The organism is Acidobacteriota bacterium, from assembly GCA_009861545.1.
Classification (GTDB): Bacteria; Acidobacteriota; Vicinamibacteria; order Vicinamibacterales; family UBA8438; genus WTFV01.
Genome location: VXME01000154.1, coordinates 1 through 43738, shown reverse-complemented (window position 1 = coordinate 43738; position 43738 = coordinate 1). Strand labels below are relative to the sequence as shown.

The window sequence follows — 43738 nt, the reverse complement described above, 5'->3', positions numbered from 1 at the left end:
GAAATCAGCGTTCACGTTCGCCGAGATCGGTGTTCAACTTCAGCGAAATACCCAGAACGCGGGCAAGACAGCCGTGAGCGGGTTGCAGCGCCGAATCTGCGCCCGGCAGTCCCACCTCTCGGGGTCGCCGCGGAGTGCAGTGACGTGCGTGCGATCCGTCATCGATCACGTCGTGCCACCAGCCCGAGGTCGCCGGCGCCAATGTTCCAATGTAGACCACGCGGAGCGGGCTTCTGGGCTTGCCCTGGGCCGGCTGGATGGCGTCGTGCATCAACTCCCGCCGACGACCTCCCAACTGCCGGGCTCGTCGGCCACCAAGAGCGGGCAGCCGACGATCCCATCGTGGTCTTCCCGTTCGAGCTGAGCACCCGCAGCCCCGTGTTGTTCTGCCGGTGCGTGATGCCGATGCGGGGCGCTGAGTCGAGGAAGCGCTACTCCCCGGTTGGCTCCAGCCACGCCCGGACGAACCGGAAGCAGAGCCGCGCCTGCTCGATGCTGCCGGCGCAGAGCAGGTACTCCGCGCCGTCTTCGTGTAGCTCGTCGCCCGGGGTGAGCGCCCGCGTCAACAGATGTGCCGCGAGCCAGCTCTTCCCGTTCCCGCGAGGAATCGAGCACGCGGCAGTGTCGACGTGCGGCGCGAGTGCCGGCTTGACGAAACGCCGCTGAAACGGTCGCAGACCTACATCCATAGCGTCAGAACATGCAATCCGACGCCCATCGCGATCAGGAAGAGCCCCACAGCTACGCCCCACCGTGCGATGCCCTCCCTGCGCTCCCTGTCGCGGAGGATCTCGTCAGCCTCTTCCTCGCTGGCGGTGTACACCATCAGCGGGGTTTCCGTGGGTCCAAAGAGTGCCTTGGCCATGACGGGCCCGAACTTCAGCAGAAGCAGGCCACCGGCGCCGTCTAAAAGCAGCGCGATGATCGTGGTCACCGTTCTGTGGTCCATGGCTCAATGCTTACGCGGAAGGGGCCACACCTCGCTCCGCGCCTCCCGTCAGCTCGCCGCGTCAGGTTCCGCCCGGCGCCGCGTCGTCGGCGCGTTCGATCAGCTCGTCGTGCACGCCGTCGGCGAGGCGGCGCGTGAAGTTGGCGGACGCGGGGTCGAAGCGCTGCACCTGCGGCGCTCGGGCGAAAGCCCGCAGCAGGGTTGACGAGCACTTACCTCAGCGACTGCTGGCATGCCGACAGGCCCCAAGGCTGCACGGGCGCGATCGCGGGCGTCGTAGGTCATGCGTGTTCTCGCAGCCGCTGGAGGATGTCGTCGACACGGCCGATCACGTCGAGCGTCGCACCACCGTCGAGATACAGGCCCTGGCGCAACAGGTGGGCATCCGTCGAGCGATCGTACGCACGCAGCCATCTGTTGATGGAGAGGTGGGCGGGACCCGCGGCGCGAAGGTGCTGCGCCTGCCCGCGGGGTCAGCAAGGTGACGCGATGTCGGCAGGGGCGAAGAAAATGGGCTCTGCGTCCTTGCGGCTGCAGAGCCCTTCAGTGTCCCCCGGCGGCTCGTGATCGCCCGCCGGGGACTGCTACCCACGTGTGGGTAGTCTTGCAAGCCCGATTTATCGGGAACGCTGTACATCATTGGCTATAGACATCGTCGGCGTCAAGCCCCAAGAGGTCCCTGATTCTGTCGTAGAGGCCCAAGGCGATCAACACTCCATCGTGGATCGCCTCGAGATCTGCCTCGAGCACCTGTGGAGGCGGGGTGACGTACCCGCCCCGGCGCCTCACTTGGCTCAGCCGCGCCAAGGAGACCGTGTAGAGCATGTCGCACTTCGCAATGGACAACTTCGAGCCAAGCTCGACAGGCACCGAGCGAGGGTCCATCAGGTGATGGAAGCGTTCCATCGGATCTGGAATCTGGGTGCTCAAGGGCACAACGGTGTAGAGTCCGGAACCCCTCCGACGTCTCGGAGAAACGACCACTACCGGTCGCTTCTTGATCATCTCTGGGGCCTTGAACCCGCGAAAATCGCACATCAACAGAGTGCCTGGACCGGGGTGGAAGTTCAGCGGCATCGGGCGATGCTATCCGACTGTCTCTCGGCACATCCGTTACCTTCAGATCCGTGAACGGCCGGCGGGAGATGGCTCGTCGCCGCTGGGTTGGCTCCGGCGCCGAATCCTCGAGCGCGATGATTGCGCTATCGCTGCCTCAAGCGCCTGAGGTACGCGAGGCATCACCTTCTGCAATCCTCGAGCGATGCAGGTGCGGTCGCCGATGAGGATCGGTTCCGAAAGGGCGGAAAACAGCTGGTTGTAGGCCGACCCCTACCCGGGCGGCCAGGTCATGTCGCGGCCGGCGAGCAGGTGCAGGTGGATGTGGAACACCGTCTGGCCCGCCGCGGCGTTGCAGTTGAAGACCGTGCGGTAGCCGGCCGTCGCGTGCCCGCGGTCGGCCGCGATCCGGCTCGCCAGGTGCACCATCTCCCCGACCAGCTCCGCGTCGTCGGCGGTCAGGTCGTTGAGGGTGGAGATGTGGCGGCGCGGGATGATGAGGACATGGATGGGCGCCTGCGGGTTGATGTCCTTGAAGGCGACGAGGCGTTCGTCTTCGTGGACGACGTCGGCCGGGATCTCGCGGGCGGCGATCTTGCAGAACAGGCAGTCGGCCATGGGTCGTTCTCGGTATCAGGCGATGGCAGCGTCCACGGATCGGTCGGCGGCGATCACGGCGGTTCGCGGAATGCCCTGCAGGTCGGGTCGGATGTCGAGCAGTTCGACGCCGCTCGCCGCGGCCACGAGCTCGCGAAGCGCATCGGCCTGACCCGTTCCCATCTCCACGAGGAGCCGGGCGTCGGGGTCGAGCCCGGCCGGCGCCGCACGCAACAGGCCACGCAGCGGATCGAGGCCGTCGGGGCCTCCGTCCAGCGCGATCCGGGGCTCGTGGAGGCGGACCTCGGGCGGAAGCGAGCCCAGGTCGCGGGTCGGAACGTAGGGCAGGTTCGCAACCAGCAGATCGATCCCGTCGCCATCTTCGGTGAAGGATCCGGCCAGCCAGTCGCCGAGCGTGCCCTCGATCCAGGCGATGCGGCCGGCGACGCCGTGCGCTGCCGCGTTCCGACGGGCCACGGCCAGCGCGGCCGGCGAGATGTCGATCCCGGTCACCGAGGCCCGTGGGAACTCGCGGGCGAGGGTCACCGCGAGACAGCCGGACCCGGTCCCGACGTCGGCGATCCGGAGCGGCGCCCCCCGGCGATCGCCGAGCAGCTCGACCGCGGCCTCGACGATCAGCTCGGTCTCCGGGCGCGGCGTCAGCACCGCGGGGCCGACCGCGAAGGCGAGCCCCCAGAACTCGCGGCGCCGGGTGATGCACGAGACCGGCTCGCGCTGCCGCCGGCGCGCGACCAGCGGCGCGTACCGCGTCTCGAAGCTCGGGGGCGCGGGGTCGCGGCGGCGGGCGAGCCAAGCCGCGCGATCCCACCCGAGTGCGTGACGGGCCAGGACCTCCGCGTCGATCTGCGCCTCGTCTGCGGCGATTCCCGCGCGCGCGAGGCAGTTCCGCGCCCGCGCCACCCGGTCGACCAGGGACGTCGCCCCGTCGCCCGCGCGCGGCTCCGTCACGCCGGCGCCGCCTCTTTCTCCGACTTCAGCTTCTCGGACTGGTAGTGGGTGACGACGGTCTCGACGAGCTCCCCCAGATCGCCGGCCAGCACCTCGGGCAGCCGGTGGGTCGTGAAGCCGATGCGGTGATCGGTGATGCGGTTCTGGGGGAAGTTGTAGGTGCGGATCTTCTCCGAACGTTCGCCGGTGCCGACCTGCCCGCGCCGGTCGCTGGCGATCTCGGACTGTTGCCGCTGCAGCTCGATTTCGTAGAGGCGCGACCGCAGCACCTTCATGGCCTTGGCCTTGTTCTTGATTTGGGACTTCTCGTCCTGCTGCGAGACGACGAGTCCGGTCGGCAGGTGGGTGATGCGGACCGCCGAGTACGTCGTGTTGACGCTCTGGCCGCCCGGACCGCTGGAACAGAACGTGTCGATGCGCAGGTCCTTGGGATCGATCCGGATGTCGACCTCCTCGGCTTCCGGCAGCACCGCCACGGTGGCGGTGGAAGTGTGGATACGCCCGCTCGCCTCGGTGCTCGGGACCCGCTGCACGCGATGCACGCCGCTCTCGTACTTGAGGCGGCTGTAGACGCGCTTGCCCTCGATCAGCGCCACGACCTCCTTGATCGCGCCGACGCCGGTCTCGTTGGACGAGAGCACCTCGACGCGCCAGCCCTGCTCCTCGGCGAAGCGCTGGTACATGCGGAAGAGGTCCGAGGCGAACAGGCCCGCCTCGTCGCCGCCGGTGCCGGCCCGGATCTCCAGCACGACGTTCTTCTCGTCGTTCGGATCCTTGGGCAGCAGCAGCACCTTGATTGCGCCCAGGAGCGTGTCCCGGCGCTCTTCCAGGATGCTCAACTCCTGCTCGGCCAGCTCGCGCAGGTCGTCGTCGTCGCCGGCGGCGAGCTCCCGCGTTTCAGCCAGTTCCTCCACCACCGCCTTGTACTCGCGGAACTGCTCGACGAGCGGCTGTATCTCGGAGAGCGCGCGGGTATGGCGGCGATACTCCTGCTGGTCGGCCTGCACCGCCGGATTGGCGATGAGCGCCATCAGCTTGTCGTACCGCTCCTCGATTGCCTGCAGCTTGTCGAACATGACCGATCAGCCTCCCGAAACGGGCGGCAGAAACGCGATTTCGTCGCCGTCGGCGATGCGGGCGTCCATCCGTGCGTACTCGGCGTTGACGGCGACGGACACCGCGCCGCGGTAGGCGGCGAGCTCGGGGTGCTCGTCCGCCAGCAGTCTCCAGACCGTGTCCGCCGTGGCGTCCCCGGGCAGTTCGCGCGCCAGGTCGGAGGCGCCGGCGATGTCGCGCAGCCGGGCGAAGAGTCGGACCGTTACGCGCATGCCGCCTGCAGGGCCCGCCCGCGGGCCTCCTCGTCGTCGGGATCCGCGGTGGCGCCCTCGATCCAGACGTCCCCGCCCTCGAAGAACTCGTGCTTCCAGATCGGCGTGATCTGCTTGATGCGCTCGATGGCGTAACGGCACGCTGCGAACGCGTCCGCCCGATGCGGCGACGCGGCGGCGATGGCGACGCTCGCCTCGCCGACGGCCAGCCGCCCAACGCGATGGTGCACGGCGACGTGGGTGTCCGGCCAGCGTTCGTACGCCTCGGCCGCGATGCGTTCGAAGGACTTCACCGCCAGCGGCTCGTACGCCTCGTACTCCAGCCGGTCGACGCGCCGGCCTCGATTCTCGTTGCGCACCGTGCCCAGGAACGAGGTGACGGCGCCGGCGCTCGCCGCCGCGTCCGCCAGGCGACGCGCGACGAGGTCGATGATCGGTTGCAGTTCCAGCGGCTCGGTGGTGACCACGAAGGCCGGCGCCCCCATGTCCCGGCAGTATAGCAGTCGCGCGCCGAGTGATCAGTCCGCGCGCCGGCTCGGCCCGCCGGCACGCGCCGCGACCGGTGGTCCGTGACCGAGAACGCGGCCGCCGCGGCCGAAGCGATGAGCCTGCCGAATCGCCGCGGCGACGTAGCGCTGCGCGCCTTCCGCGGCCGCGGGCAGCGCCAGCCCCGCGGCAAGACCGGCGGTCAGGGCGGCGCTGAAGGTGCAGCCCGTGCCGTGGGTGCGGCTGCCGGCGGGGCCGCCGACGCGCCCCGTCGCGATCTCGACGGCGCCCGTACCGTCGTCGAGGATGTCGACGACAGTGTCCGTCCCGTCCAGGTGTCCGCCGGTGACGATGACGGCCGCCGCGCCGAGATCCCGGATGCGCCGCGCTGCCTCCCGCGCTCCCGCGAGCGAAGTGACCTTCGCGCCGCTGAGCCGCTCCGCCTCCATCCGGTTCGGCGTCACGACCGCGGCCAGCGGCAGGAGCCTGGCTTTCAGCAGGTGGAAGCCGCTCTCGTCGAGCAGCGGATTGCCGCTCGTCGACACAAGAACCGGGTCGACGACCGGCGGGATGGCCAGCGCCGCGAGCTGCTCGCAAACGACGGCGACGATGGAACCGTTCGCAAGCATCCCGGTCTTGGCCGCCGCGACGGGGAAGTCGGCGGCGACGGCCGCGATCTGCGCCGCGACGACATCCGGAGGAAGCGGGTGCGTACGCGGGATCGCGTGCGGGTTCTGTGCGGTGACGGCGGTGACCGCGCTCAGTCCATGGACGCCGTGCGCGGCGAAGGTCAGCAGGTCGCGCTGCACGCCGGCGCCGCCTCCCGAGTCGCTCCCTGCGATGGTCAGAGCGGCGTGCATCGCGGGCGGCGGGGCGTCTATCCGGCCGGCGGTCCCGCGTCGTTGCGAACGAAGACGAGCAGGTACTGGTAGCGGAATTCGTCCTCGCGGGCCAGGAGTCGGAAACCGGCGGCCTGGGCGTCGCGGATGACCGTTTCGGGCTCGACCCGCTCGTCGAGCGGGGGGCCGGGGCCGCCGCCGTCGAGCCGGTACTCGACGATGCCGACCCTGCCGCCCGGCTTCAGCCGGGGCATGACGTTGCGCAGCAGGGTTACCGGATCCTCGATCTGGCTGTACACCTCGACCATCAGCAGCGCGTCGATGGGACCCGGCAGCATCGGGTTGCTGGGGGTGCCGATGATTGCCTGCACGTTGGTGAGTCCGGCCCGCCTGACCCGGCGGTTGATGGACTCGATCATCTGGGGCTGGATGTCCTCGGCGTAGACGAGGCCGTTGGGGCCGACGCGCTGCGCCAGGCGCACGGTGAACCAGCCGCCGCCCGCCCCGACGTCCGCCACCACCGCGCCGTCGAAGATGCCGAGGGCGTCCATGATGAGCTCCGGTTCCTGCCAGGCGTCCCGGTCCGGTCCCTCGAGCACGCCGAGATCTTCAGGCGGAAAGAGGCGGCCGTGGGCGGGGCGTACCTGTGCCTGGGCGGCTGCGAGGCCCAGGAAGAGCAGGGCCGGGCACAGCCAGACCGCCAGCCGGGCGCCAATCCGTGGTGCCGTGCGCATTCCCCCTATCCTAGAAGTCTGCGCCGCCGGACGCAACGAAGTGAGTTCTACACCGCAGACTGGCGGGATTCTTCCGGGCACGGTGCATCCGGCTCGGCGACCGGCCGCATCGAGGGACGCGCGTATCCGCGTCCGGCTGCGAGCACGTCGAGGTCGCTGGTCTCCAGGTCGAGCACCGGCAGAATCGCGAACGGCGTCGCCGCGGGCAGCTCGATCTGCTTCAGGTAGCCACCGCACGCCCGGCAGAACTCGATGCGCCTTCCGGACTGCGCTTCGCCGGCCGCCGCGGTGAGGAACGCGGTCCCCGATTCGGCGCAGTAGACGCACGCGTCGGCTCGAGGACTCCAGTCGGCCCCGCAGAACGAGCACCGCGCGTAGCGCGCTCCAAGCCGCACCTCCGCGAGGGCCGGCCAGGAGCCGCAGGCGGGACACTCGCCGCGGGACCACGCGCGCAGGGCGCTCCGCACCTCCGGCGGGGCGGACGAAACGGACACCAGCGCGGCGTGCTGGAGCCTGTGGGCCACCGGTCCCACGGCAAGCTCGGCGACCAGCCAGACCAGGTCCGGGGCGACGCCGACGTGGTTCGCCCGCTGGCGGATCGCTTCCTGCCGGCGGGCGAGGGAGGCGCGCAGCAGGGACCCCGGCTCGATCTCGCCCGTCTCGATGACCGCGCGCCCGCGCCGCGCCGGGTCGCCGGCGCCGCCGGCGATGAAGTCGTCGCAGAACCCCAGGAGGAACGGCAGCAGCCTGTCGACGTCGATGTCGACCGCCAGATCGAGCACCGGGGCTCGTTGCCGTCCGAGGCGTTCGAGCAGGTCGGCGGGCGCCGCACTCGTCTCCCCGGTGATGCGGGGGACCTCGGCCATCAACTCCACGCTGCGCGTCACGAGCACCCGCTGCATGTCGACGGCGGCGCCCAGGTCCGGCCGCGCGTCCGTCAGCCGCAGCCAGCGCCGCTCCGCGTCGTCGAGGGGATCGTCGTGCGCCATGCGCCGCCAGTATCGCACGGCCCCGGCAGGCGTGTTCACGCGAGAGTAGGCGCGCTATACTGTGGTACGCACTTGGGGAGATGATTGAAGTGGCTGAAACGACTACGCTTGTGAGCGGGCCGGTGGCCGTGACCGACGCGGCGGCAGGCAAGATTCAGGCGCTGCTGGCCGAGGAGCAGAAGAACGACGCCGGCTTGCGCGTGTTCGTTCAGGGTGGCGGCTGCTCCGGGTTCCAGTACGGGTTGATGATCGAGGAAGGCTCGGGGGACGCCGAAGCGGACAGGATCTTCGAATCGAACGGCGTCAAGCTGTTCGTCGATCCCATCAGCGTGCGCTACCTCGCGGGAGCCGAAGTCGATTTCGTCGACAATCTCATGGGCGGCGGTTTCACGATCCGCAATCCGAACGCGAAGTCGACCTGCGGATGCGGGCAGTCGTTCGGAACATGACCGTAACCGGTTTCGACGAGTTCGCAGCTTCGTCGCGGCGCCGGCCCCGGCCGGCCGATGCGTGAGATGGATCCGCAGTCCGAGTACGTCGAGCGCCATCGCCCTCCCGGCGGCCGGCGGTCCGGCAAACGCGATCTGATCGTCAACATCTTCCTGCAGCAGGACGGGCACCTGAGTGCCGACGATCTCGTGGACGTGGTGCGCCGCGACGGCAGGAAGATCAGTCGCGCAACGGTCTACCGCACGTTGCAGTGGATGGTCGAGGCGGGCATCGCACGCAAGGTCGACTTCGGCGAGGGCCGGTTCCGGTTCGAGCATTCCTACCGCCATCCCCGCCATTTTCACCTCATCTGCAAGAGCTGCAACGAGTCGTCCGAGTTCCTGTCGTCGGACATCGAGGGGCTGATCGAGGAGATCTCGGCGGCGCGGGGCTTCGAGTCGCGCAAGAGCGTGGTGCAGATCTACGGCACCTGCGAAGCGTGCCGGACCGGCCGCCGGCCAACCGCGGACAAGGTGACGACGGAACTGCTCTTCGCCCGCGACGCGTTGCGCATCGCCATCGCGACCGAACGCAGCGGCCTCGAGTTCTACCGGCGCGCCGCCCGGCTGACCCGGGATACGCGCGGGCGCCAGGTGTTCAAGAAGCTGGCCGAAGAAGAGAAGGAGCACCTCGCCACACTGGAGGCGCGCTACGCGGAGCTGGTGCAGCAGGATCCGCGACTCGAATCGCACCCGACGTTTCTCTTCTTCAAGGGGGCGGCGAACGGGCTGTTCGCCGCGGGGGCCGAGGAGCTGTCACGCGGCGTCGACGACAGGGCGGCTCTCAAGATCGGCATTCGTTGCGAGCGCGGTTCGCATCGTTTCTTCAAGCGCTACGGCGAGCGCTTCGAGGATTCGGAGGGCAAGCGGATCTTCCTGGAGTTCGCCGAGGAGGAACGCGAGCACTTGGAGTTGCTCACGAGCGAGTACCGCGCGCTCCGCGCCCGGCAATCCAAGACGGCGGCGGCGACTCCCGCCAAGCGGCCGCGGCGCGCGAGTGCGTAACGGACGGCACGCGGATTCTTCGCTCTCTCCGTAGGTCCTGCGCGGTCGAGTCCATGATCGATCTCCATACCCATACGACGGCGTCGGACGGTGCGTTGGCCCCGCCCGAGCTGGTCGAACGCGCCCATCGCCTCGGGATTCGGACGCTCAGCGTCACGGATCACGATACCGTGGCGGGGATCCCGGCGGCGGTGGCGGCGGCCGCGGCGCGCGGCATGGAGTTCCTCCCCGGTATCGAGATCACCGCCGTGCACGAGCGGCGCGACGTGCACATGCTCGGCTACTTCCTCGATCCTGCGCCGGTGGGACTGGCGGCGTTTCTCGATCGCCAACGGCTGGACCGCTCGCGGCGTGCTCGAGAGATGGCCGCGCGTCTGGCGGCGCTGGGGGCGCCGATCGACCTGGAGGACCTCATCGCCGGCGCCGAGGCGGGGGGCAAGACGGTCGCCAGGCCGAGCATCGCCCGCGCGCTGCTCGATGCCGGCCATGTAACGAGCCTGCAGCAGGCCTTCGACCGCTGGCTGGCCGAGGGCAGGCCCGCCTACGTGCCGCGCACCGGGTCGTCACCGGTCGACGTCGTCCGCCTCGTGAAACGGTCCGGCGGCGTCGCGGGGCTGGCGCATCCGGGGTTGCTCCGCAGGGACGACCTGATCCCCGAGCTGGTGGAGGCAGGCCTCGGCGCCATCGAGGTCTACCACAGCGATCACGACGCGGCGGCGCAGTCGCATTATCTGCGTCTGGCCGGCCAGCATGGTCTTGCCGTGTCGGGCGGTTCGGATTTCCACGGCGACGACCATCCGCGGGCTGGCTGTTTCGGACGCGTGGGCCTTCCGCGCGAGCGTTTCCCGCCGTTGTTCCGGCGGGTTCGGGAGGCGCACGCCGCGGTCCGAGAACAGTCGATGCAGTCCGAGGTGCTGCAATGACGGCGGCCCTCGTCACCGCGACCGTGCTCGGGATCGGGGGCCTCTGGTACGTCACGGTCCTCGGCTTTCTGGCGTCCGCCCCCGAGCAGATTTCGCGCCACGTGACCTTCGCGATCTTCTTCACGTTCATCACGTTGCTGGCGCACTCGATGACGATGTTCTATCTGATCGGCAAGGGGAAGGCCATTCGCGAGGCCGTGACCGACGGAGGGCTGTCCGACGAGTTGCATCTGGCGGTGGCCCGGGCGCGCCGTCCCGTCTTCTCGACCGGGACGCTGGCCATGGCCCTGACGATGCTCGCGGCGATTCTGGGGGGCGGCGTCGACACGGATGTGTTGCCGGCCGTCGTGCACTCGTTGCCGGCCGTCCTGGCGTGCGTCACCAACCTCCTGGCGTTTCGCGCCGAGCTCGTCGCACTCGCCACGGCGGCGGATTCGGTGGCCGAAGTCAACCGGTTGCTCGAGTGACGCGGCTTCTGCTGTTCGACATCGACGGGACTTTGCTGCTGTCCGGCGGAGCCGGCACGCGCGCCCTGAACCGCACGTTCGAAGAGCTCTTCGGCGTCGCCGGCGCGTTCTCCGGCATCGCGGTGGCGGGGCGTACCGACCCGCTCATTCTGGGCGACGCGCTCCACCGCGCCGGGGTCGCGGCGGACGCGGCAGAGCGCCGGCGATTCCTGACGCGATACTGCGAGCACTTCGAGCGGGAGATCCTGCTGCCGGGGCCCAGGAAGGGTCTGATGCCGGGGGTGCGCCGCCTGCTCGAGCGGCTGCGGGAACGGCCGGACACGGCCTGTGGGCTGCTGACCGGCAACATCGCCGTGGCGGCACGCATCAAGCTGGAGCATTTCGCCCTGCAGCGCTACTTCACGTGCGGGGCCTACGGCGACGATGCGCCGCGGCGTGACGATCTCGTGCCGGTGGCCGTCGGCCGAGCGAGGCGCGCCGGCATCGATGTGGCCTCGGCGAACCAGGCGGTAGTCATCGGCGACACTCCGTTGGACGTGCAGTGCGCCGCCGCGGCGGGCGCCCGCTCAGTGGGTGTCGCGACGGGTCCGTTCACCGAAGAGGAGCTATGGCGCGCGGGAGCTGACGCGGTTCTCCCGGATCTGACGGATCCGAGCCGCTTTCTGCTTGCCGCGGGCTGAATCCGCGAGGCCTTCGCCGACCGAAGCGGCAAGGGTTGGCGGAAGCGCCTGGGAGTCGAACCCAGCCCCCCCGCGCGAGCGGGGAGCGACCGATTTTGAAGACCGGGAGGGCCACCGGGCCCCGTTCGCTTCCCCGCGGTAGATTGTCTGTCGGATTCGTGCTGGCTGGCGCAGAACCGCACGCATGCATCAAGAGCACGCGCAATTCACTGGCGCGTGCGCTAAAGCGAAGCAAACGTGGCGGCCTGCCTGGGACGCGATCTGAGGACGACGGACCTCGGCCGGCCGACGACAGGAGCCGCCGGCTAGCCTTCGAGCAGACGAACTTCTCCGGCGCGCGGTCCCTTCTCCGACTGCTCGGGAGTGAACTCGACACGCTGGCCCTCACGAAGGAGCTCGAACACGGCGCTGCGCACCGCACTGCGGTGGAAGAAGTGCTCGATGCCGCCCTCGTCGCGGATGAACCCGAAACCCTTGTCGATCAACAGACGTGCAATAGTGCCGCTCGGCATGCCGTTCCTCCGCGGGAGCGCGCCTCCAACCCAACCGGCGGACACCACGCTCCCTTGAGCCGCCTGCATCCCCGCCGCCACTTCCCCGACCCCCGGGAATTTCCCTACGGCTTCCACGCGGATGCGTAACCGGAAGCAGGCAGTCTAGTAACGTCGCTGTGAGAAGTCAACCACGTTTTGGATTCACCCGGAGCACGGGCGCGTTGCGCGCCTATCCCGGTTCGTCGCCTGCCGCGCCGGACGGCCGCTGCTTCGGTTTCTTGGGCGGCGGGTACGTCGTCCAGAAGTTGCGCCCGCACGCCGCGCACTGCCAGAACTGCTGGGGCGGCCACGGCTGACCGGGCGCCGGATCCCGGAGCTCCATGTCTTGCCCGCACTGCTGGCAGCGAATCCGAATGTCCACGTTGCCGTTGCTCATGTGGCAGATTCTAGGAGCCTGCGCCGCGGAACGCAACGCGCGTCGGTCGGGCTACGATCGAGGCGTGACCGTGCCGGGCCTGATCCTCACCGGCGGCCGGTCGTCGCGCATGGGACAGCCCAAGGCGCTCCTTCCGGTCGACGATCGGGATTCGTTCGTCAGCCGTCTGGTGCGCACCCTGCGCGAGGCCGGCGTGGACGACCTCGTGGTCGTGGCCGCCGGCGACGGGCCGGTCGACGCCATCCGTCGGGCGCTGGCGGCCACCCCGCCGGAGCCGCGGATCATCCTCAATCCGGATCCCTCGCGGGGTCAGCTCTCGTCGCTGCTGACCGGCCTCGAGGCGCTCGACCGCCCCGGCCTGGATGCGGTTCTCGTCACCCTGGTCGACATTCCCCTGGTGGGCGTCTCCACCGTTCGCGCCCTGCTGGAGGCGTATGCGCGTACGCGCGCGCCGATCGTGCGTCCAATCCGGCGGCGCGATTCCGCGCACGGGCACCCGGTCGTGTTCGACCGGTCGGTCTTCGAAGCGCTGCGTGACGCCGACCCGCAAGCGGGAGCGAAGCCGGTGGTGCGCGCGTTGGAAGCGGCGATCGAGAACGTGCCGGTCGACGACAGCGGCGCCTTCGTCGACATCGATACGCCCGAGGCGTACCGCCGGGTGTTCGGCCGACCGGCGCCGGCGAGCCTTGCGCCACGTTGATCGGAGGGACGCGGTTCCCTAAAATGAAAGTCGGGCGGCCAACCGCCCGGTGTGGGCCAGTGGCGCAGTTGGGAGCGCGCGTGAATGGCATTCACGAGGTCACGGGTTCGACCCCCGTCTGGTCCACCATCCTCCCCGCCCGGCTTCCGCGACGTCAATACATCGTGAACATGCGCTGAATCTCGGCGCCGTCGCGCGTTCTGGTCAGGGCCAGCATCAGCAGGACCCGCGCCTTGACCGCCGAGAGGCTCTCGCCGGAAACCCGGCGCCCCGCGCCGCGCGAGTCCGCCGTTCCGGCCGGCGGCGCGATCTGCCGGAGACGAGCCGGCACCCGGCCGCCTCCGGTTCTCGTGGTCAAGACCACCACGATGCCGTCGGCGATGACTTCGTCGATTGCGGCGGCCTGGTCCGGCGTCGTCGAACCCGCGCCGGCCGCGGCGACCACCACGCCATCGGCGCCGAGGTCGCGGGCCGCCCGGACGAGGTCGCCCGATGCGCCGACGTAGCTCGTCAGGAGGACTACGCGGGGCAGTCTGTCGAGCCTGGCGACGTCGAACTCGGTCCGGCGGGTGTGCCGGCGGGTCGGACGCCGGTAGTACTCGATACGATCCGCGTCGACGACGCCGAGCACGCCGCGGCGCCCGGAGTCGAAGCTGTCCAGCCGTTGTGCATGCGCCTTCCTTACGTCGCGCGCCGCGTGGATCTCCCCGTTCACGACCACGACCACGCCGCGGTTGCGCGAGGCCCGCGCCGCGGCGACCCGGACGGCGTCGAGCAGGTTCGCCGCGCCGTCGTAGCCGGGAGCGTTCGGTGGGCGCATCGCACCGACCACGACGATCGGCCGGTCGGTCCTGACCGTCAGGTGGAGGAAGTAGGCGGTCTCTTCGAGCGTGTCGGTCCCGCTCGTCAGGACGACGCCGTCCAGGTCGCCCCGCGCGGAGAAGAGACGGTTGAGCCGCCGGGCCAGCGCGAGCCAGTGCTCGACCGTGAGCGAGCTGCTCGGCAGGTTCGCGAACTGCTCGGTCTCGACCTCCGCGTAGCGCCCCGCCGCGGGAATCAGATCGGTCAGCTCTCGAGCCGTCAGCCGGCCGTCGGGATGGTTGGCGATCGTGCCGCCGGTGGCCAAGACGCGAACGGTGGCGCGGGGGCGGAACTGCGCGGATTCGACCGCGGCCGGCGCGGCCGCCAGCCAGACACCGGTCGCCACCGGCAGCCAACGTCGAAGACGCATCGCGGTGCGGGCCAACCCACGGCTACTATAGCGAATCCGCCTCGATGCCATGGGCATGCGAGAGCCACGTGACGAGTGCTTCGAGCGCGGCACGGGGCGTCGCGCCGTAGAAGGGCATCAGGGCGGTCGGAACCCCGGCGGAGCGAACCAGACAGGCCCGCCAGCGGTTTCCCACGACGGGTCTGACCTCGATGGCATAGGGCTGGCCCCCGATGGTCTGCTCGAAGCGTTGAACGGTAGGGGGCATGGGTAAGGGTGGCGGCGCCGGACGCGAGTCCCGAAATTCTAACGAGCCGCCGGGTTCAATCAAGCGAAAGCCGACACGAATGCCGCGTCCACAGGTCGAGGGGCGTATGCACCACAAGGGAAACCGGCTCGAAAAAAACTGTCGCGGCCAGGAATCCACAGGTGGGACACAGATTGTCCACAGTGTTTGAGCAGCCGGCATTCGGGACCGCACGTAGGCGGAGATCCCGCGGTGCGCGCGCGGGGGTCGGTCGGTTCGGCTCTGCGGGGAGCGCGCCTTGATCACGCCGCGGGAGACGCACCTGTTGCGGGCGCCGACGCTGCGCGCGTTCCAGCACGCAATCGTGGATGCGGTGACCGGCTGCATCGAGGCGTCGCGGCCGGCAGCGGTGCTGACACCTACCCGAGCGGCGGCGGGTCAGTTGCAGCGCACGCTGGCCGCGGCGAGCGTGGAGCACCGTCGGGTGGCCCTGGTCACCCGGAGCGAGTGGTACGAGTGGCTGCGCGGGCGGCACGGGTCCTGTCCGCCGTTGCTCACCCCGGTTCAACGACAGGTTGTCGGCGCCGCCGCGGCCGCCGAAGCACGGGCCGCCGGCTGCATTCCTCCGTTCCGCCTGCGGCCCGGCATCGTCGCGGCGCTGCTGGCCTTCTACGATCAGCTCCGGCGCCGGCGCCGCTCGGTCGACGCGTTCGAGCGTCTCCTGCTCGACGAGCTAGAGCCGAGCGCGGACCTCGATCGCGGAGCCCGGCGCCTCCTGCTCCAGACCCGTTTCCTGGTGGCGGCGTTCCGAGCCTACGACCGCAGGATCGATACGCGCCGCCTTGTCGACGAGCATCGCCTGCGCGAGCGGCTGCTCGCCGCGGAGCCGCTCCGGAAGGTGTCGGAGATCGTCGTGACGGTACCGGACCAGGTGGCGGACGCGGCGGGTCTGTACCCGGCGGACTTCGATCTGCTGGCGCGTCTCCCGAGGCTGGAGCGGGTCACCGTCATCGCGACCGATGGGGTGCTCGACAGCGGTTTTCGGGAGCGGCTCGACGATTTGCTGCCCGGCCTCGCGGAGACGCGCGTCCGAACCGACGGCGGCCGCCCGCCCGCCGTCGTCGTTCCCGATTCGTCGGCGGATCGGCCGTACTTCGTATGGCGAGACCGCGAAGAGGAGCTGCGCGGAATTGCACGCCGGGTGCGCCGGGGCGTTACGGCCGACGGGCGTGCGCCAGCGGCCGCCGCGGTCGTGGTGCAGCGCCCCCTGCCCTATCTGTATCTGGCGCCTTCGGCCTTCGATGCGGCCGCGCTGCCGGTGACTCCGGGCGATGCGCTTCCGCTCGCCGTCGAGCCCTACGCCGCGGCAGTCGACCTGGTCCTCGCGTGCGCGGCGAGCGGATTCGGTCGCGGGCCGACGATGGAGTTGCTGCGGTCGCCGCACTTTCGTTTCGAAACGGACGGGCCGCCGCCTGCCGCCGGGGCCGTTCGCGCGCTCGACCGTGCGCTGGCGGAAATGCGCTTCAGCGGCGGGTTGGACCTGCTCTCCGGGTCCGCCGCGGACTGGGCCGCGGAGACGGAAACCCGCCGCGCGGCGGCCGGCGCCCTGCGCTGTGTGCTCGCGCTGGCTGGCGAGCTGCGTCCGCTCCGGGAGCCGCGGCCGCTGGCCGCCCAACTCGAGACGCTCCGCTCGTTCCTGCAGCGCCATGCGGCTCCCCTCGACACCGGCGAGCCGGGCGGCCGGGCCGGGGAGGGGCGAGCGCTCGTCTGGCAGGGCCTCGAGGCGCTCGAGGCGGCGAACCGTTCGCTCGACGACGCCGGACGCGAGGTCGACGTCGTCGAGGTCACGTCGGTCGTGCGGCGCTGGATCGAGAGCCGGACCCGTCCCGCGGGCGCGCCGGTCGAAGGTGTCCACCTCATCGACGTCCAGGCGGCCGTGTACGGGCGGTTCGACGACGTGTTCGTCGCCGGCCTCGTCGAGACCGAATGGCCCGGACGCACGACCCGCAACGTCTTCTATCCGGCCGGTCTGCTGGCGGGGCTCGGATGGCCGCGCGAACGCGATCGCCTGCGAGCCTCCCGCGCCGCGTTTCGCGACTTGCTCGGACTGGCGGACAAACGCGTCTGGCTGTCGACATTCGTGCTGGAGGACGACGCGGTCGTCGCGGCTTCGCCGCTGCTCGAGGACCTCGACGGCTTCGTTGCCGAGCGGGTGCCGGCGCCGGACCACGATCCGGCCGGGGCGCCCGGCGACCGGCTCGGGCCGCCGGGGGATGCGGGCATCGGCCGGCGCTGGCGGGCCCTGCGCGTCGGGCGGACGAACGGGTCGCGCGCCGGTGGTGCGCGGGCGTCCGGCCGCGCCGGGCGTCAACCGGCGCGTGCGTACACCGTGAGCGCGCTGGAGCGGTACGCCGGTTGCCCGTTCCAGTACTTCGCGTCTCACGCGCTCGGCCTCGAGGTGGAGCGCGCGTCCGAGCAGACGATGACCCCGGAACAGCGGGGCCTGTTTCTGCATCGTGTCTTCGAGTCGTTTTTCCGCGACTGGCAGAGGGCCGGTCGCGGCGCGGTGACGCTGGCCACTCTCGACGCCGCACTGGAACGCTTCGAGACAGCGGCGGAGGACGCCCTCGGCGCGCTGCCGCCGATCGACCGGGCCGTGGCTCGCGGCTGGCTGCTGGGCTCGGCCGCGTCCCCCGGGCTGGCCGAGCGGGTGTTCGTCGCCGAGATCGAACGCCAGACCGGGGTCGTCGAGCGGCTGCTCGAATACCGCATCGACGGGCGCTTCGAGCTCGGAAGCCCGCCGGCCCGCCGGACGGTGGCGATTCGCGGCGTCGTCGACCGCATCGATCTGCATGCGGACCGGACGCTGCGGGTCATCGACTACAAGGCCAGCCGGCCCCCGGATCCCTCGCGCGCGCTGCAGCTCCCGGTCTATGCGCGCTGCGCCGAGCGGCAGTTGCGCGCCGAGCGCGGCGAGCACTTTCGTGTCACCGAGGCGCTGTACGTCGCCTTCGGCGATCCCCGGCTGCAGGTGTCGGTGCCCGGGGGAGACGTCGCCGCGGCGATTGCCGAGGGCGAGGCACGAGTCGTGGCGCTGGTGGAGGCCATAGAGGCGGGCGAATACCCGCCCCGGCCGGTGGATCGGCTGCGGTGCATGACCTGTTCGTTTCCCACCGTCTGCCGCAAGGAAAATGTCGAGGACGCGTGACCGCCGGTCGGCCGCCGCACCGCCGGATCAGGCGGCCCGTCTGGCCGCGGTGGATCCGCGCCGCAACGTCGTGCTCGAAGCCTCGGCCGGCACCGGCAAGACCTCGGTGCTCGTTACCCGCTATCTGAACCTGTTGCGCGCCGGCATCGATCCCCTGCACGTGCTCGCGATCACCTTCACGCGGCAGGCCGCGGCCGAGATGCGCGAGCGGATCGTGGAGGAGTTGAAGCAGGACGCCGCGCGTTCGCGCGCCGGGGAGGCGCGCTGGCGCGAGCTGCGCGAGCGGCTCGGGGAGATCACGATCAGCACCATCGACGCCTTCTGCCTGTCGCTGCTGCGAGAGTTCCCGCTCGAGGCCGATCTCGACCCGGACTTCGCGGTAGCGGACGAGATGGAGATTCCCCACATCGTCCGGCAGGCGGTCGAGCGGACGCTGGTGACCGGCAGCGCCGCCGCGCATGACGATCCCGACGTCGCCATGCTGCTCGCGCAGCTCGGGCCATGGCGCGTGCGCCGAGCCGTGACCCACCTGCTGCAGCGGCGCACCGCGGTATCGGCGGCCTTGAGGCGGGTCCTGCGGGGCGTGCCGCGGGACTCGACGGCGGCCGGCGCCTGCCGCGCCGCGGCGGCGAGCCTTGCGGATCGGATGGGCGGGATGCGCACCAGCTTGCGGCGCGTGCTGGATGACGGACCGTCCGAGAGCGGATCGTTCGCGGTGGTGGCCCGCGACCTGGCCGACCTCGGCCGGCTCGCGGAGCGGGAGCCGGCGCGCATCCGGGCGGCGCTGGATCGGCTGCGGGCGTACTTCCTGACGCGCTCGGGCGCACCGCGCAAGCGGTTCACCGATCCCCGCTTGCCGGGCGGCACGCCGCGCGGCCGCCGTTTCCGCGCGGCCGCGGCGACGCTGGCGCCGGTCGTGCACGACGTGCTGACCCGCTTCGATCGCGACGTGAACCTGGCGCTTGCGCGCGGCGTGCAGCGCCTCTTCCGCATCGGCGTGGCCGAGTACCGCCGCGAGCTGGAGGCACGCGCGCTGCTCGACTTCTCCGACGTTCTCGAGCGTGCGGTCGACCTGTTGCGGAAGATGGACGAGTTCGCGCGTTCCCGCTATCGGCTCGAGTCGCGCTATCACCATGTGCTCGTCGACGAGTTCCAGGACACGAGCCGCGTCCAGTGGGAGCTGGTCTCGCTGCTGGTGCAGTCCTGGGGCGAGGGCAGCGGACTGGTGGACGACGCGCCCCTGCCGCCCAGCGTGTTCGTGGTCGGGGACCGCAAGCAGTCGATCTACCGTTTCCGGGACGCCGACGTTTCCGTGCTGGAGGACGCGGGAGTCGCGGTCGCGGCGTTGCGGCCGGACGGGCCGGAGGGCCGGGTGCGCCAATGGATCTCGCACAGCTTTCGGGCCGTGCCGGACCTGCTCGCCTTCGTCAACGACCTCTTCACGGCGATCGAGAAGGCGCCGGCCCGGCGCGACGCCTTCCGGTTCGACGAGCACGATCGCTTTCCGTTGGCCGGGCCGCCGGACGCGGCGGGAGGCCGCGACCCGGCGCTCGGGCTCGCGGTGGGCGAGAGCGTCGAACGGTGTGCGGAGCTGGCGGCCGGCGAGATCGCGCGCCTGCTCCGGGACGGACAGGTCCGCGACCGCCGCACGGGTCTGCGCCGCCGGGCCGAACCGGGCGACGTCGCGGTCCTCTTCCGTTCGCGGCAGAGTCATGGCGAGTTCGAGCGGGCCCTCCACGGACGCGGGATCCAGACCTGCGTGTACAAGGGTCTCGGTTTCTTCGACGCCGAGGAGATAAAGGACCTGCGGGCACTGCTCCGGTACCTGGCGAACCCGTGGTCGGAGCTGCGGGCGGCGGCGCTGCTGCGCTCGCGGATCGTGGGCATCTCGGACCGGGCCCTCGCGCGCCTCGCCGGGGGGCTGTCCGACGCGCTGCTGGCTCTCGATGTCCCGCAGGCGATGGCGGATCTGCACGGTGACGATGCGGAGCTGCTGGCCCTGGCGCGCGATACCGTTCCGCGATGGGCAGCACTGGTCGACCGGGTGGCGCCGTCCGAGCTGCTCGACCTGGCGCTGGTCGAGTCGGCCTACGACGCGGAGCTCGGCGCCGGCCACGCCGTGCAGGCGCGCGAGAACGTCAAGAAGTTCCGCGGGCTGGTCAGGCGCGTGCAGAACCGGGGCTACGCCACCATGGCTCGTGTCGCCGAGCATCTCGATCAACTGCCGGGCGATGTGTCGAACGCGGTGGTCGATGCGTTCGATGCGGTCAACCTGATGACGGTGCACGCCGCCAAGGGGCTGGAGTTCCCGGTGGTGCTGCTGGTCGATCTCGGACGCGGCGCGGGCGCCGCAACGCCTCCGGTCCGGGTGACGGACCGGGGCGACACGGAGGCGTCCGTGTCCGTCTGGCCGTTTCGGACCGAGGCGGACGAGGACCAGCGCCTGGCCGAGCGGGAGGAGAGCAAGCGCCTGCTGTACGTGGGCGCCACGCGCGCCCGGGACCGTCTCTATTTCTCCGCTGTCGCCACCGGCGGCCGCGTCGAGCCCAACCGCGGCAGCCTGGGAGAGGTACTGCCCGCCACCTTCATCGCCGCCATGGAGCGGGCTGTGGCCGGAGCGCAACCCGAGATCGACTGGACGGGAAAGACCGGGCGAAGCCACCGGCTCGCGGTCGTAGGCCCGGAACAGCCGCGGGACCGCGCGTCCGCCGGCGACCGGAGCGCCGCGTCGTGACCGATCGCGCCGGCCGTGGTGCAACGGCGCGCGACGCCGCCGGGACGGTCCGGACGGGTTCAGGACAGCAGCAGCCGCGGGTCCGCGGTGAAGCGCTCGATCCACTGCTGCGCGTTCGCCTCGGCTTCCTGCTGCGTCTGTCCCGGAAGGATGACCGCGCCGGCCGGCCTGGACTCGCCCGGCGCGACGGCCCAGGCCACCCAGTGGCCCGCGCGCGGTTCGCTGTGGATCGTGTAGTCGCTCATGGGCTGGTGTGCTCCCGCGGCAGATCGTAACACCACTTCCCGCCTTGACAACGCTCGGAAGCGACTCCTATCGTACGGTGCGTGTCCGTCGAACCGACCCCGGGACCTCTCCGTGACGCCGGCGGCGCCGGGGTTCGTCGAGCGTACTGGGCCCTGGCCCGCCGCCTGCACGACGAGCTGTCGACGCACATCCCCGATGCGCCGGCGCGGATGATCGAAGGTCCGCCCGTGTCACGCGTCGGCAACCCCGGGTCGAGCGGCGACGGGTCGTCCCGCCGGCGACCCCGGAGCGGTCGCTCGACGTCCGTGCTCGCCGACGAGGTCGCCATCGATTTTCCGTCGATGGCCCCGATCGTGGCGCGCATGCGGGCCGCCTTCTTCGCCGAGGCCGGCGAACGGGCCGTGGCGACCCGGCGCGCCGAGGTGGAATTGACGGCGCAGCAGGCCGACCGGGGCGTGCGCGTGCCTCTCGATCTCACCTTCCCGCATACCTGCCCGGCCTGCGGCGGACGCGGCGAGTCGTGGACCGATCGGTGCGGCCTGTGCGACGGCAGCGGCGCCGGATTCCTGTCCCATCGGCTGCATTTCCGTGTGCCGCCCGGCGTGCGGCACGGCACCCGCCTGCGATTCTCGGTCACGCCACCGCACGCTTTCGAGACCCACATCGAGGTCCGCATCGCGGTGCAGTGACCGTCCGCGCCGGCGCCGGTCCGGTTGTCTGGCGGAGGCCGAGCCATTAAGCTTGCAGGTTATGTCTGCCGTTTCGGAAGCTGCCGTTCTGGATGCCCTCAAGGCCGTCGTCGACCCCGACCTGGGCCGGGACATCGTCAGTCTCGGGTTCGTCAAGAACCTGACCATCGACGGAACCCGGGTCGCGTTCGCGATCGAGCTCACCACGCCCGCCTGCCCGGTCAAGGACCAGATGCAGGAGCAGGCGCGGGCGGCGGTGTCCGCGCTCGGCGTGGACGCCGTCGACATCGAGATGACCGCGAGCGTCCGGTCGGCCCTGCCGGATGCCCAGCAGGCCCCGATTCCAGGCATCCGGAACATCATCGCCGTCGGCGCGGGGAAGGGGGGCGTCGGCAAGACGACCGTCTCGGTGAACCTCGCGGTGGCGCTCGCCCGCTACGGGGGGCGCGTGGGGATCATCGACGGGGACGTCTACGGCCCGAACGTCCCCATCATGCTCGGCATCGACACGCGACTCGAGTCGGACGGCCGCAAGATCGTGCCGGCGGAGAAGCACGGGATCCGGGTCGTGTCGATGGGCTTCCTCACCGACGCGGCGGCGCCCATCATCTGGCGCGGCCCGATGCTGCACGGCGTCGTCCGGCAGTTCTTTCAGGACGTCAAGTGGGACGAGCTCGACTATCTCGTCGTCGACATGCCCCCGGGCACGGGCGACGTCGCCCTCAGCCTCAGCCAGACGGTACCGGTCACCGGCGCCGTGGTGGTGACGACGCCGCAGGCCGTCTCGCTGTCCGACAGCCGGCGCGCGGTCGGCATGTACCGGAAGCTCAACGTCCCGACGCTCGGGATCGTCGAGAACATGAGCTACTACGCCTGCGCCGCTTGCGGGCAGGAGAGCGACCTGTTCGGGCGTGGCGGCGGCGAGCGCGTCGCCGAGGAGCTCGGCGTGCCCTTCCTCGGCCAGATTCCGCTCTATGCGCCGATCCGCGTCGGCGGCGACACCGGGGCGCCAATCGTGACCGCCGAGCCCGAGTCCCCGGCGGGCCAGGCGTTCCTGCGCATCGCCGAGCGCGCCGCCGCGCAGATCTCGATCCAGAGCTTCCAGCCCCCGCAGCCGGCCGTGCCGCCGGCCATGGCCGCGGGACCGAGTCCGGTACGGGGCTGATCCGCGCCGCCGGTCGTCAGCGGCGGGGTTGCTGCGCCTCTCCGGTCATCGGAACGAAGCGGACCGGGAGCACGGCCTCCGTCGTCGAGCCGCCCGCCGTCCTCGTCACGATCAGGATCTCCTGGGTGAAGCGGCCGACCGGAATGACCAGCCTTGCACCGACCGCGAGCTGCTCGACCAGCGCCGGCGGGACGTGGTCGGGGGCGGCGGCGACGACGATGGCGTCGAAGGGCGCCTCTTCCGGCCACCCGCGGTAGCCGTCGCCGGTCCGCACTTCCACGTTGTCGTAGCCGAGGTCCGCCAGCAACCGCCGCGACCGGTCGGCGAGCTCCGGGACGATCTCGATCGAGTAGACCCGGCTCACGATCTCCGCCAGCACGGCGGCCTGATAGCCGGAGCCGGTGCCGATGTCGAGCACCTTCGCGTCGGGCGCCAGCGCGGCCGCCTCGGTCATGTAGGCGACGACGTAGGGTTGCGAGATCGTTTGGTCGTAGCCGATCGGCAGCGGCGTGTCGTCGTAGGCGCGCGGCGCGAGGGCCTCCGGGACGAAGCGGTGCCGCGGAACCGCAGCCAGCGCATCGAGCACGGCGGGCGCGGAGATTCCGCGTGCCTGAATCTGCCTTTCCACCATCTGCTGCCGCTCCCCGGACCGCCCGTCTTGACGCGAGGACCGTTCTTCGGCCACGCTGGCGGACTCGACCGGCCCGAGTGCGCACCCGAGCACCGCACCGGCGCAGGCGAGCAGGACCCGCCATCCACCGAGACGATGTTCTGGCTGTTGATCGCCGCCGGCTTCGGTCTGCTGTCGCTCGCCCACGTCGCACCCTTTCCGTTTCTGCTCGACGCCGTCGCCCCGGCCCCCGCCATCTGGAGCATACCGGACACAGACGGGCCGCCGGTCGTCTACCTGACCTTCGACGACGGGCCGAATCCAACCGCGACGCCGCGGCTGCTCGACGTGCTCGCCGCGCAGGGAGCGCACGCCACCTTCTTCCTGATCGACAGGCATCTCACCGAGCGCACGGCGCCGATCGTCCGGCGCATGTTCGAGGAAGGGCATGCCGTCGCCCTCCATACGCATACGCGCCACTGGATGGTGCTGCCGCCCGACGAGGTGGCGCGCCGTCTGCACGCGGCGGCGGCGCGGATCGAGCGCCTGGCCGGCAGCGCGCCGTGCCGCGCCTTCCGCCCCCACGCGGGGTTCCGGAGCGGGCGGATGTACGAGGGGCTGGCCCAGGCCGGCTACTCGCTCGTCGGGTGGGGCTGGAGCCTGTGGGACTTCAACTGGTACCGCCGGCCCGATCCGAGCGGCCTCGCGGACCGGCTCGCCGCCCGCATCTCGGGCGGCGACATCGTCGTCATGCACGACGGTCACCATGAGAATCCCGAGGCCGACCGGCAGTACGCCGTCGACGCGACGGCGCTGCTGATACCGAAGCTGCGCGCCCGCGGGTTCGTGTTCGGGACCATCTGCTAGCGAACCCGGCCGGGGTCGAGCCAGGCGTCGAGCCGCCGCGTCTGCGCGGCCGACGGCGACTCCACCGGCCGCAGCCGCCAGCCCGCCGGCGGGGATTCGCCGAAGCGGGCGTCGAGGCGCGTGAGGCGCTCCCGCCGGGCGACCAGGACGGTGACCGCGTCTCCCGCCCGATAGAGGCCGAGGCGCTGTCTCCACGCCTCCGGTCCGACCCGGTAGTCGCCGATCGCGAGGATCTCGTCGCCGACGTTGAATCCCGCCTCGTAACCCGGTGTGCCGCGGCGCACGCCGGCGACGAGCAGTCGCCCGCGGTCGGCGCGCGTGTCCAGGCCCAGCCAGGCCGGCGCCGGCGCATCCCCGCCTTCGCGCGTGTCGGGAGCGAACTCGAGGCCGTACCAGGCGAGGGCCGGCTCGTAGTCGAGCTCGTCCGTCGAGCGGACCGCCCGGTCGAACCAGTGGCCCAGATCGACGCCGGCAACCTCGGACGCCACCGCCTCGAACTCGCCGGGCCGGAACCCGTGCTCGTCCGAGTAGAGGCCGTAGGCGGCCTTCAGCACGTCGTCCAGATTCCGGCGGCCGCCGGTCGCCTCCCGCACCCGGGCGTCGAGCAGGAAGCCGATGACGGCCCCCTTCGTGTAGTAGCTGATCGTGGTGTTCGGACTGTTCTCGTCGGGCCGGTAGTACTTGATCCAGGCGTCGTACGAGGCATCGGCGACCGGCTGCACCAGCCGGCCGGGCGTCGTCTGCAGCGCTTCGATCAGCGCCGACAGCGCTTCGAGGAACTCCTCACGGGTAGATATTCCCGCCCGGTGGACGGCGAGCGGGCCGTAGTACGAGGTCAGTCCCTCCACCATCCAGAGGGCGGGAGTGAACGCTTCGCGCTCGTAGTCGAAGGGGCCGAGGGCGGCCGGCCGCAGTTGCTTGACGTTCCAGGCGTGGAACAACTCGTGGCTGGCCGTTCCCAGCCAGCGCAGGTACCGGCGGCGGTCGCGGGTGGTCCAGCGGCTGGTCATCAGCAGGGTCGAGTCCTTGTGCTCGAGCCCGCCGCCCGCCTCGACCAGCATGTTCAGGAAGAGGTACCGCTGGTAGGGGAAGAAGCCCCAGGTGCGGTGCTGCTCGTGCACGATGCGTTCGATGTCGGCGGCCGCGGTCGGACCGTCCCAGACGCCGCCCTCGCCGATGTTGACCAGGGCATGGGGCGTGCCGTCCACGGTGAAGGAGTAGGTGGTCGGGTTGCCGGCGAGGATCGGCGCATCGACCAACGTGTCGAAGTCCGCTGCCCGATAGCTGTGCGGTCGGCCGCCCGGCGCCGGCGGCAGCGCCGTCACGCTCTCGCTCCACTCCGGCGGCAGCTCGATGCGGACATCGTGAGGTCGCGGCGCGGTCGCGACGGGAGTCAGGAACGTCGGGGCGCCGTTGAGCATCGCGAAGTCCGCCTCGATCCAGTTCGTGCGGACGCTCATCTCGCGGCAGTAGACGCGGTAGCTCACCGTGACCCGGTCCGCGCCGCCCGTCTCGATGCGCCAGCGGTTCTTGCTCGACTTGGCGACCGCGAGAGGCTCTCCGGCCGGCGTGGCGGCCCGCACCGCCTCGACGTGCCGGGCGTACTCGCGGATCAGATAGGAGCCGGGCGTCCAGGTCGCCATCATCAGCTCGACGGCCTCGAGTCCGTCGGCCGGCACCTCCGCTTCGATCTCCGCGTAGTGGGTGGCCGGCGCCGGGAAGCGGACGGTGTACGAGACGGGCTCGAGCATCTGGGCGGACAGGCTGCTCCGCCCGGCAGAGAGCAGTACGGCGATCAGGATCACGTACGCGAACAACCGTTGGCGGGAGCCTGCTCCTGGCATCCGGTTCTCCTTTCGAGCATTCACTCTACCACCGACGACCGGCTCACCGGTCCGGAACCGGCACCTGATCGGCGGCGCCGGTTTCCGCGCCGGGAGCCTCACGCCGCCGCGGACGCGGCGAGGTCCCGCGCCGCGACGGCGGCGCCGAGCAGGGCCGGATTCGCGACCCGGATGACGTGTACGGGCAGGGACTGCATCAGTCCCCGCATGGGCCCCTTGTCCCGGAACGCGTTCAGGAACTCCGGAGACGCAAGCGCGGGCAGGATGTGGGGGGCGATACCGCCGCCGATGTAGACGCCGGCCGTGGCCAGGGCGCGCAGGCCGAGATTGCCGGCCTCGGCGCCGAGCGCGCCGGTGAACAGGTCGAGGGCGTCCACGCAGCGCGGGCAGCGGCGTTCGAGTGCGGCCGCGGTGACCCGCCGCGGAAGGTCTCCGGCGGCCGTATCGCCGCCGGCGGCCGGGCAGGGATCGCCGCCGTGCAGCCAGGCATGGATGTGGGTGAGGCCCGGACCGGACAGCACGTGCTCCCAGGAGACGCGGCCGAAGCGCGTGGTCAACGCGCGCAGCAGGTCGATCTCCACCGGGGTGCGGGCGGCGAAGTCCGCGTGGCCCGGCTCGGCGGCCACGGGCACGAGGCGCCCGTCCACGCGGTGCAGCAGCGTCTCGCCGAGGCCCGTGCCGGGCGCGATGAGCGCCGCGTTGCCGTCCGCCGCCGGCTGCCCTGGCTGCAGCGTCGTCACCTCGTCGTCCGCCAGCACGGACACGACGTGGCCCATCGCTTCGAGGTCGTTCAGAAGGCGCACCGCGGGGATCGCGAAGCGCTCGACGATGGCCGCCGCTTCGACGCGCCACGGCACGTTGGTGAGATCCGATACGCCGTCGCGCACGGGGCCGGCCACCCCGAGGACGGCGGCGTCGACGGTCGCGCCCGCGGCCCGGCGCTCGAGGAACGCGGCCAGGAGAGACTCCAGGCTGTCGTGGTCGAGGGTCGCGACGCGTTCCACGGCAATCGCGTCCGGCCGGCGTTCGCCCCTGGCGTACAGGCCGCACACCGTCTTGGTTCCACCGACGTCGGCTGCGAGCAGCGTTCCCATGCGTTCATCGCCGGGGCCGGGTACAGCTTGACATTATGATGGAACCGCTCGATCGCCATGACGCACGCTCCCTCGGACGCCCGGTCCCCGGCCGGCGGGCCCTTCGCCGGCCATGTCGTGGTGTTCAGCGGACGGCTCGCTTCCGTCGGCCGGCGGGAAGCGACCCGCGTCGTCGAGCGGCTCGGCGGCCGGACCGCGCCGGAGGTCACCGCGCGCACCACGATGCTCGTCGTCGCGGCGGAGGCGGGAGCAGGCAAGAGCGGCAAGCTGCGCCGGGCCGAGGAGATCAACGCCCGGACGCCGGGGCAGGTGGATGTCGTGGACGAGCGGGAGTTCTACCGTCTCGGCGGCCTGCAGTCGGACGAAACGCTGCGCCAGCTCTATCACGGACTGCGCCAGATGCGCGAGCGCTACCCCGACGTCCGGGAGGTTCGCCTGCGCCACCTGGAGAAATGGGGCCTGGTTCGGCCGGTTGTGCGCACCAGGGCCGATACCTACTACGGCTTCCACGACGTCGGGGTAGTCAAGGGGATCCAGGAGGAGATCGCCCGCGGCGGATCGTTTCGCGGCGCGGTGCGCATGCTGTTGGCCGAGCGCGAGGGGCAGTTGGCGCTCGACTTCCGCGAGCTGCACGGCGAGGCGCAGCCGGCCAAGGTAGTGGCGCTGCCGCGGCCGGATGGTGGTGCGGACGGCGCGGGGGACGGGTCGCCGGACGTCGCGAAGCGGGCGGCCCTCGCCGCGCAGTTCTTCCGCGAGGGATCCGATCTCGACGAACGGCCGGGCGAGGGGCAGGAGCGGGCGCGGATGGCGTACCGCAAGGCGCTGCTGCTCGATCCCGCGCTGGTGCCGGCGCTCGTCAACCTCGCCAACATTCACTACGCGCGAGACAATCTGGTCGAGGCGCAGGCGCTGTACGAGCGCGCGCTCGCCCTGGACGGCGACTGCTTCGAGGCGGCGTTCAACCTCGGGAACATCCACCACGACCTCGGACGCTACGGCGACGCGGTGGCCTGCTACCACGACGCCCTGCGGGTGCATGGCGGGTACGCCGACGCGCATTTCTACCTGGCCGTCACGCTGGAGAAAATGGGTCGCTCGGCGGCAGCCAAACCGCATTGGCGCACCTACCGCGCGCTGGCCCCCGACGGGGAATGGAGCGATCTCGCGCGCGAGTTCAGCGAGTAGCGCAGACCCCTAGTAATCGAAGTCGTCCAGGTCCGCTTCGTCGCGCTTCCGGGTCTTGCGCCGCGCCTTGTAGAAGGTGCACTCCGGGCACCAGGCGCGCGGGTTGAAGCCGTTCCGGCCGGCGTACGGCAGGACCTCGCCGTGCTTGCAGAACTCCGTTCCGCCGTCCACCTCGTCGTGCCAGCGGCAGGCCCGGAACCGCTGGATCGCGGGATCGTCCGATGCGGGCGCCGGTGCCCCGGCCGCGGACGGATCCGGCCCTGAATCGTCGAACATCGCCTGGTTCTTCAGTCCATCAGCGCCGCCCGGGAAGCCGGGCTCAGCGCGCGCGGAACGTGATGATCCCGCGGGCCGGGTCGTACGGGGAGACGCCGACGGTGACCCGGTCGCCGGGGACGACCTTGATGCGGAACCGGCGCATCCGGCCGCTCAACTGGGCCAGCACCTCGTGGCCGGAATCGCACTGCACGCGGTAGAGACCGCCGCTGTGCACTGCGACGATCGTGCCCTGTACGTCGATGAGGTCGTCTTTCGCCACGTTGGTTCCTGGAGCGGGGAAGATTATATAGGAGTGGCCGGCCCCGTCCGCGGGCCGCGCGGTCACAGCGCCCTGACGGCATCCTCGATCCGCTGCGCGATCGCCGCGAAGTCGTCGCCTTCCGCGCGGATGGGATCGCCGAACGCGACCCGCACCCGGCCTGGCCTGGCCCAGCGCGCGCCCATGGGCAGAACGCGATCGACCCCGTCGATGCGCACCGGCACCACCGGCGCCCGCATCCGCGAGGCGAGCATGCCGACCCCCGGCTGGAATCTGTCGATCCGGCCCGTTTCCCGGCGCCGCCCCTCGGGGAATATCAGGACCGACGATCCTTGTCCGAGCAGGCTGCCGAGATGTCGCATCGCCTCGCGCGCGCCCGCCTCGCGCTGCGGGAGAGGAGCCACGTTGAAGCACAGCACGCCGAGATAGTACGCGAGGCTGGTGGCGATTCGTTGCGGCCGCGTGTGGTTCTCCGGGTGGAAGTGCGCGGAGAACCACTCGCGGGCCGCGACGGTGGCGACCCGGCGGCGGCGCGCCGGCGGCAGCGCGGCCAGAATCACGGGGCCGTCCATCACGCTCTGGTGATTGGCGGCGTACAGCACCGGATCGTGCGCGTGGGCGAGCCGGTCGAGGCCCTCGACCCGGATCCAGGCGAAGACCCGGGTGAGGGGCAGCAGGAACGCTGCCTGGGCGAGCCGGCGGATGCCGCGCGACGCCGCATGCTGGCTCCACGTGGGAAACGCCAGCGGCGTCTCGAAACCCGCGTCCGGTGACGATGCTCGCGCTGCGATCGTGGTCGCCCGTCCCAACGGTTCGCCCGCCAGCAACTCGCGCAGGTCGTCCACGTCGGCGAGCTGCGCCAGGTCTTCTTCGTCGATCGTGCAGTCGAATGCGCGCTCGAGGGCCAGGGCCAGCTCGATGCGCTCCAGCGATCCGAGCCCCAGCTCCTCGAAGGTGGTGGCGCCGGTGATCCGCCGTCCGTGTGCGAAGCGGGCCACCACGTCCTCGACGGAGTCGGCCGTGGCCGCACCCCCCGCTTCGGCCGCCGGCCGCGCGTCGCCGTCCACCCAGCGCTTCAGCTCCCGGCGCTTCAGCTTCTGCGTGCCTTCGGTTCTGGGCAGCGCAGGACCGGGCCAGACCGAGAACGCGCGGATCCGCTGATGGTCCTCCAACCTGCCGTTGGCCTCCCGGACGGCCGCATCCGGGTCGGCGTCCGGATGGAGCAGCAACACGGCGTGCACGTGTTCGCGCCCGGCCGACCCGCCGCCGACCACCGCGGCGTCCCGCACGCCGACGCTGCCGCGCACGGCCCGCTCCACGTCTTCCGGAAACACGTTCAGGCCGTCCGGCGTGACGATCATCTCCTTCTTGCGCCCCTGGACGGTCAGCCGGCCGTCGGCATCGAGGGCGCCGACGTCGCCGGTATGGAACCAGCCGTCCCGGAAAGCGGCGGCGGTGGCCTCCGGCGCGTCGTAGTAGCCGCCGGTCACGTTGTCGCCGCGGACGAGGATCTCTCCGTCGTCGGCGATCCGAACCTCGATGCCGGCAATCGGTCGGCCGACGGATCCGCGCCGGGTCCGGAACGGATGGTTCAGGGTGACGATGGGTGCCGTCTCGGTCAGGCCGTAGCCCTGGATGACCAGGAACCCCAGCCTTGACCAGAACGCCTCCACCTCCGGATCGAGGGGCGCCGCACCGACGATGAACGACCAGAACTTGTAGCCGAACAGACGGTGGATCCGGCGGTACCGCCACCAGCGCCGTGCGACGTGCTCGGGCCGCTCGAGCGGGGCGGCGACTTCCGGCGCGAGGTGCACGACATGGTCGCGCAGCACCTCCAGGATCTTCGGGACGCAGACGAGCACGGACACGCGGCGGCTCCGGATCTGGCGAACGACGTCCGCCGGGTTGTGGCCGCGCATGAAGATGGTGACTCCTTCCAGCATCGGCGGGATGAAGGTCGCCATGGCCTGGCCGAACATGTGGCTCAGGGGCAGCAGATTCAGGAAGCGGAGCGGAAAGAAAGGGCGCCCGTACCGGACGTACTTCCGGATCTCGCGCTCGACCGGCACGATGTTGGCCAGCACGTTCGCGTGCGTGATCCGGACTCCCTTGGGATCGGCCGTGGCCCCCGACGTGAAGATGATCTCGGCGAGGTCTTCGCGGCTCGGTCCGCCCGCGGCGTCGTCCCCATCCGCGGCGTCATCGAAGAGCGCGGGCGCAGGCTCGGGCGCCGGCGGATCGTACGCGGCGCCGCCGCCGAGCAGCTCGTCGAGCGCCCAGGTCTCGACGCCGGGGAGCGGCGGGGGCCGGAGACCCTCGCCCGCCACGACGAGTCGGGCCGCGACGATCCGCACCACGCGCCCGACCAGATCGGGCGACGCGCGCAGGTCGATCGGCACGGCCACCGTCCGGGCGGCCAGGCAGCCCCAGAAGGCGACGATCCACTCGGCGCGGTTCTCGCCCCACAGCACCACCCGGTCGCCCGGCGCCAGACCGTGCTGGCGGAGCGAGGCTGCGAAACGCCGGGCGGCGCGGCCGATCTCGGCATAGGACCAGGTGTAGGTGCGATAGCCGCCGTCGTAGACGAGAAACGGCCGGTCGGACCGGATGCGATCGTTGAAGAAATCGAGTAACGTCTCCCGGTGCATGTGGAGATTATGGTCGTCAGCGGAAGGAGGCGCCGGCGTTGATGGTCATCTGGGTCATGCGCGGCGAGCCGGGGGCCTCGTTGGTCGGCGGCAGGGGGCTGATGGCGTAGAAGCGCAGGTCAATGCTGAAGGCGACGCGGTCGTTGAGGAACCAGCGGACTCCGCCGCCGTAGTTGAGCGCGTTGGAGGACCGCTGAGCCGGTTCCTCGGCGTCGAGGGGAAAGAGCGAGAGGCGCGACGTTCCGAGCCCGCCGCTCAGGTAGCTCCAGCCGTTGCGGCTGCCGAAGTTGAACGAGAGCTGGGACGACAGCGCGGAGAAGCGCTTGCGGAGCGTCGGGCCGTCGGGATCGACCGAGAACTCGCCGGGCCGCTGCTCGGCGCTGGACCGGTGAAGGCTCGCGCCCAGGCCGAAGGTGATTCCGCGCAGTCGGAACACGTACACGTGTCCGCCGACGTCGTAGCCGAGCCCGCGGCCGGGCGTGTCGAGTGGGGGCAGGTCGCGAGCCGTGGCGAGCTCCACGTTGCGGGGGAACGGAATGAAGGTGCCGCGCACGTCGAACACGTAGCCGCCGACCGGTTCCTCCGGCGGTTGTGCGCGGGCCGGGACGGAGGTCGCGGGCAGCGATGAGAGCACGCACAGCAGAAGCAGCCAACCTGTCGCGAGAGGTGAGGACGGCCGAATCACGCGGCTCAGTATACGGCTCAATCCACGGAGCCGCGGGCCTGTGAGCGCCCTGGTGGAATCCGCGGCGATCGAGGCGGCCGCCGGTCGCATCCGGGGCGTGGTGCGCCGTACGCCGCTCGTCGACGTAGCGGACATCGCCGGGCGCCCGCTCCGGCTCAAGTGCGAGAACCTGCAGGTGGCCGGAGCGTTCAAGATCCGCGGCGCCTGCAACCTCGTCTCGCAGATCGCGTCCGGTTCGGACGTGCGCGGCGTCATCACCTACTCGTCGGGCAACCACGCGCAGGCGGTGGCGTGCGCGGCCCGCGGGCTCGGGCTGCCGGCGGTGGTCGTGATGCCGGAGACGGCGCCGGCGGTCAAGGTCGAGGGGACGCGGTCGTACGGGGCGGAGGTGTTCTTCGAGGGCACCACCTCGGTGCAGCGGCGCCGCCGGGCCGAGGCGCTGGCCGCCGAGCGCGGCCTGACCATGGTGCCGCCGTTCGACCATCACGAGATCATCGCCGGGCAGGGCACGGTCGGCCTCGAGATAGTGGCCGACGTGCCGCAGGTCGACACCGTGTACGCGCCCATCGGCGGCGGCGGTCTCATCGCCGGGGTGGCGGCGGCCGTCAAGCGGGCACGGCCCGCGGCGCGGATCATCGGCGTGGAGCCGGTGGGCGCGGCGGCCATGGCCCGCTCGGTCGAGGCGGGGGCGCCGGTGACGCTGGACAGCGTCGCGAGCGTTGCAGACGGCCTCCTGCCGGTGCGGCCGGGAGATCTGACCTTCGCCCACGTCGCGGCGTTCGTGGACGATATCGTGACCGTGGAGGACGACGCCATCGTGAGCGCGGTGCGCTGGCTTGCGACGCGGGCGAAGCTCGTCGTCGAGCCGAGCGGCGCCGCCAGCGTCGCCGCGGTGCTCTTCTCCGGACGCCGGGACGTCCGCACGGACGGCGTTACGGTCGCGGTGCTCAGCGGCGGCAACATCGGCCCGGTGAAGCTCGCGGCGCTGCTGCAGGAGGGGGAGCGGACGGCGTAGCGCCGCGACCGTCCCGGTCGTGGCGCTACCGCGACGGTCGCGTGGGGAGTCTCGCCGGCGCGAAGCGCCTGCCACGCGTCAGAACCGCACTCGCACGCCGCCGAAAGCGCTCCGCGGCACGCCGGGCCCGATGAACCGCGGGACGCTCGCGTTCGGGACCTCGCGCAGGAAGACCTCCAACTCGGCCAGCACGCCGCTGGTCGCGTACCGGGCGTCGAGCAGGTTCTCCACCCGGGCGAACAGCTCGACGCCGTTGTCGAAGCGGTAGGCCGAGCGCAGGTTGACGACTCCGTAGCCCTCCAGCGGGACCTGGTCGTTGCCTTCGTCGCCGAGGAAGAACCGGCTGGACGAGACGACCGCCTCCAGCGCCAGGTCCCAGGCGTCGGTCAGGTCCTGCCGCACGCCCAGCTTGAGGCTGTGCCGCGGGATGCCCGGCAGCCGGTCGCCCGGCGCGACCGCCACCCCTTCGTCCGTGGCCGCGTCGTTCACCTCCTCGTCGCTCGGCAGCATGAGCGACGACTCGAACGTTGCGTCGACGAGGCCGTAGCTGAGGTACCAGCCGGTGCGCGCGAAACCACCGCTGAGCTCGACATCGAGCCCGGAGCGCGCGGTGGCGCCCGCGTTCTGGAAGTACCCCGTGCCGATCAGCTCGGGCGAGGCGATGAAGAGGATGTCGTCGTCGATCCGGGTGCGATAGGCCGCCACCGACCATTCGCCCCGCCCGGCAGCGGCCCGCCAGCGGCCCCGGACCCCCATGTCGAACGAACGCGCGACCGCCTGCTCCAGCGGCGGATCGGCGACGAACGCGTTGGGCACCCGGCACGGCTCGGCCGGGTCGGCGCAGCTCAGCTCGGCCGCGGTCGGGGCGCGGTTCGACTCGGAGTAGCGCGCGAAGAACGACGTGTTCTCGTCCGCCTGGAAGACGGCGCCCACGGCGGGGTTGAAGCGCCCGAAGGTGTGGCTGCCGTTGAGCGACGTGCCCAGCAGGTCGACGATGTCGATGCCCGCGCGGTTGTAGCGCCCGGAGACGGTGACGTGGAACTGCTCGGACAGCGACAGGGTGTCGCTGATGTACAGCCCGAACGCGGTGTTCGCCGTCTCCAGCCTGGTGTTGAACAGGTCGTCGCCGCCGAGGCCGTACAGGCTCGTCAGCAGGCCCGACCCCAGGACACCCCGGTCCGCGGTCAGCGAGCCCGGCTCGCTGCTCGACTCGAAGGCGACGTCGGCGAGATCGGCCGAGACGCCCACGACGAACACGTTCTCGCGCGAGCCGGCGCCGGTCGTCGCGGTCGCCTGCACCGTCGCGCCGTAGCCCTGCGCCAAGGTCGTCGTGCGGTTGTAGGCGCCGTCGCCGGCGGTGTCGAGCAAGGTGATGAAGCGCCCGGAGACGAGGTCGACCAGCGGCGTCGCCTCTTCTTCCTCGTCATGATCGTCGTCGTCATCGTGTCCGTGGTCGTCGTCGTCGTCGTGTCCGTGGTCGTCGTCGTCGTCATCGTCCGCGTGATGGTCGTCGTCGTCATCATCATCGCGGTCGTGGTCGTGGCCGTTGTCGTCGTCGTGCCCGTTGTCGTCATCGTCGTCGTCGTCGTCCGCGCCGAAGCAGAGGGTCCCTTCCGGCGCCCCGGCCGGCAGCGCGTCGTCCTCGCAGGCCCCGAACTCCGCCTCGTCGCCGTTGAGCGTGCGGCGATCGAGGTCGCGGTAGTAGCCGGTGATCTGCACCGACCAGACGTCGGACGCGGCGACGTTGGCGCGGCCCTGCACGAAGCCCAGCCGGTTCTCGGTCTGGTCCGGGAACGTGAACACCGCGGACCTGGAGACGTCGAGCAGCTCCACCGGGGCGGCCGCGTTTCCGGTCAGGAGCGTATCGGCGTAGGTGACGCTGATGCCGGCGTCCATGCCCCCGTCCCGGTAGCCGACGTCCGCGAACGCCTGCGTCACCTCCGAGGGGGACTCCACGCGCCACCCGTCCTCGGTGAAGTGCGTCACGCCCCCGTAGAACGCCCACGGTCCGGTGTTGGCGCCGTACTCGGCGGTGGTCGTCAGCCGGCCGAACGAGCCCCCGGATATCTCCCCGCCGAACCCGCTGTTGTCGAACCCGTTCTTCAGGTCGAGGGCGAGCGCGCCGCCGAGCGCGTTCAGCCCGTAGGTCGGGTCGGATCCGGCGCTGAGCTGCACTCGATCGAGGGCGAACTGCGGCATCAGATCGAATTGCACGGTGTCGCCGAACGGCTCGTTGATGCGCACGCCGTTCTGATAGACGGCGATGCCCTGCGGCAGGCCGAGCAGCGGCGAGGCGGTGAAGCCGCGGAAGCGGAGCGTCGGCTGGAAGAGGTTGGTGGTCATGCCCTCGAGGGTCACCGCCCCGAGGCGTTCGTTCAGCGCGTCGGCCATCGAGGCCGCGCCGCGGTCCGCGAACTCGCTGCCGTCGATGACGGTTATCGGCGCCGCCACGCGGTCGCGATCGACACCGACTCCCGGCAGCGGGGTGACCCCGACCACGTCGACCTGCTCGGCGATCGCCGCGACGGGCAGCATCACGTCGACGACGTTCGTCTCGCCGGCCGCGATCTGCACGCCCTGCCGGAATTGCGTCTCGAAGCCGCTCAGCGTGATGGTGACCGTGTAGGTTCCGGGCTCGAGGACCAGCATGTACCCGCCGCTCGCATCGGTCGTGACCGTGATCCCCGGCCCGGGTGCTGGTTCGGCGGTGACCGTGGCGCCCGGCACCCCGGCTCCCTGCGCGTCGGTGACCGTGCCGGTCAGCGACCCGGTCTGCGCCGCGGCGGTCGACGGCGCGCCGAGGCAGAGCACGGCGGCCGCGGTGACGGCGAGCCGATGGAGCGGGTTCCCGGAGGCGCGGCGCCGCGCAGCGGCGGGGACGACGAGCGGACGGTCTGCTGGCGTAAGATTCATGCCTGTACATTCCGTCGCCCGCCGATCCGTTCAGGCGGAATCTCGGCGGCCGGCCACGTCGCGGCGGCGCGATCGCGTCGCCTTCGACCCGGTTGCCGCGTCGGGTGTAGACTGCCCGGCGAGAATCCATGGCGCCCGCGGCTCACGACCACGCACTCGACCTGCCCCTCGGCGTAGGGGAATCCGTAGCCCCGGCGGCGCCGGACGAGGTCCGGCAGACCGTGCTGCTGCTGTTCGACGCGTATCGCGGCGGCGTCCACCGCTACGTGCGGGCGCTCGGCGTCACCGACCGGGACAGGGACGACATCGTCCAGGAGGTCTTTCTCGCGCTGTTCGATCACGTGGCGCGCGGGAAGGACCGGTCGAATCTCCGCGGCTGGATCTTCAAGGTGGCGCACAACCTCGCCCTCCGGCACCGGGCGCGCGAGGCGCGGCGGCGGCGCCTGGGTTCGCTGCTCGAGCCCCGGCCGGTCCTCGATTCGACGCCCACGCCGGAGGATCGCTACCTGAGCGGCCAGCGGCAGGCCCGGCTGCTGGCGGTCGTCGACGCGCTTCCGGCGCGGGACCGGCGTTGTCTGCAGCTTCGGGCGGAGGGGCTCCGGTATCGTGAGATCTCGCGCGTGCTCGGCATCTCGCTGGGCAGTGTCGCCAATTCGCTGGCACGCGCGCTGGCGCGGCTTCGACGCGCCGACGAGAGGTAATGCCATGTGGCGCAAGGTCAGGCACCTGTCCGACGGCGAGTTGCTGCTGTTGGCCGACGAGGGCGCGCTCTCCGCACGGCGCCGGTCGCTGGCGCTGGCCCACGTTGCCGAGTGCCCGTCGTGCGCGCGGCGCCGGGGCGCGCTGGCCGCGGCGGCGGGCGAGGTGGGCGACGCCTGCCGCGAGAGGCCGATCGCGCTCCCGCCGCCGGACGTGGCGCGTGCCCGGCTGCGTGCGGCGATGGAGAACCGGGTGCCGGGCACGCCGGGACGGGTGTGGGCGGCGCGCGGCCTCGCGGCGGCGGCGGTTCTCCTCGTCGCGGCCCTGTCCTGGTCCGGCGGGGACGGGAGCGGGCCCGGACCCGCGGGCGCGCCGGCGCCGGCCGACTCCGCGGGGGTCGTGTCCGGCCTGCTGCTGCCGCGGCCCGATCTCACGCCGGGCAGCGTCCGGCCGGTCGCCATGGAGGACATCTGCGGCAGCACGCTTGCGGGCGGTCCGGTGGTGGCGTCGCAGGTCCCGCGCCAGGTGTTCGCGGCCTACGGCGTGGACTACCGGCGCGCCGGGGACTACGAGCTGGACTTCCTGATCACGCCGGAGCTGGGCGGCGCCTCCGAGGCCAGCAACCTCTGGCCCCAGCCGTATCGCAGCGTCACCTGGAATGCCTACGTCAAGGACGAGCTCGAGCGGCATCTGCGGCGTCTCGTCTGCCAGGGCGCGGTGGACCTGGCGACGGCCCAGCAGGAGCTGGCGGGCGACTGGATCGCCGCCTACAAGCGGCGCTTCGACACCGAGCGGCCGTTGCGCGACTACGGCCGGTTCCCGCTGACCGCCAGCGACGTCGAGGCCCTGCAGGCCGAGGCCCTCGAGCGGCGGCTGCTGCCGGAGGCGCGGCGTTCGTGAGCATCATGCGAACCCCATCTCTCGTCGCGGTGGCGTTGGCGGTCGCATCGGCGGCCCTGCCGGGCGCTTCGGCAATTGCGCAGACCCCGACGCTGGTCAGGCTGGGCGCGGTACCGACTCCCGTCCCGGCGACGGCGCTGGCAGCCGCCGGCGATCATCTCGTCATCGGCGCCGGATCCGGCGTTCGCGTGCTCGACGTGTCGCGTCCCGCGTCCCCCCGGCCGGTCGGCGCCTACGACTTCGAGCAGCCCGTGCTGGGGCTGACCACCGCCGGCGACGCGGTCTACGTGGCCAACAGCCACGACGGGCTCCGGCGGCTGGACCTGTCCGACCCGTCGGCGCCGCGCTTGACCGGCACCTCCGCGACGCGTGGGCAGGCCGTCGGCGTCGCGGCGTCGGGTACGCGCGTCTTCGTCGGCGACAATTCGCTCGGCTTCGACATCGTGGATGTCGCCGGCGATGTCCAGCGTGTGGGCGAGTATCTCGGCGACGGGTTCCCGCGCGGCATCGCCGCCGGCGGGCCGCTGGTCTTCGTGGCGGATCAGCCGGCGGGGCTGATCGTGGTGGACGCAACGGCTCCCGCCGCACCGGTAGTGATCGGCAGCCTGTCGCTGGGCCGCGATCCGATTACGCAGGTCTTCGTGCCGGACTCCCGTTCCACCGGGGGCGCAGCGCCCGGGTTGATCTGCATCGTCAGCGGACGTGCGGGGCTCCAGGCGGTCGACGTCTCGGACCCGGCCGCGCCTGTCGTGACGGCGTCCATTCCCACGGCCGATCGGCTTGCCGGCGCCGCGATGTGGGACCGTCTCGTCTACGCGGCCGGCGGCGATGGGCTGCAGGTGTTCGATCTGGCCGATCCCGCCCGGCCCGCGCGGGTGGCTGCATCGGAGCTCGGTGGCCCCGCTGGGCCGGTGGCTGTCAGTGAGGAGCTGGTCTTCGCGGCCACCCCGGAAGAGGTGGTCATCTTGGGGCGGCGGTAGGCCGCCGTCGGGCACTGCAGGCAGGAGGGGTACAGGTGACGTGCGTTCGCAGTCGGCAGGTCGAGACGGGCTTTCTCGTTGGACGCGCGACGGTGCCGGTACTACTGCTGTGCGTCGCGCTGGTGCTGGTCGCGGACCCAGGCGGCGCGCAGGAGTGGGCCCAGTTCCGGGGCCCGGGCGCGGCCGGCGTCGTCGCCGACAACCCCGCCCTGCCGGAACGCTGGAGCGCGACCGACAACGTCGCCTGGCGCACGCCGCTGCCGGGTCTCGCGTGGAGCTCGCCGATCGTCGCCGGCGGCCTGGTGTTCCTGACCACGGTGGTGAGCGACGGCGAGGTCGAGACGCCGGAGAGCGGCTGGTACCGATTCGGCGAGCGCGACGTCCCCGAGGACGTGCACCACTGGCTGGTCTACGCGCTCGATCTCGAGACGGGGGAGGTGCGCTGGCGTCGGGCGCTGCATACCGGCGTGCCGGCCTCGTCGCACCACCTGAAGAACACCTTCGCGTCCGAGACCCCGGTGACCGACGGCGAGCGACTGTACGTCCTCTTCGGCAACGTGGGTCTCTACGCCCTCGGCCTGGACGGCACGCTGCTCTGGTCGCGCGAGCTGCCGCCCGCCGAGACCCGCAACGGCTGGGGCACGGCGTCGTCGCCGGTGCTGCACGACGGCCGGCTCTACCTGGTCGTCGACAACGAGGAGCAGTCCTACATCGCGGCGCTGAGCGCGGAAACCGGCGCCGAGGCGTGGCGCACCGATCGCGACGAGGGGTCCAACTGGTCGACGCCGTACGTCTGGGAGCATGCCGAGCGCACCGAGATCGTGACCACCGGCACGGACCGCATCCGTTCCTACGACCTGGACGGCCGGCTGCTCTGGGAACTGGCGGGGATGTCGTCCATCGTGATCCCGACCCCCATCGCGGCCCACGGCCTGCTCTACCTGGAGTCCGGCTACATCGCCGACTACTTCCGGCCCGTCTACGCCATCCGGCCCGGCGCGTCCGGCGACATCTCGCTCGCCGAGGGCGAGACGGCCAACGAGCACGTGGCGTGGTCGCTGGAGCAGGGGGGCTCGTACCACCCCTCGCCCCTGGTGTACGGCGACCACTACTACACGCTGCTCGACCGCGGGATGATGACCTGCCACGACGCCCGTACCGGGGCGGAGATCTACGGCCGGCAGCGGATCGACGTGGGCCAGGCGTTCACCGCCTCGCCGTGGGCCTACAACGGCAGGATCTTCGCGCTGAGCGAGCAGGGGACCACCTACGTCATCGAGGCGGGGCCGGAGTTCCGGATCCTGGCCGAGAATCCCCTGGACGAGTTCACGATGGCGACGCCGGCCATCCTCGACGACAGCCTCATCATCCGGACCGCCGAGGCGGTGTACCGCATCGCCGAGCGCTGACCGTCAGGGTGCTGCGGGCGGAAGTCGGCGTATAATCATCGTTTGCCGTCTGCGGCGTTTCCGGTGCGGCGGGCTTTGTCCTACTGAAGGAGCGATTCATGCGAGGCGATACGAGGTTGCCGGTGATTGCGCTGGCCGCGGTGCTGCTCGGGCTGCCCGGTGCGGCTGCGGCCGGGGCCGAGGACACGACGCCCACGTTCACGAAGGACGTGGCGCCGATCTTCCAGCAGAAGTGCCAGGCCTGCCACAGGGCGGGCTACATCGCGCCGATGTCGCTCGTGACCTACGCGGAATCGCGGCCGTGGGCGCGGTCGATCAAGACCCGCGTCGAGACGCGCCAGATGCCGCCGTGGCACATCGACAAGTCGGTCGGCATCCAGGACTTCGAGAACGACCGCTCGCTCACCGACACCGAGATCGACACTATCGTCCGCTGGGTCGATGCCGGCGCGCCGCGGGGCAACCCCGAGGACATGCCGCCGCCGGTGGAGTTCGCCGACGACGACGTCTGGAACTACGCCGGCCTGTTCGGCGGGCCGCCGGACCTGGTCATCCACTCGACGCCGTACACCGTGCCGGCCGTGGCCCAGGACCGCTGGTGGAAGCCGGAGGTACCGACGGGGCTGACCGAGGACCGCTGGATCCGGGCCATCGAGATCCGCCCGTCGAGCGTCGACGGCCGCCGCGTCACGCACCACGCCCTCGCGCGCCTGCAGCAGGAAGAGGACGACGACCTCGGCGCGGCGTCGGACGTCGGTCCCGGACTGCTGATGGAGTGGGCGGTCGGCAAGCAGGGTGAGATCATGCGGCCGAACAGCGGCAAGCTGATCAAGGCCGGCTCGAGCATCGTTTGGGACATCCACTACCACGCGGTCGGCGAGGAGATCACCGACACGGTGGAGCTCGGCCTCTACCTCTACCCGCAGGGCGAGGAGCCCAAGCACCGGCAGGTGCTCTCCGCGTTCAGCACCATCGAAGGGGGCAGCGACCACCTGTCGATTCCGCCGAACCAGGTGACCGTGACCGAGCGCTTCCACGTCCTGAAGCAGAACGGCCGGGTGGAGAACTACCAGCCGCACATGCACCTGCGGGGCAAGGGGATGCAGATGACGGCCATCCTCCCGGACGGGACGACGCAGGTGCTGAGCCGCGTGAGCGACTTCAATTTCAACTGGCATCTCAACTACGTCTACGCCGATCACGCGGCGCCGCTGCTTCCGAAGGGGACGGTGCTGCACCTGAAGTCGTGGTACGACAACACGTCGGCGAACCGCGCCAACCCCGATCCCAACCAGTGGGTCGGCTACGGCGACCGGACGGTGGACGAGATGGGCCACGCCTGGGTCAACGTCACCTACCTGGACGACGACGACTTCGCGGCGGCCATCGCGGAGCGCGAGGCGCTGGCGACGACGAACGACAACTAGCCGCTCGCGGGCTGGTCCGAGCGGCCCGGCGGGCCCGCGCGGGGTCCGGCGGCGAAGGGAACCGGGAGCCGCCCTCATCGCGGGGGCGGCTCCTCTGACGTACGAGGAGGTTGGACGGTTATGTGGGGGCATGGTTCGGGAGCATCGTTGCCGGCGCCAGCGGCGTTGCTCGTGCTGGCGCTCGGGGCCGGCGCCGCCGGCGCGCAGGTGCCGGGCACGCTGCAGCAGTTCGGGGCGCCGGTCTACCCGGCCTACGAGGGGTGGTACGAGAACGCGGACGGCAGCATCACGCTGCTCGCCGGCTACTTCAACGCCAACACCGAGGAGGTCGTCGACGTGCCGGTCGGCGCGAACAACATGATCGAGCCGGGGCCGGCCGATCAGGGGCAGCCGACGCGCTTCGCGCCGGGCCGCGCCTGGGGCGTCTTCACCATCCGGATCCCGGGGGACGACCCGGACCGCCGGGTGGTCTGGCATCTCACCGCGAACGGCGAGACGGTGTCCGTCCCGATGCATCTCGATCCGCAATGGATCATCGAGCCGCTCGTGGACGCCGCCAACGGCAACAAGCCGCCGGTGGTGCGCTTCGCGCCGGACGGCGAGGGATTCACCGGTCCTCCGATCGGCATTGCGCGGGAACTCGCCGCCGCGGTGGAAGTGCCCCTGGAGCTGGCCGTCTGGACCTCCGACGAGAAGCCGACGGACAATCTGGAGGCGGCCTCCCGCCGGCCGCGGCCGGCCTTGATTCTCCGCTGGCACCTGCTGCGCGGGCCGGGCGACGTCGAGTTCTCGACACCGGTTCAGGAGTTCGCCGACTCGTCGGACCAGAACCCGACGACGACGGCCACCTTCAGCGCGCCCGGCGAGTACGTCCTGCGGGCCGAAGCCCTCGACGAGACCGGCGTGGGGGGCAGCGGCTTCCAGTGCTGCTGGACCTCTGCGCTCGTCGCGGTTCGCGTGTCCGAATAGTCGCAGGACCGCTCGGCTGCGCGCGTGCGCGGTCTATCCGGACCGCGCTTGCCCGGTTCCCGGGGAGCGGCGGATCGAACGGAACCAGGATGAGGAATGCCGCCCGTAGCAACGTCGCGCGCCGGCTGCGCCGCGTCGCGGCGCTCGCTGCCGCCGTCGCTTGCCTGACGGCCGGGACGGCACGGCTCGCCGCGGCCGCGGCGCCGACCAGCGGCCTTGCCGGCTCGCGGGCCGGGGCGCCGCACGGCCAGTCCGCGCCGGTTGCGCGCCCGCCGGCGCCCGTTGTCGCCGTGGAGGCGTTCACCAACATTTCACTGAATCCGGCCGATGCCTGGCTGGGGACCGGGATTGCCGAGACCGTCGCCGCCGATCTCGACGCGCTGGGGTTGGCGGTGGTCGAAGGTCGCGCCGCGGGCCCCGCGGGCGGCGCGCGGTGGGTGGTGACCGGCGGCTATCAGCGTCTGGGAGAGCGGTTGCGGATCACGGCGCGGCTGGTCGAAGTCTCGACCGGAGAGGTGGTTCGCTCCGTCCGTCTGGACGGCGCACTCCACGAGGCCTTCGACCTGCAGGACCGCATCGCCGGCGCGTTGACGGCGGACGTCGACCTGGGCGCCACGCCCGCGGCGGGCGCTTCGAGCGGCGCCGCGGCGCCGCCGGCCGGGTCCGCCGCCCCGGCCGGGGGCGGTCCCGCGGGACGCCCGGGGACGCCGGCTCCCGCGGGGCTCATCGAGGGGATCATCCTGCCGCGTCCGACCGTCGACGACCGGGGGGAGCGGGCGGCCGACGCCGGCGAGGTCGCTGCGCGGGTGCAAGCCGCGCGGGCGGACGGGTCGGCTCCCGCGGGCGCCGGCGGGGACGCAGCGGCCGGCGCGGCCGGACCGCTGGCCGCCGGTCTCGCTCCCGCCGCCGGCATCCTGACCGGGCGCCCCAGCGTGGAGCCCGTGCGGGTGACCGATCGGCCCCGCATCGACGGCCGCCTCGACGACGCGTTGTGGAGACGGGCGGTGCGCATCACCGAGTTCGTCCAGCAGCAGCCGCTCGACGGCGCGCCGGCCACGGAGCAGACCGAGCTCTTCCTCGCCTACGACACGCAGAACCTCTATTTCGGCATGCACGTCCACTATTCCGATCCGGTGCTCATCCGCGCCAACCGGTCGGATCGGGACCAGACGTTCAGCGATGACACGATCACGCTCTACTTCGATCCGTTCCTGGACCAGCAGCGCGCCTACGTCTTCTCCGTCAACGGGTACGGCGTGCAGAGCGACGCCATCCTGGACTCGAGCACGCAGGCGGGCGGGATGGGCGGCGGC

Annotated in this window: 44 protein-coding genes and 2 tRNA genes; 21 read left to right on the top strand and 25 right to left on the bottom strand. The window is 71.3% G+C overall.

The window, feature by feature from the left end; genetic code table 11:
• Positions 1-4: 4 nt before the first annotated feature.
• From F4X11_24030 to F4X11_24020, 3 genes are all read right to left on the bottom strand, one after another.
• Positions 5-271 carry a hypothetical protein gene (locus tag F4X11_24030; GenBank protein ID MYN68053.1) on the bottom strand — a complete coding sequence of 89 codons (267 nt, stop codon included), beginning with the start codon at positions 269-271 and terminating at the stop codon, positions 5-7.
• Positions 272-431: 160 nt separating this feature from the next.
• Positions 432-689 (bottom strand): hypothetical protein, encoded by a 258-nt coding sequence (locus tag F4X11_24025; GenBank protein ID MYN68052.1) that lies wholly within the window; start codon positions 687-689, stop codon positions 432-434.
• A complete protein-coding gene (locus F4X11_24020; GenBank protein MYN68051.1) occupies positions 680-934 on the bottom strand; it encodes a hypothetical protein in 255 nt (84 codons plus the stop codon). The genes F4X11_24025 and F4X11_24020 overlap by 10 nt, the downstream gene beginning before the upstream one ends.
• A 302-nt stretch (positions 935-1236) precedes the next feature.
• On the opposite strand from F4X11_24020, the gene F4X11_24015 reads away from it, so the two are divergent.
• Positions 1237-1434, top strand: a complete 198-nt coding sequence (locus F4X11_24015; protein MYN68050.1) for a hypothetical protein — start codon at positions 1237-1239, stop codon at positions 1432-1434.
• Positions 1435-1585: 151 nt separating this feature from the next.
• Here the strand turns inward: F4X11_24015 and F4X11_24010 are convergent, their stop codons facing one another.
• From F4X11_24010 to fdhE, 9 genes are all read right to left on the bottom strand, one after another.
• Positions 1586-2026 carry a hypothetical protein gene (locus F4X11_24010; protein ID MYN68049.1) on the bottom strand — a complete coding sequence of 147 codons (441 nt, stop codon included), beginning with the start codon at positions 2024-2026 and terminating at the stop codon, positions 1586-1588.
• A 252-nt stretch (positions 2027-2278) separates the two neighbouring features.
• Positions 2279-2623 carry a histidine triad nucleotide-binding protein gene (locus tag F4X11_24005; protein ID MYN68048.1) on the bottom strand — a complete coding sequence of 115 codons (345 nt, stop codon included), beginning with the start codon at positions 2621-2623 and terminating at the stop codon, positions 2279-2281.
• 15 nt (positions 2624-2638) lie between these two features.
• A complete protein-coding gene (prmC, locus tag F4X11_24000) occupies positions 2639-3523 on the bottom strand; it encodes a peptide chain release factor N(5)-glutamine methyltransferase (GenBank protein ID MYN68047.1) in 885 nt (294 codons plus the stop codon).
• Positions 3524-3567: 44 nt separating this feature from the next.
• Positions 3568-4647, bottom strand: a complete 1080-nt coding sequence (gene prfA, locus F4X11_23995; protein ID MYN68046.1) for a peptide chain release factor 1 — start codon at positions 4645-4647, stop codon at positions 3568-3570.
• Between the two features lie 6 nt (positions 4648-4653).
• On the bottom strand, positions 4654-4899 hold the full coding sequence (moaD, locus tag F4X11_23990; GenBank protein ID MYN68045.1) for a molybdopterin converting factor subunit 1: 246 nt from the start codon (positions 4897-4899) through the stop codon (positions 4654-4656).
• A complete protein-coding gene (locus F4X11_23985) occupies positions 4890-5384 on the bottom strand; it encodes a molybdenum cofactor biosynthesis protein MoaE (GenBank protein MYN68044.1) in 495 nt (164 codons plus the stop codon). The genes moaD and F4X11_23985 overlap by 10 nt, the downstream gene beginning before the upstream one ends.
• 33 nt (positions 5385-5417) lie before the next feature.
• The gene (gene thiD / locus F4X11_23980; protein ID MYN68043.1) at positions 5418-6245 is read right to left on the bottom strand and encodes a bifunctional hydroxymethylpyrimidine kinase/phosphomethylpyrimidine kinase; all 828 of its coding nucleotides are present in this window, start codon (positions 6243-6245) and stop codon (positions 5418-5420) included.
• 17 nt (positions 6246-6262) lie between these two features.
• Positions 6263-6958, bottom strand: a complete 696-nt coding sequence (locus F4X11_23975) for a methyltransferase domain-containing protein (GenBank protein MYN68042.1) — start codon at positions 6956-6958, stop codon at positions 6263-6265.
• Between the two features lie 47 nt (positions 6959-7005).
• Positions 7006-7947, bottom strand: a complete 942-nt coding sequence (gene fdhE / locus F4X11_23970; GenBank protein MYN68041.1) for a formate dehydrogenase accessory protein FdhE — start codon at positions 7945-7947, stop codon at positions 7006-7008.
• Positions 7948-8027: 80 nt separating this feature from the next.
• Here fdhE and erpA point away from each other — a divergent pair, with 80 nt between their 5' ends.
• Genes erpA through F4X11_23950 form a run of 4 tightly spaced genes read left to right on the top strand, consistent with a single transcriptional unit; the run spans position 8028 to position 11510 of the window.
• On the top strand, positions 8028-8396 hold the full coding sequence (gene erpA / locus F4X11_23965; protein MYN68040.1) for an iron-sulfur cluster insertion protein ErpA: 369 nt from the start codon (positions 8028-8030) through the stop codon (positions 8394-8396).
• A 57-nt stretch (positions 8397-8453) separates the two neighbouring features.
• Positions 8454-9440 (top strand): hypothetical protein, encoded by a 987-nt coding sequence (locus F4X11_23960; protein MYN68039.1) that lies wholly within the window; start codon positions 8454-8456, stop codon positions 9438-9440.
• 53 nt (positions 9441-9493) lie between these two features.
• Positions 9494-10363, top strand: a complete 870-nt coding sequence (locus F4X11_23955; GenBank protein ID MYN68038.1) for a PHP domain-containing protein — start codon at positions 9494-9496, stop codon at positions 10361-10363.
• The gene (locus tag F4X11_23950; protein MYN68037.1) at positions 10191-11510 is read left to right on the top strand and encodes an HAD hydrolase-like protein; all 1320 of its coding nucleotides are present in this window, start codon (positions 10191-10193) and stop codon (positions 11508-11510) included. The genes F4X11_23955 and F4X11_23950 overlap by 173 nt, the downstream gene beginning before the upstream one ends.
• A gap of 36 nt (positions 11511-11546) precedes the next feature.
• On the opposite strand, the gene F4X11_23945 is transcribed toward F4X11_23950, so the two are convergent.
• Together F4X11_23945 and F4X11_23940 are read right to left on the bottom strand one after the other, a co-directional pair.
• Positions 11547-11643: transfer RNA gene (locus F4X11_23945), tRNA-Sec, on the bottom strand.
• Positions 11644-11815: 172 nt separating this feature from the next.
• Positions 11816-12022, bottom strand: coding sequence for a cold shock domain-containing protein (locus F4X11_23940; GenBank protein ID MYN68036.1), 207 nt, complete (start codon positions 12020-12022; stop codon positions 11816-11818).
• A gap of 362 nt (positions 12023-12384) precedes the next feature.
• Between F4X11_23940 and F4X11_23935 the strand changes: the two genes are divergently transcribed.
• Complete coding sequence (locus F4X11_23935; GenBank protein MYN68035.1) at positions 12385-13140, top strand: nucleotidyltransferase family protein; 756 nt, start codon at positions 12385-12387, stop codon at positions 13138-13140.
• Positions 13141-13193: 53 nt separating this feature from the next.
• Positions 13194-13269, top strand: a tRNA-Ala gene (locus tag F4X11_23930).
• A gap of 25 nt (positions 13270-13294) precedes the next feature.
• Here F4X11_23930 and F4X11_23925 read toward each other — a convergent pair.
• Positions 13295-14428, bottom strand: a complete 1134-nt coding sequence (locus tag F4X11_23925) for an asparaginase (protein ID MYN68034.1) — start codon at positions 14426-14428, stop codon at positions 13295-13297.
• Positions 14397-14618 (bottom strand): hypothetical protein, encoded by a 222-nt coding sequence (locus F4X11_23920; protein ID MYN68033.1) that lies wholly within the window; start codon positions 14616-14618, stop codon positions 14397-14399. The genes F4X11_23925 and F4X11_23920 overlap by 32 nt, the downstream gene beginning before the upstream one ends.
• A 277-nt stretch (positions 14619-14895) precedes the next feature.
• Between F4X11_23920 and F4X11_23915 the strand changes: the two genes are divergently transcribed.
• Positions 14896-17805, top strand: coding sequence for a hypothetical protein (locus F4X11_23915; GenBank protein ID MYN68032.1), 2910 nt, complete (start codon positions 14896-14898; stop codon positions 17803-17805).
• Complete coding sequence (locus F4X11_23910) at positions 17789-20539, top strand: AAA family ATPase (protein MYN68031.1); 2751 nt, start codon at positions 17789-17791, stop codon at positions 20537-20539. Before F4X11_23915 ends, F4X11_23910 begins: the two co-directional genes overlap by 17 nt.
• Before the next feature lie 59 nt (positions 20540-20598).
• Here the strand turns inward: F4X11_23910 and F4X11_23905 are convergent, their stop codons facing one another.
• On the bottom strand, positions 20599-20784 hold the full coding sequence (locus F4X11_23905; protein MYN68030.1) for a hypothetical protein: 186 nt from the start codon (positions 20782-20784) through the stop codon (positions 20599-20601).
• A gap of 81 nt (positions 20785-20865) precedes the next feature.
• Between F4X11_23905 and F4X11_23900 the strand changes: the two genes are divergently transcribed.
• On the top strand, positions 20866-21474 hold the full coding sequence (locus F4X11_23900; protein MYN68029.1) for a hypothetical protein: 609 nt from the start codon (positions 20866-20868) through the stop codon (positions 21472-21474).
• Positions 21475-21535: 61 nt separating this feature from the next.
• Complete coding sequence (locus F4X11_23895) at positions 21536-22639, top strand: Mrp/NBP35 family ATP-binding protein (GenBank protein ID MYN68028.1); 1104 nt, start codon at positions 21536-21538, stop codon at positions 22637-22639.
• Positions 22640-22655: 16 nt separating this feature from the next.
• Here the strand turns inward: F4X11_23895 and F4X11_23890 are convergent, their stop codons facing one another.
• On the bottom strand, positions 22656-23270 hold the full coding sequence (locus F4X11_23890; protein MYN68027.1) for a protein-L-isoaspartate(D-aspartate) O-methyltransferase: 615 nt from the start codon (positions 23268-23270) through the stop codon (positions 22656-22658).
• A gap of 27 nt (positions 23271-23297) precedes the next feature.
• Between F4X11_23890 and F4X11_23885 the strand changes: the two genes are divergently transcribed.
• Positions 23298-24116 (top strand): polysaccharide deacetylase family protein, encoded by an 819-nt coding sequence (locus F4X11_23885; protein ID MYN68026.1) that lies wholly within the window; start codon positions 23298-23300, stop codon positions 24114-24116.
• Here F4X11_23885 and F4X11_23880 read toward each other — a convergent pair.
• Both F4X11_23880 and F4X11_23875 read right to left on the bottom strand, forming a co-directional pair.
• Positions 24113-25960, bottom strand: coding sequence for a M61 family metallopeptidase (locus F4X11_23880; GenBank protein ID MYN68025.1), 1848 nt, complete (start codon positions 25958-25960; stop codon positions 24113-24115). The genes F4X11_23885 and F4X11_23880 overlap by 4 nt on opposite strands.
• A 98-nt stretch (positions 25961-26058) precedes the next feature.
• The gene (locus tag F4X11_23875; protein ID MYN68024.1) at positions 26059-27054 is read right to left on the bottom strand and encodes a glucokinase; all 996 of its coding nucleotides are present in this window, start codon (positions 27052-27054) and stop codon (positions 26059-26061) included.
• A 57-nt stretch (positions 27055-27111) separates the two neighbouring features.
• Between F4X11_23875 and F4X11_23870 the strand changes: the two genes are divergently transcribed.
• Positions 27112-28239, top strand: coding sequence for a tetratricopeptide repeat protein (locus F4X11_23870; protein MYN68023.1), 1128 nt, complete (start codon positions 27112-27114; stop codon positions 28237-28239).
• Positions 28240-28248: 9 nt separating this feature from the next.
• Here the strand turns inward: F4X11_23870 and F4X11_23865 are convergent, their stop codons facing one another.
• The 4 genes from F4X11_23865 to F4X11_23850 all read right to left on the bottom strand — a co-directional run bounded on the left by F4X11_23865 (position 28249) and on the right by F4X11_23850 (position 32113).
• Positions 28249-28515, bottom strand: a complete 267-nt coding sequence (locus F4X11_23865) for a hypothetical protein (protein MYN68022.1) — start codon at positions 28513-28515, stop codon at positions 28249-28251.
• A gap of 43 nt (positions 28516-28558) precedes the next feature.
• A complete protein-coding gene (infA, locus tag F4X11_23860) occupies positions 28559-28777 on the bottom strand; it encodes a translation initiation factor IF-1 (GenBank protein ID MYN68021.1) in 219 nt (72 codons plus the stop codon).
• Positions 28778-28839: 62 nt separating this feature from the next.
• On the bottom strand, positions 28840-31428 hold the full coding sequence (locus F4X11_23855; protein MYN68020.1) for an AMP-binding protein: 2589 nt from the start codon (positions 31426-31428) through the stop codon (positions 28840-28842).
• Positions 31429-31444: 16 nt separating this feature from the next.
• Positions 31445-32113 (bottom strand): hypothetical protein, encoded by a 669-nt coding sequence (locus F4X11_23850; protein ID MYN68019.1) that lies wholly within the window; start codon positions 32111-32113, stop codon positions 31445-31447.
• A 40-nt stretch (positions 32114-32153) separates the two neighbouring features.
• On the opposite strand from F4X11_23850, the gene F4X11_23845 reads away from it, so the two are divergent.
• Positions 32154-33128, top strand: coding sequence for a pyridoxal-phosphate dependent enzyme (locus F4X11_23845; GenBank protein ID MYN68018.1), 975 nt, complete (start codon positions 32154-32156; stop codon positions 33126-33128).
• A 78-nt stretch (positions 33129-33206) separates the two neighbouring features.
• On the opposite strand, the gene F4X11_23840 is transcribed toward F4X11_23845, so the two are convergent.
• The gene (locus tag F4X11_23840) at positions 33207-36041 is read right to left on the bottom strand and encodes a TonB-dependent receptor plug domain-containing protein (GenBank protein ID MYN68017.1); all 2835 of its coding nucleotides are present in this window, start codon (positions 36039-36041) and stop codon (positions 33207-33209) included.
• 128 nt (positions 36042-36169) lie between these two features.
• Between F4X11_23840 and F4X11_23835 the strand changes: the two genes are divergently transcribed.
• From F4X11_23835 to F4X11_23805, 7 genes are all read left to right on the top strand, one after another.
• Entirely contained in the window at positions 36170-36742 is a 573-nt protein-coding gene (locus F4X11_23835; GenBank protein ID MYN68016.1) for a sigma-70 family RNA polymerase sigma factor, read from the top strand.
• Between the two features lie 4 nt (positions 36743-36746).
• Positions 36747-37640, top strand: coding sequence for a hypothetical protein (locus F4X11_23830; GenBank protein ID MYN68015.1), 894 nt, complete (start codon positions 36747-36749; stop codon positions 37638-37640).
• Positions 37637-38620: a hypothetical protein gene (locus F4X11_23825; GenBank protein MYN68014.1), complete on the top strand. Its 984-nt coding sequence runs from the start codon at positions 37637-37639 to the stop codon at positions 38618-38620. The genes F4X11_23830 and F4X11_23825 overlap by 4 nt, the downstream gene beginning before the upstream one ends.
• Before the next feature lie 92 nt (positions 38621-38712).
• Entirely contained in the window at positions 38713-40029 is a 1317-nt protein-coding gene (locus F4X11_23820) for a PQQ-binding-like beta-propeller repeat protein (protein MYN68013.1), read from the top strand.
• A gap of 98 nt (positions 40030-40127) precedes the next feature.
• Positions 40128-41456, top strand: coding sequence for a cytochrome c (locus F4X11_23815; GenBank protein ID MYN68012.1), 1329 nt, complete (start codon positions 40128-40130; stop codon positions 41454-41456).
• 147 nt (positions 41457-41603) lie between these two features.
• Positions 41604-42425: a hypothetical protein gene (locus F4X11_23810; GenBank protein MYN68011.1), complete on the top strand. Its 822-nt coding sequence runs from the start codon at positions 41604-41606 to the stop codon at positions 42423-42425.
• Between the two features lie 89 nt (positions 42426-42514).
• A partial coding sequence (locus F4X11_23805; GenBank protein MYN68010.1) for a hypothetical protein occupies positions 42515-43738 on the top strand: 1224 nt, incomplete at its 3' end.

Bases quoted from the DNA above. Each gene is read 5' to 3' on its own strand.
- F4X11_24030 (MYN68053.1), bottom strand. From the start codon at position 271: ATGCACGACGCCATCCAGCCGGCCCAGGGCAAGCCCAGAAGCCCGCTC.
- F4X11_24025 (MYN68052.1), bottom strand. From the start codon at position 689: ATGGATGTAGGTCTGCGACCGTTTCAGCGGCGTTTCGTCAAGCCGGCA.
- F4X11_24010 (MYN68049.1), bottom strand. From the start codon at position 2,026: ATGCCGCTGAACTTCCACCCCGGTCCAGGCACTCTGTTGATGTGCGAT.
- F4X11_24005 (MYN68048.1), bottom strand. From the start codon at position 2,623: ATGGCCGACTGCCTGTTCTGCAAGATCGCCGCCCGCGAGATCCCGGCC.
- prfA (MYN68046.1), bottom strand. From the start codon at position 4,647: ATGTTCGACAAGCTGCAGGCAATCGAGGAGCGGTACGACAAGCTGATG.
- moaD (MYN68045.1), bottom strand. From the start codon at position 4,899: ATGCGCGTAACGGTCCGACTCTTCGCCCGGCTGCGCGACATCGCCGGC.
- F4X11_23985 (MYN68044.1), bottom strand. From the start codon at position 5,384: ATGGGGGCGCCGGCCTTCGTGGTCACCACCGAGCCGCTGGAACTGCAA.
- thiD (MYN68043.1), bottom strand. From the start codon at position 6,245: ATGCACGCCGCTCTGACCATCGCAGGGAGCGACTCGGGAGGCGGCGCC.
- F4X11_23975 (MYN68042.1), bottom strand. From the start codon at position 6,958: ATGCGCACGGCACCACGGATTGGCGCCCGGCTGGCGGTCTGGCTGTGC.
- fdhE (MYN68041.1), bottom strand. From the start codon at position 7,947: ATGGCGCACGACGATCCCCTCGACGACGCGGAGCGGCGCTGGCTGCGG.
- erpA (MYN68040.1), top strand. From the start codon at position 8,028: ATGATTGAAGTGGCTGAAACGACTACGCTTGTGAGCGGGCCGGTGGCC.
- F4X11_23960 (MYN68039.1), top strand. From the start codon at position 8,454: ATGCGTGAGATGGATCCGCAGTCCGAGTACGTCGAGCGCCATCGCCCT.
- F4X11_23955 (MYN68038.1), top strand. From the start codon at position 9,494: ATGATCGATCTCCATACCCATACGACGGCGTCGGACGGTGCGTTGGCC.
- F4X11_23950 (MYN68037.1), top strand. From the start codon at position 10,191: ATGGTCTTGCCGTGTCGGGCGGTTCGGATTTCCACGGCGACGACCATC.
- F4X11_23940 (MYN68036.1), bottom strand. From the start codon at position 12,022: ATGCCGAGCGGCACTATTGCACGTCTGTTGATCGACAAGGGTTTCGGG.
- F4X11_23935 (MYN68035.1), top strand. From the start codon at position 12,385: ATGTCTTGCCCGCACTGCTGGCAGCGAATCCGAATGTCCACGTTGCCG.
- F4X11_23925 (MYN68034.1), bottom strand. From the start codon at position 14,428: ATGCCCATGGCATCGAGGCGGATTCGCTATAGTAGCCGTGGGTTGGCC.
- F4X11_23920 (MYN68033.1), bottom strand. From the start codon at position 14,618: ATGCCCCCTACCGTTCAACGCTTCGAGCAGACCATCGGGGGCCAGCCC.
- F4X11_23910 (MYN68031.1), top strand. From the start codon at position 17,789: ATGTCGAGGACGCGTGACCGCCGGTCGGCCGCCGCACCGCCGGATCAG.
- F4X11_23905 (MYN68030.1), bottom strand. From the start codon at position 20,784: ATGAGCGACTACACGATCCACAGCGAACCGCGCGCGGGCCACTGGGTG.
- F4X11_23895 (MYN68028.1), top strand. From the start codon at position 21,536: ATGTCTGCCGTTTCGGAAGCTGCCGTTCTGGATGCCCTCAAGGCCGTC.
- F4X11_23890 (MYN68027.1), bottom strand. From the start codon at position 23,270: ATGGTGGAAAGGCAGATTCAGGCACGCGGAATCTCCGCGCCCGCCGTG.
- F4X11_23880 (MYN68025.1), bottom strand. From the start codon at position 25,960: ATGCCAGGAGCAGGCTCCCGCCAACGGTTGTTCGCGTACGTGATCCTG.
- F4X11_23875 (MYN68024.1), bottom strand. From the start codon at position 27,054: ATGGGAACGCTGCTCGCAGCCGACGTCGGTGGAACCAAGACGGTGTGC.
- F4X11_23870 (MYN68023.1), top strand. From the start codon at position 27,112: ATGACGCACGCTCCCTCGGACGCCCGGTCCCCGGCCGGCGGGCCCTTC.
- F4X11_23865 (MYN68022.1), bottom strand. From the start codon at position 28,515: ATGTTCGACGATTCAGGGCCGGATCCGTCCGCGGCCGGGGCACCGGCG.
- F4X11_23855 (MYN68020.1), bottom strand. From the start codon at position 31,428: ATGCACCGGGAGACGTTACTCGATTTCTTCAACGATCGCATCCGGTCC.
- F4X11_23840 (MYN68017.1), bottom strand. From the start codon at position 36,041: ATGAATCTTACGCCAGCAGACCGTCCGCTCGTCGTCCCCGCCGCTGCG.
- F4X11_23835 (MYN68016.1), top strand. From the start codon at position 36,170: ATGGCGCCCGCGGCTCACGACCACGCACTCGACCTGCCCCTCGGCGTA.
- F4X11_23830 (MYN68015.1), top strand. From the start codon at position 36,747: ATGTGGCGCAAGGTCAGGCACCTGTCCGACGGCGAGTTGCTGCTGTTG.
- F4X11_23815 (MYN68012.1), top strand. From the start codon at position 40,128: ATGCGAGGCGATACGAGGTTGCCGGTGATTGCGCTGGCCGCGGTGCTG.